Source organism: Corynebacterium sp. UMB6689 (assembly GCF_030215295.1).
GTDB lineage: Bacteria > Actinomycetota > Actinomycetes > Mycobacteriales > Mycobacteriaceae > Corynebacterium > Corynebacterium aurimucosum.
On record NZ_JASOLS010000002.1, the window covers coordinates 115,344 to 173,014 of the forward strand.

Annotated in this window: 49 protein-coding genes, 1 tRNA gene and 3 pseudogenes (1 of these 53 only partly in view); 22 read left to right on the forward strand and 31 right to left on the reverse strand. The window is 60.7% G+C overall.

From position 1 onward, the window contains the following. From fdxA to typA, 5 genes are all read right to left on the reverse strand, one after another. On the reverse strand, positions 1 to 63 hold the start of the coding sequence (gene fdxA / locus QP363_RS01485; protein ID WP_070443193.1) for a ferredoxin. It extends 261 nt beyond the left edge of the window; 63 of the gene's 324 nt are visible here — the first part of the coding sequence; it begins with the start codon at positions 61 to 63; its stop codon lies off the left edge, out of view. Positions 64 to 113: 50 nt separating this feature from the next. Beyond that, on the reverse strand, positions 114 to 506 hold the full coding sequence (locus tag QP363_RS01490; protein WP_070645286.1) for a hypothetical protein: 393 nt from the start codon (positions 504 to 506) through the stop codon (positions 114 to 116). Further along, entirely contained in the window at positions 503 to 1,366 is an 864-nt protein-coding gene (locus QP363_RS01495; RefSeq protein WP_284762152.1) for a PIG-L family deacetylase, read from the reverse strand. Before QP363_RS01495 ends, QP363_RS01490 begins: the two co-directional genes overlap by 4 nt. Further along, positions 1,362 to 2,963: an ABC transporter family substrate-binding protein gene (locus tag QP363_RS01500; protein ID WP_284762014.1), complete on the reverse strand. Its 1,602-nt coding sequence runs from the start codon at positions 2,961 to 2,963 to the stop codon at positions 1,362 to 1,364. The genes QP363_RS01495 and QP363_RS01500 overlap by 5 nt, the downstream gene beginning before the upstream one ends. 81 nt (positions 2,964 to 3,044) lie before the next feature. Then, the gene (gene typA, locus QP363_RS01505; protein ID WP_284762015.1) at positions 3,045 to 4,955 is read right to left on the reverse strand and encodes a translational GTPase TypA; all 1,911 of its coding nucleotides are present in this window, start codon (positions 4,953 to 4,955) and stop codon (positions 3,045 to 3,047) included. A 269-nt stretch (positions 4,956 to 5,224) separates the two neighbouring features. Between typA and QP363_RS01510 the strand changes: the two genes are divergently transcribed. From QP363_RS01510 to QP363_RS01520, 3 genes are read left to right on the forward strand one after another with little or no spacing between them, the layout of a single operon-like run. Next, positions 5,225 to 5,944, forward strand: coding sequence for a hypothetical protein (locus QP363_RS01510; RefSeq protein ID WP_070718718.1), 720 nt, complete (start codon positions 5,225 to 5,227; stop codon positions 5,942 to 5,944). Beyond that, on the forward strand, positions 5,944 to 6,480 hold the full coding sequence (locus tag QP363_RS01515) for a DUF402 domain-containing protein (RefSeq protein WP_070645292.1): 537 nt from the start codon (positions 5,944 to 5,946) through the stop codon (positions 6,478 to 6,480). The genes QP363_RS01510 and QP363_RS01515 overlap by 1 nt, the downstream gene beginning before the upstream one ends. A 43-nt stretch (positions 6,481 to 6,523) precedes the next feature. Continuing rightward, the gene (locus tag QP363_RS01520; RefSeq protein WP_284762016.1) at positions 6,524 to 7,444 is read left to right on the forward strand and encodes a DUF808 domain-containing protein; all 921 of its coding nucleotides are present in this window, start codon (positions 6,524 to 6,526) and stop codon (positions 7,442 to 7,444) included. Positions 7,445 to 7,447: 3 nt separating this feature from the next. Here QP363_RS01520 and zupT read toward each other — a convergent pair. Next, a pseudogene (gene zupT, locus QP363_RS01525) lies at positions 7,448 to 8,246 on the reverse strand (zinc transporter ZupT). 79 nt (positions 8,247 to 8,325) lie between these two features. Between zupT and QP363_RS01530 the strand changes: the two are divergent. Continuing rightward, the gene (locus QP363_RS01530; protein ID WP_284762017.1) at positions 8,326 to 9,192 is read left to right on the forward strand and encodes a hypothetical protein; all 867 of its coding nucleotides are present in this window, start codon (positions 8,326 to 8,328) and stop codon (positions 9,190 to 9,192) included. Between the two features lie 71 nt (positions 9,193 to 9,263). Here QP363_RS01530 and selB read toward each other — a convergent pair whose 3' ends face one another. The 3 genes from selB to QP363_RS01545 form a co-directional block, all read right to left on the reverse strand. After that, positions 9,264 to 11,054 (reverse strand): selenocysteine-specific translation elongation factor, encoded by a 1,791-nt coding sequence (gene selB, locus QP363_RS01535; protein ID WP_284762018.1) that lies wholly within the window; start codon positions 11,052 to 11,054, stop codon positions 9,264 to 9,266. Beyond that, positions 11,055 to 12,338, reverse strand: a complete 1,284-nt coding sequence (selA, locus tag QP363_RS01540; RefSeq protein ID WP_284762019.1) for an L-seryl-tRNA(Sec) selenium transferase — start codon at positions 12,336 to 12,338, stop codon at positions 11,055 to 11,057. A gap of 24 nt (positions 12,339 to 12,362) precedes the next feature. Next, positions 12,363 to 12,457: transfer RNA gene (locus QP363_RS01545), tRNA-Sec, on the reverse strand. A 35-nt stretch (positions 12,458 to 12,492) separates the two neighbouring features. On the opposite strand from QP363_RS01545, the gene selD reads away from it, so the two are divergent. After that, the gene (gene selD, locus QP363_RS01550; RefSeq protein WP_144657185.1) at positions 12,493 to 13,473 is read left to right on the forward strand and encodes a selenide, water dikinase SelD; all 981 of its coding nucleotides are present in this window, start codon (positions 12,493 to 12,495) and stop codon (positions 13,471 to 13,473) included. Here the strand turns inward: selD and QP363_RS01555 are convergent. The 5 genes from QP363_RS01555 to QP363_RS01575 form a co-directional block, all read right to left on the reverse strand. Beyond that, positions 13,470 to 14,372, reverse strand: coding sequence for a GDSL-type esterase/lipase family protein (locus QP363_RS01555; protein ID WP_070645300.1), 903 nt, complete (start codon positions 14,370 to 14,372; stop codon positions 13,470 to 13,472). The genes selD and QP363_RS01555 overlap by 4 nt on opposite strands. Positions 14,373 to 14,500: 128 nt before the next feature. Beyond that, entirely contained in the window at positions 14,501 to 15,586 is a 1,086-nt protein-coding gene (nrfD, locus tag QP363_RS01560) for an NrfD/PsrC family molybdoenzyme membrane anchor subunit (RefSeq protein ID WP_284762020.1), read from the reverse strand. Next, positions 15,583 to 16,626 (reverse strand): 4Fe-4S dicluster domain-containing protein, encoded by a 1,044-nt coding sequence (locus tag QP363_RS01565; RefSeq protein ID WP_284762021.1) that lies wholly within the window; start codon positions 16,624 to 16,626, stop codon positions 15,583 to 15,585. Before QP363_RS01565 ends, nrfD begins: the two co-directional genes overlap by 4 nt. A 9-nt stretch (positions 16,627 to 16,635) precedes the next feature. Further along, a complete protein-coding gene (gene fdnG, locus QP363_RS01570; RefSeq protein WP_284762022.1) occupies positions 16,636 to 19,908 on the reverse strand; it encodes a formate dehydrogenase-N subunit alpha in 3,273 nt (1,090 codons plus the stop codon). A gap of 124 nt (positions 19,909 to 20,032) precedes the next feature. Beyond that, entirely contained in the window at positions 20,033 to 20,899 is an 867-nt protein-coding gene (locus QP363_RS01575; RefSeq protein WP_144657193.1) for a PRC and DUF2382 domain-containing protein, read from the reverse strand. 472 nt (positions 20,900 to 21,371) lie between these two features. Here QP363_RS01575 and QP363_RS01580 point away from each other — a divergent pair, with 472 nt between their 5' ends. The 4 genes and pseudogenes from QP363_RS01580 to QP363_RS01595 all read left to right on the forward strand — a co-directional run. Then, complete coding sequence (locus QP363_RS01580; protein WP_144657195.1) at positions 21,372 to 22,442, forward strand: biotin/lipoate A/B protein ligase family protein; 1,071 nt, start codon at positions 21,372 to 21,374, stop codon at positions 22,440 to 22,442. 117 nt (positions 22,443 to 22,559) lie between these two features. Next, the gene (locus QP363_RS01585; protein WP_284762023.1) at positions 22,560 to 23,912 is read left to right on the forward strand and encodes a dicarboxylate/amino acid:cation symporter; all 1,353 of its coding nucleotides are present in this window, start codon (positions 22,560 to 22,562) and stop codon (positions 23,910 to 23,912) included. 46 nt (positions 23,913 to 23,958) lie between these two features. Further along, positions 23,959 to 25,245, forward strand: coding sequence for an MFS transporter (locus QP363_RS01590; RefSeq protein WP_284762024.1), 1,287 nt, complete (start codon positions 23,959 to 23,961; stop codon positions 25,243 to 25,245). A gap of 202 nt (positions 25,246 to 25,447) precedes the next feature. Continuing rightward, positions 25,448 to 25,827: pseudogene (locus tag QP363_RS01595) on the forward strand (transposase); the annotation flags it as partial. A 434-nt stretch (positions 25,828 to 26,261) separates the two neighbouring features. Here QP363_RS01595 and QP363_RS01600 read toward each other — a convergent pair. From QP363_RS01600 to merA, 3 genes are all read right to left on the reverse strand, one after another. Further along, complete coding sequence (locus tag QP363_RS01600; protein WP_070711745.1) at positions 26,262 to 27,218, reverse strand: cytochrome c biogenesis CcdA family protein; 957 nt, start codon at positions 27,216 to 27,218, stop codon at positions 26,262 to 26,264. Continuing rightward, entirely contained in the window at positions 27,215 to 27,778 is a 564-nt protein-coding gene (locus QP363_RS01605; RefSeq protein ID WP_070711742.1) for a thioredoxin-like domain-containing protein, read from the reverse strand. Before QP363_RS01605 ends, QP363_RS01600 begins: the two co-directional genes overlap by 4 nt. A 146-nt stretch (positions 27,779 to 27,924) precedes the next feature. Further along, complete coding sequence (gene merA, locus QP363_RS01610; protein WP_046648249.1) at positions 27,925 to 29,349, reverse strand: mercury(II) reductase; 1,425 nt, start codon at positions 29,347 to 29,349, stop codon at positions 27,925 to 27,927. Between the two features lie 108 nt (positions 29,350 to 29,457). Here merA and QP363_RS01615 point away from each other — a divergent pair, with 108 nt between their 5' ends. Then, positions 29,458 to 29,847 carry a heavy metal-responsive transcriptional regulator gene (locus QP363_RS01615; protein WP_004601215.1) on the forward strand — a complete coding sequence of 130 codons (390 nt, stop codon included), beginning with the start codon at positions 29,458 to 29,460 and terminating at the stop codon, positions 29,845 to 29,847. A gap of 282 nt (positions 29,848 to 30,129) precedes the next feature. On the opposite strand, the gene QP363_RS01620 is transcribed toward QP363_RS01615, so the two are convergent. The 4 genes from QP363_RS01620 to QP363_RS01635 form a co-directional block, all read right to left on the reverse strand. Continuing rightward, complete coding sequence (locus QP363_RS01620; RefSeq protein ID WP_284762039.1) at positions 30,130 to 31,101, reverse strand: HNH endonuclease signature motif containing protein; 972 nt, start codon at positions 31,099 to 31,101, stop codon at positions 30,130 to 30,132. A gap of 187 nt (positions 31,102 to 31,288) precedes the next feature. Continuing rightward, entirely contained in the window at positions 31,289 to 32,371 is a 1,083-nt protein-coding gene (locus QP363_RS01625; protein WP_306486220.1) for an MFS transporter, read from the reverse strand. 208 nt (positions 32,372 to 32,579) lie between these two features. Continuing rightward, positions 32,580 to 33,863, reverse strand: coding sequence for a D-arabinono-1,4-lactone oxidase (locus QP363_RS01630; protein ID WP_070447006.1), 1,284 nt, complete (start codon positions 33,861 to 33,863; stop codon positions 32,580 to 32,582). Next, positions 33,860 to 35,032: an alanine racemase gene (locus tag QP363_RS01635; RefSeq protein WP_070710734.1), complete on the reverse strand. Its 1,173-nt coding sequence runs from the start codon at positions 35,030 to 35,032 to the stop codon at positions 33,860 to 33,862. The genes QP363_RS01630 and QP363_RS01635 overlap by 4 nt, the downstream gene beginning before the upstream one ends. 90 nt (positions 35,033 to 35,122) lie before the next feature. On the opposite strand from QP363_RS01635, the gene QP363_RS01640 reads away from it, so the two are divergent. Together QP363_RS01640 and QP363_RS01645 are read left to right on the forward strand one after the other, a co-directional pair. Further along, a complete protein-coding gene (locus tag QP363_RS01640; protein ID WP_070719092.1) occupies positions 35,123 to 36,670 on the forward strand; it encodes a succinic semialdehyde dehydrogenase in 1,548 nt (515 codons plus the stop codon). Between the two features lie 11 nt (positions 36,671 to 36,681). After that, positions 36,682 to 36,990 (forward strand): hypothetical protein, encoded by a 309-nt coding sequence (locus QP363_RS01645; protein WP_284762053.1) that lies wholly within the window; start codon positions 36,682 to 36,684, stop codon positions 36,988 to 36,990. A 9-nt stretch (positions 36,991 to 36,999) separates the two neighbouring features. Here QP363_RS01645 and QP363_RS01650 read toward each other — a convergent pair whose 3' ends face one another. The 4 genes and pseudogenes from QP363_RS01650 to ychF all read right to left on the reverse strand — a co-directional run bounded on the left by QP363_RS01650 (position 37,000) and on the right by ychF (position 40,944). Next, a complete protein-coding gene (locus QP363_RS01650; protein WP_070447014.1) occupies positions 37,000 to 37,911 on the reverse strand; it encodes a cation diffusion facilitator family transporter in 912 nt (303 codons plus the stop codon). Positions 37,912 to 38,139: 228 nt separating this feature from the next. Next, positions 38,140 to 38,472: pseudogene (locus QP363_RS01655) on the reverse strand (DJ-1/PfpI family protein); the annotation flags it as partial. Positions 38,473 to 38,614: 142 nt separating this feature from the next. After that, positions 38,615 to 39,829: an amidohydrolase gene (locus QP363_RS01660; RefSeq protein ID WP_284762059.1), complete on the reverse strand. Its 1,215-nt coding sequence runs from the start codon at positions 39,827 to 39,829 to the stop codon at positions 38,615 to 38,617. 29 nt (positions 39,830 to 39,858) lie between these two features. Beyond that, positions 39,859 to 40,944 (reverse strand): redox-regulated ATPase YchF, encoded by a 1,086-nt coding sequence (ychF, locus tag QP363_RS01665; protein ID WP_070646340.1) that lies wholly within the window; start codon positions 40,942 to 40,944, stop codon positions 39,859 to 39,861. Positions 40,945 to 40,991: 47 nt separating this feature from the next. Here ychF and QP363_RS01670 point away from each other — a divergent pair, with 47 nt between their 5' ends. The 3 genes from QP363_RS01670 to QP363_RS01680 are packed head-to-tail and all read left to right on the forward strand — an operon-like array spanning position 40,992 to position 44,371. Continuing rightward, on the forward strand, positions 40,992 to 42,485 hold the full coding sequence (locus QP363_RS01670) for an AI-2E family transporter (protein ID WP_070447020.1): 1,494 nt from the start codon (positions 40,992 to 40,994) through the stop codon (positions 42,483 to 42,485). Between the two features lie 36 nt (positions 42,486 to 42,521). Further along, a complete protein-coding gene (locus QP363_RS01675) occupies positions 42,522 to 43,592 on the forward strand; it encodes a DNA recombination protein RmuC (RefSeq protein WP_070710742.1) in 1,071 nt (356 codons plus the stop codon). A gap of 35 nt (positions 43,593 to 43,627) precedes the next feature. Beyond that, the gene (locus QP363_RS01680; RefSeq protein ID WP_246815763.1) at positions 43,628 to 44,371 is read left to right on the forward strand and encodes a DUF6542 domain-containing protein; all 744 of its coding nucleotides are present in this window, start codon (positions 43,628 to 43,630) and stop codon (positions 44,369 to 44,371) included. Here the strand turns inward: QP363_RS01680 and QP363_RS01685 are convergent. Beyond that, on the reverse strand, positions 44,368 to 45,327 hold the full coding sequence (locus QP363_RS01685; RefSeq protein ID WP_201828430.1) for a 4-hydroxy-3-methylbut-2-enyl diphosphate reductase: 960 nt from the start codon (positions 45,325 to 45,327) through the stop codon (positions 44,368 to 44,370). The two genes, QP363_RS01680 and QP363_RS01685, sit on opposite strands and share 4 nt — an antisense overlap. A 154-nt stretch (positions 45,328 to 45,481) precedes the next feature. On the opposite strand from QP363_RS01685, the gene xseA reads away from it, so the two are divergent. The 3 genes from xseA to QP363_RS01700 are packed head-to-tail and all read left to right on the forward strand — an operon-like array spanning position 45,482 to position 47,424. After that, positions 45,482 to 46,723 carry an exodeoxyribonuclease VII large subunit gene (gene xseA / locus QP363_RS01690; protein ID WP_070646334.1) on the forward strand — a complete coding sequence of 414 codons (1,242 nt, stop codon included), beginning with the start codon at positions 45,482 to 45,484 and terminating at the stop codon, positions 46,721 to 46,723. A gap of 56 nt (positions 46,724 to 46,779) precedes the next feature. Next, positions 46,780 to 47,067, forward strand: coding sequence for an exodeoxyribonuclease VII small subunit (locus QP363_RS01695; RefSeq protein ID WP_010187330.1), 288 nt, complete (start codon positions 46,780 to 46,782; stop codon positions 47,065 to 47,067). After that, positions 47,068 to 47,424 (forward strand): hypothetical protein, encoded by a 357-nt coding sequence (locus tag QP363_RS01700; RefSeq protein ID WP_144657110.1) that lies wholly within the window; start codon positions 47,068 to 47,070, stop codon positions 47,422 to 47,424. 10 nt (positions 47,425 to 47,434) lie between these two features. On the opposite strand, the gene QP363_RS01705 is transcribed toward QP363_RS01700, so the two are convergent. Continuing rightward, the gene (locus QP363_RS01705; RefSeq protein WP_070447031.1) at positions 47,435 to 48,025 is read right to left on the reverse strand and encodes a DUF4245 domain-containing protein; all 591 of its coding nucleotides are present in this window, start codon (positions 48,023 to 48,025) and stop codon (positions 47,435 to 47,437) included. Between the two features lie 202 nt (positions 48,026 to 48,227). On the opposite strand from QP363_RS01705, the gene glpX reads away from it, so the two are divergent. The 4 genes from glpX (at position 48,228) to QP363_RS01725 (ending at position 53,346) form a co-directional block, all read left to right on the forward strand. Then, the gene (gene glpX, locus QP363_RS01710) at positions 48,228 to 49,247 is read left to right on the forward strand and encodes a class II fructose-bisphosphatase (protein ID WP_070646322.1); all 1,020 of its coding nucleotides are present in this window, start codon (positions 48,228 to 48,230) and stop codon (positions 49,245 to 49,247) included. Between the two features lie 98 nt (positions 49,248 to 49,345). Then, complete coding sequence (locus QP363_RS01715; RefSeq protein WP_070646319.1) at positions 49,346 to 50,746, forward strand: class II fumarate hydratase; 1,401 nt, start codon at positions 49,346 to 49,348, stop codon at positions 50,744 to 50,746. A 407-nt stretch (positions 50,747 to 51,153) separates the two neighbouring features. Continuing rightward, positions 51,154 to 51,777 carry a TetR/AcrR family transcriptional regulator gene (locus QP363_RS01720; RefSeq protein ID WP_070447037.1) on the forward strand — a complete coding sequence of 208 codons (624 nt, stop codon included), beginning with the start codon at positions 51,154 to 51,156 and terminating at the stop codon, positions 51,775 to 51,777. Between the two features lie 33 nt (positions 51,778 to 51,810). Further along, the gene (locus QP363_RS01725; RefSeq protein ID WP_284762078.1) at positions 51,811 to 53,346 is read left to right on the forward strand and encodes an MDR family MFS transporter; all 1,536 of its coding nucleotides are present in this window, start codon (positions 51,811 to 51,813) and stop codon (positions 53,344 to 53,346) included. A gap of 80 nt (positions 53,347 to 53,426) precedes the next feature. Here the strand turns inward: QP363_RS01725 and QP363_RS01730 are convergent, their stop codons facing one another. From QP363_RS01730 to QP363_RS01745, 4 genes are all read right to left on the reverse strand, one after another. Continuing rightward, on the reverse strand, positions 53,427 to 54,560 hold the full coding sequence (locus QP363_RS01730) for a hypothetical protein (protein WP_070730937.1): 1,134 nt from the start codon (positions 54,558 to 54,560) through the stop codon (positions 53,427 to 53,429). 81 nt (positions 54,561 to 54,641) lie between these two features. After that, positions 54,642 to 55,217 carry a GNAT family N-acetyltransferase gene (locus tag QP363_RS01735; protein WP_070710724.1) on the reverse strand — a complete coding sequence of 192 codons (576 nt, stop codon included), beginning with the start codon at positions 55,215 to 55,217 and terminating at the stop codon, positions 54,642 to 54,644. A 71-nt stretch (positions 55,218 to 55,288) separates the two neighbouring features. Continuing rightward, a complete protein-coding gene (locus QP363_RS01740; RefSeq protein ID WP_070730939.1) occupies positions 55,289 to 56,647 on the reverse strand; it encodes a PhoH family protein in 1,359 nt (452 codons plus the stop codon). Positions 56,648 to 56,981: 334 nt separating this feature from the next. Then, a complete protein-coding gene (locus QP363_RS01745) occupies positions 56,982 to 57,620 on the reverse strand; it encodes an LGFP repeat-containing protein (protein ID WP_070447045.1) in 639 nt (212 codons plus the stop codon). Positions 57,621 to 57,671 lie beyond the last annotated feature (51 nt).

The window sequence follows — 57,671 nt, forward strand, 5'->3', positions numbered from 1 at the left end:
GCACTCTTCAACGCAGCCGCGGTCCATCACGTCGACGCAAGGCTGCGCGATGGTGTAAGTCATAAGGTGTTTAAACTCCTGTGTGTCACGGGTTTTCTACGACTAACAGTATGCTACTCCGAGGCGAAAAATGGCCAAACGCTACCCGCGATTCCCGCGGCGAACAGCAGCAGGCTGAGAATATTATTGGGCAGCAGGCTACCGTCACCGATGGCGGCTCCCAGCATGAACGCGAGAAATCCTCCCACCCACGCCAGCCCGGGCACACCGGCGATGTAGGGATTCTCACTCCACAGGCGGGCTGTGCGAGTCAACACTCCGTTGAACCAGAATGCAATGAGAATGGTGATGGGAAAGGCCATCCCGGACTCGCCGGGCCACGGCAGACGAGCAGTGAGATAAACCACCTCGAGAGTCAGCGAGCAGAGTGCGCCTAAGACGAGCCACACTAGGCCCCCTACCTGCTCGCCGCGGGAGAAATCAGTGCGAATGGCGCGCTCGGTCATTTCTCCCCCAGCAATGAATCCTGTGGTTCACCCTGTCCCAATTGGTAGAACTCTTGACGCAGCAGAGGCATGGTGAGCAAGTTTGACAAGGCATAGGCTGCGGGAACCTCCGCAGGGTCTTTGAGCCCTGCCTGGGCGGCGTGCGGGTTGACGGTGGTGAGGGAGCCGTCGGCAAGCCAGATCTGCGTGGCGTGGGCCAGCATCGCCGCACGCTTGGCGCTGAGAGCCGCGTCAGTGAGCTCGTAGGTGATATCGCAGCCAGCGTTGGTGAAGTTGTCCAGGTACTCCTTGTCCGGCAGGCTCCAGCCCTCGGGAGGTGTGACAGCCTCGAGGCCGCGATAGTGCGCGGTGCGCTCGAAGACGGCCCACCAGATCCGCTGCTCAGGCGCAGCAGCCGCATGCACGACCTTGTGTACGGCGATATGGTCGGGGTGCCCGTAGCCGCCGTCCGGACCATAAGTCAACACCGCGTGTGGTCGCAGCGCAGCAAGGTGGCTACGCAATAAATCTGCGGCCTCGTCCACACGGTTCACCAGGGCCCGCGGATTCTCGTGAGAGGGCGAGCCTTCCATCCCGGAATCACGGAAGTGCCCAAATCCGCCCAGCTGAATGCCCTCGACCCCTAACGCGTCGAGCGCGTGCTTGAGCTCCCAAGCACGGAAACCTCCCAGCTGATCGGTTTCTGCCAGGCCTTGGTAAGGCTCGCCGATGATCTCGCCTTCCTCACCCAGCGTTGCGGTAATCACGGTGACCTGCGCGCCGCGCGCGGACAAGTCCGCCAGCGTGCCGCCGGTAAAGAGCACCTCATCATCCGGGTGAGCGTGAACAGCCACGACGCGGTAGCCCGCGAGATCCTTAATCATCGTCTTTCCTCCACTGCGGTGCGCTAATCAGACCGGAATCCCAGTCCTTAATGCTTTGTCCGGGGCCAACAATACCCTTGCCCAAAGCGTGGACTCGCACCTCATTGAGCAGCGGGATGAAGAGCACTTCTTCCTTGTTGAGGTGCTCTACCCGCTCTTCGGCGGCCTCGGAATCCAGTTCGCCTGAAAGAATGTCAAGGGCTGACTCTGCGGAATTTTCTGGGCAGAATCCCGACAGCGTTGCCGCTGGGCGCGTCGGCGTTGCGCACACGAAGTAATTGGCCAAGGTTATCGCATCCCTGCCGTTCTCATCCCACGCCACCACGGCATCAACCTTGCCCGCCGGAAGCAGATCCGAGGTAATTGTAGTCAGGCGTTCGGTGACGACCTCCGCGTCAATAGCCTTGGCTTGCAGCACGTCCACAATGGTGGTGGCTGCCGCCAAGGCCGTGGGATTTTGAGGATCCACACCGATGCGCACGGGCTTGCGTCCCGCCCGCTCCCGCAGTGGGGCAAGTTCCGCGTTACTGTCAAAGGGGTTGTTCCCAGGCTCCAGCTCTGAGGCACGGCCGGTGGCCAAGCGGGCAATCTGGTCGGTATCGAGAAGCGAAGCCAATGCGCGGCGCTGGGGCTGCTCGTTGAGAGCGCCCTCCGCAGCGGACATTTCCAAGCGGAGCTGGCGTTGCCGTGTCACCACACCGGTATTGACATTGCTGAGCAGGCTCAGGCTCTCCAGGGTGGTCTGTTGCGGGGTGAAATCAGCAAAACCGATCTGCCGAGAGCGCAACATATTCACCGCTTGCGCGGTATCGCGAACCGCGCGCAGCTGGATGACGTCGATGTTCGCGGGATCTTCTCCCCAGAAACGGTCATTGCGATTAAGCGTGATGATTCCTCGCCCGCGGTCCATGCTTTCCACGAGGTAACGCCCAGCAGAGGCGGGGATCCCGTCGGCCAGCACTGAGGCGAAATCCCTGTCTTCTAGAAGGTGGGAGGGCAAAAGATGGGCAAAAAGTTTGTGCCAATCTTCGACGCGGTGGTCGAAGTCCACGGTCACCACCCGCCCATTGCCGGAGGTCCGCACAGCCGAGATCGCCCGATAGCCAGAAACATTCTTAGCCCCCGGGGTGCGAGTTATCTGGGACCACAAATAGTTAAAGTCGGAACCACTGATCGGCGTGCCATCAGACCATTGGGATGGCGCGGCGATGGTATAGCGCACACGCATCGCAACGCCTTCGGGAGCTTCGATCTCCTCGGCAGATTCCAGGACATCCGTGTCCATCTCGGTGCCGTGGAAAGCAGAGGGCAGCACTAGCTCCGCAATCTGGTTGACCAGCTCAGAATTATTTGCCACGAGGTGCGGGTTGAGGCCGCCGCGCAGCGGGTCAACCCCGATGGCCACGGTGCTGCGCTTCGGCAGAAGGTCCTCTTCGGGCGCTGCCTCAGGTGGCGGGGCGGTGGTGCTGGAATTCGTTGGAGGGGCGCTGCGATCATCCTCGTCCACCACCGGCGGCGGGCCAGGGTTAGCCTGGCAGGCCGTCAGCAGGGCGGCTGCGAGGATAACGCCGAGCCGAGGCAGGAAACGGTCCACTCCACACAACCTCAAATTCCGGAAAGTACTTCTTTACCACCCTGGGGCGGCGCTTGACGACGCCCCACGCATCCCCAGTGGTTACTTGTTGAGCTGCTTAGCGCGGGCGGCCGCACGCTTGCGTTCGGTGGAGGACAGCTCGACCTTGCGCACGCGCAGGACGTTCGGGCCGACCTCGACGCACTCGTCGGTGCCACAGAATTCCAGCGCCTCTTCCAGGGACAGGGTCCGAGCCTTGGCGAGGGTGACGGTGGCATCCGCGGTGGCGGAGCGCATGTTGGTCAGCTTCTTTTCCTTGGTGATGTTGATATCCATATCCTCATCACGGTTATTGGCGCCAACAACCATGCCTTCGTAGGCCTCCATGCCCGGCTCCACGAAGAAGTCACCACGGTCCGCCAACTGCTGCAGAGCGTAGGCGGTGATCTGACCGGAACGGTCGGCCACCAGCGAGCCCGTCGGGCGTGCCTTGATATCGCCAGCCCAAACATCGAGACCATCGAAGATGGAGTTGGCGATACCAGAGCCGCGAGTCTCCGTCATGAACTGAGTGCGGAAGCCGATAAGGCCGCGGGCGGGGACGCGGAAAACCATGCGGACCCAGTCGCCCTCGCGGACATCCATGGACTGCATTTGGCCCTTGCGGGTGGCCAGCAACTGGGTAATAGCGCCCTGGTGCTCGGAGGGGGAATCGATGGTGAGCATCTCGTACGGCTCCATCGTCTTTCCGTCGATGACCTGGGTGACCACCTGCGGCTTGCCGACGGTCAACTCGAAACCCTCACGGCGCATGTTCTCGATGAGCACGGACAAGGCCATCTCGCCGCGGCCCTGAACCTCCCAAGCATCCGGGCGCTCTGTCGGCAGCACCTTGAGGGAGACGTTACCGATGAGCTCCTGGTCCAAGCGAGCCTTGACCATGCGGGCAGTGAGCTTATCGCCGCCGCCCTGGCCTGCCATCGGGGAGGTGTTGACGCCGATGGTCATGGAAATAGCCGGCTCGTCGACCTTGATGCGCGGCAGCGGCTCTGGGTGCTCGACGTCCGCGATGGTGTCACCAATCATGATGTCGGAGATACCGGAGATGGCCACGATGTCACCGGCGATAGCCTCGGTGTCCGGCTGGCGCTGGAAGCCGACGGTGCGCAGGAGCTCTGCCACCTTGACGGTCTTAGTGTGCATCTCCCCTTCCTCGTCATAATGTATCCAGGCCACCTGCTGGCCCTTCTTGATGGTGCCTGAGTAGATACGCAGCAAGGCGATACGGCCGAGGAAGTCATCGGAGTCCAGGTTGGTCACGTGCGCCTGCAGCGGGGCGTCGACCTTGGCGGAGGGCTCAGGGAGGACGTCATAGATGACGTCGAAAAGCGCCTGCAGATCATCGGCGTTCGGGACGTTGCCATTGCCCGGGTTTTCGGTTGAGGCCTTGCCCTCACGGCCGGAGGTGTAGAGGACCGGCAGATCCAGCAGTTCCTCGGCAGCAGCTGCTGCTTCCTCATCTTCCAGGCCGGCGGCGATTTCCAGCAGCAGGTCCTGGGCCTCGGTAACGACCTCATCGATTCGGGCATCCGGGCGGTCGGTCTTATTCACGCAAATGATGACCGGCAGCTTCGCCTCCAGCGCCTTGGTAAGCACGAAGCGGGTCTGTGGGAGGGGGCCTTCGGAGGCGTCGACAAGCAGCACGACGCCGTCGACCATCGAGATACCGCGCTCCACCTCGCCGCCGAAGTCGGCGTGGCCCGGGGTGTCGATGACGTTGATGATGAGATCCCCGCCGTCCTTGCCCAGGCCCTTGCGGTGGATGGCGGTGTTCTTCGCCAGAATGGTGATGCCGCGCTCGCGCTCCTGATCATTGGAGTCCATGACGCGATCCGAGTGTTCGCCATGGTCGCCGAAAGCGCCGGACTGCTCCAGCATGCCGTTGACGAGGGTGGTTTTACCGTGGTCAACGTGCGCGACGATGGCTACGTTACGGAACTCAGTATTACTCACGTGTGGGGTGCTCCTTAAAGCATGATGCGTTAGCGATGTGAACGGCCCTTAAATATACTCTCTAGCTCTTTGATGTGCAGCATCGCGCAGGATCCCGCAGAGCGCTGCGGGATGTAACGAATTGATATCAACACCCGACATACCGCACAGTAGTCCTCTATTGAGAGTTGACTACATCAAAAAAGTGAATATTGTGGCAGCAGATACTATTGTGACGCATGTGATTTAGTTTCTGCCGTCACGCCCCCACCCACACACAAGGATTTTCCATGGCCTTTTCCGAACAGCACTCTTCCCGCTCCGCCCGTCGTGGCGTCGCCGGACTCACTGCTGCCGTGATGATGGGCCTACTCAGCATCACGCCCGCAAACGCCGGCGCCCCCGACCTCTCCTCGCTCGTGAATATCCCACAGAGCAGCAACCCGTTGGACAGCCTCGGCCGTCCCACCCCGGAGACGCAGGAGCGCGTTCGTGCTTTCGCGGCACAGCCATGGATCCCGCAGGAAGCCCGCAGCGCCATCCTCACCGCCCTTAATTTCACCGCCGGTGAAGGCGGCGAAGGCGGCGTTGCCATGCCGGAGGGAAATAACCCCGGCTTCCGCCAGTTCTACTGGCCCACGGTCTCCGCGCAGTGCATCGGCGGGCAGGGCGATTCGGTGGGCTCCGCCATCGCCGTGCCTGGCCCGACCGATATGCCGGCCCCAGGTGCCGGTGAAGGCGAAGCAGTCTTCCTCTTCACCGCGCTGGGCACCCCGACCGCCGCTGAAGAGCAGGGCGCCATGCGCGTTCAGTGGTTCAACCTGGACACCTTCCAGTTTGGCACCACTCCCCTGTTCAACAATGGCATCAACACCGATGGGCCAACCACGGTCTCGGGCCGTGCCACGACTGGCAAGGGTACCGTCGTGGCAGTCCTCTCCGGTGCGGTCAACACTGCTGAATCCTCGTGTTCCTTCCCACCTACCGCGGCTTACCTCGAGGTGAACTAATGAGCACAGACCTGCACCCAGTCAAGCAAGAAACCTTTAATACCACCGACAACATCAACGTCGACCCGAAAGGTTTCGAGCGCGAGGTAGACACCTACCGGGTCACCGACTTTGGCCTCTACATGGCCCGCGGCGCTAATCACCCGCGCTTCGGCTACCTCGAGTCTTGGCTGCTGCCGGACCTTGGCTTGCGCGCCAACATCTTCCACTTCCGCGAGGGCGTCGATGTGCACCAGGACTTCTACATCGACGTTGCCGATATCGATATTGACGGGGACGTGTGGACCACCCGCGATCTCTACGTCGACTTGGTCTCCACCTCTGGCGAGCCAGTCGATGTACTCGATATTGACGAGCTAGCCGCCGCCACCTCCAACGGCCTCATCAGTGCCGAGGAGGCCGAGCGCGCCATGGAGCGGACCCTGACCGCCGTCGAAGGCATCACGCGCTACGGCGATGACGCCATGAATTGGTTGCGCACGCTGGGAATGGACCTTACTTGGGCAGAAAATGTGGAGCTCGTTCCCGCCGAGTAACCTAGGGTGAGTACTTCTCCCCCACCTTAAAAGGATGTGAGCCATGGCCGGTGGTCTCTTTGCCCTGCTTGACGACGTCGCCCTGATCGCCCGCTCCGCTGCCTCCAGCGTCGACGACGTGGCAGCATTGGCCGGAAAGACTTCGGTGAAAGCCGCCGGGGTCGTTGTCGACGACGCCGCTGTCACGCCCCAATATGTCCAGGGCGTCAAGCCGCAGCGTGAGCTGCCCATAATTTGGCGCATCACCAAGGGCTCGCTCATCAACAAGCTCGTCATCATCCTGCCGATTGCGCTCATCCTTTCGTGGATCGCGCCGTGGGCGCTCACCCCTATCCTCATGTGCGGTGGTGCTTACCTGTGCTTCGAGGGCGCAGAAAAGATTTTCCACTCTGTTTTCCACCGCGGGGAAAAAGACGATAAGCCCGCCGAAGAAAGAGGGCCCGACGCCGAAGACTCCCTGGTGAAATCCGCTATCACCACCGACCTCATCCTCTCCGCCGAGATCATGGTGATCTCCCTCAACGAGGTCATTGATCAGCCCTTCTGGCTGCGCCTCGGCGCCTTGGTCACCGTTGGTGTCCTCCTCACGTTGGGCGTCTATGGCGCCGTCGGGCTGCTAGTCAAGATGGATGACATCGGCGTCGCCCTGCTCAAGCGTCACGATGGTGACTCCGCCCTGGGCACCGCCTTGGTGAAGGGCATGCCGATTGTGCTCAATATCATCGGCATCATCGGCACCGCCGCCATGCTGTGGGTCGGCGGCCACATTGTGGTCAAGGGTCTGAGCGAATTCGGCGCCGAACAGCCTTATGGCTTTATCCACCACGTGACCGAGAGCATCAACAACGGTGCCCTCGCCTGGTTGGCGGACACCGGCTTGTCGATGTTGTGCGGCTTTATTCTGGGCGCCGTTATCGTCACCATCATCATGGCGGTCAAGGCCACCGCCGAGCGCGTGAAATAGACCTTAGATAAACAGCGCGAGGGAGACGGCCATGACCGCCATCCCGGCGATCAGTCCGTAGATGGCACAGTGGTGTTCTCCGGTCTCCTCCGCCGTGGGCAAAAGCTCATCCAAGGAGATGAACACCATGATGCCGGCGATGACGGCGAAGCTGATGCCGAAAGTCATCGGCCCGATAAAAGGCATCAGCAGCGCTGAAGCCAATGAGAGCGCCGAGGGGCTCGGCCAAGCCAGATAGCGTGGCCCACCAGAAGGCTTTCTTGCGTGAGCCCGTTGCACTGCGCAAAGGTACCGCTACCGCAATGCCCTCGGGGATGTTGTGAATGGCAATAGCCACGGCAACGGGGATAGCGATCTCCGGGGCTTCCAGGCCCGAGAGAAACGTGGCAAAGCCTTCCGGGAAGTTGTGGATGGCCAGCGCGAAGGCGGTAAAGATGCCGGTCTTCATCAGCCGTTTGCGCCGCGCGTCCTCCTCGGTGGTGGCCGGCTCGTGCGGGTTAATCTCCTCGGGCACAAGGCGGTCAATGATGGCAATGATCGCAATACCCGCGAAGAATGCCGTCATCATCGTCCAAGTGGCGCGAGCTTCGTCCCCGAGGGTGCTTTCTAGCTTCTTCAGGGCCTCCGGCAGGATTTCCATGAAGGAGACGTAGAGCATTACGCCCGCAGACAGCCCCAAAGCAGTGGCCATGAACTTCGGGCCTGGCTCCCGCTTTCCGACGGCCAGGGCGCCTCCGATGGACGTCGACAAGCCCGACAGCAGCACAAGGCTGAAAGCGAAGGCAATGGTAGCTAAGTCCATAGTGGGAAACTATAGCGTGTCTAACCCGGCCTCTGCGTAAGCTTGGAAGGAGTCCATCGCTTCCCATCTGACTCACGAGGTGACTGTCGCAACCATGGTGCTGTATCCGCTGGCTCCGTCCTATTTTGGTGTCGAGCACGTCGCGATTCTTGAGCACGTCAACTTTTCTACCGCGTTGAGCATTCCGGGGTTGGCGCAGCAGCCTGCGCTCGTCGACGTGTCCTTGCTCCCCGACCCCACTACGGGTGGCTGGCGCGTCCGCTCGGATTTCGGTTTTCTCGGTGCGCTCGATGACGAAGAGTCCGCTGAGTATCCAGCGCTGAACCGGCTGCGCACAGCGGCGATGAATGCAGCAACACATGCGACCGTCGAGATCGTGGACGGTGAGGTGGAGGTGGCCGTTGCTCTGGGGCTCGACCCGTGGATGATTCCCGCGAACAATCAGCCAACGGGTACTGCCCTGCTCAGCGGTGGCCAGGGAGCTCTCGTTCGTGTCACGGAGGGAGAGCTCACCGCGCATCAGCTGCGCGAGATGGGAACCGAACAGCTCTTCGTGACGCTTGCGCTTCTCGACGACACCGTCCTCGCCACCCACGACAACCTCGTCCTCGGCCCGTGCGGGGAACTCTCCGATACCCCGGCGCTGGCCACCGCATTCGCGGCCGCCTCCCAATCAGGTGCTTCCCTGGCCGCTCGGGCTTATGCTGCCGCGGGGCGCATCGCAGTGGACCTTCCCCTCGCCCCCGAAGACGCTGCTGCCCCGGCTCAGTCTGCCGAGCTCTTCGCACCTGTGGTCCCGCCGCTGCCGCTCGACCCAAACAATCCCGCCATCCCGCCGGCACTCGACCCTGATGCCGACTGGGAGTTCACCACGCCTGCGGATCCCCTTGCCTCACCACTGCCCACCGGCTCGCGTACCTTCACGTCCCCTAAAGACACCTTTTAACTGGCACCTTATGCGCTTACACTAATTCATTGACCTGGGATTTCTCTGAAACCCGCCCGCAAATGGTGCCTTTACTTTGGTGCTCTTTCCCTTGGCCCACACACGAAGCGTTTGCCTTCGACTAGGCGGGTCGCGCCGGTGGCATCGAGGTGCTCCAACAGTGGGACAGCAACCCGGCGCGTCGTGCCCAGGGCCTGACGTGCCGCCGAGAGGGTGAAGGGCTGTTCCAACTGTGCCGCCACATCGAAAGCCGCACGCGGAGCTGAAGGCAGAAGCACAACGCCCTTGGCCAGGCGAAGCAGGCGCCCGGCGCGCTCGGCGGCGGCGAGCTCCTTGGGGCCCAGTCCCAATTCCTTGAGGTCTTCTGCCTCCGGGGCAGCGAAGGGCTCAGCGCGCAGGCGTTGTTCGAGCTCAGCTACTGCCTTCTCCGCAGGGCCAAGGTCGACGGTCTTGCCGGGAACGCGCAGCACACCATCTACTGATTCGAGCTTGGCTGCCGCTACCGCCAACCCCAGCAGGGCCGGCTCCGATAGGTTCAGCGCGTCCATGGCCGCTGCCTTCGTCAGCCCCGGGGACAGCGGGTTCGCCGCAGCATGTGCTTCCACTGCCTCAACGAGGGCATTCTTCCACGCGGTTACCTGGCGGGCGGCAATCCACCACTCGCGGAAAACAATGACCCCTGCCGGCTTTTCCTCCACCGAAAAGCCATCGCGCAGGAGGTCGTCGCGCGAAGCGTAGCCGCAGCGCTTGAGCCACTCGGACGGGTTGGTCGGCTCTAAGGCTTCTAGCTCAGCTGCGCGCTTCTTCGCAGCACCGCGCCTACTCAGCGCGGCCGGGTGCATGTCCACGACTTCGAAGCCTGCCGCTACATGTCGCCCGCCGGGGCTGCGCACCACGAACCTATCAAGCAGCGTGAGAGATAGCGGGCTTTCCAGTGTCAACCTCGCGAACTCACCTCCTAATGGCCGCAGACGGGCACCAACGCCCGCGGTGCCGATGTGCACCACGAGGTTCTGGGGAAGCTCAGCCATCTCAGTACCAAAGGTGCGGCGAATATCCACGGTTTCGAGCGCCCGCCAGCCCCCAGGGCTCAGCAGTGCATCCCCGCGATGAACCTGGTCGGCAGCCACCCCGCGAAGGTTGAGGGCCACGCGCGTGACTGGACCGGCGCTATCCACCGACTTGTTTTCACTGTGCACTCCGCGCACCGTCACGCGTTGCCCATGAAGCTCCAACTCATCCCCCACCGAGACAGTCCCCGCCGCCAGCGTTCCTGTCACCACGGTGCCCGTACCCTTCACGCTAAAGCCGCGATCGACCCACAACCGCACGCGCGCCTGGGGATCAGGCGCGGGCATAGCGGCGAGTACCTGGTCCAACTCAGTGCGTAATGTCCCCACGCCCTCGCCGGTCTTTGCGGAGACGTCGACGATGGGAGCGTCGGCAAGCGCTGTTCCAGCCAGCTCTGTCTCAACCTGCGCGACTACCTCAGCGCGGCGGGCGGCATCTGCCCTGTCCGCGCGGCTCAGCGCCACCACTCCGTGCTCGATTCCCACGGCGCGCAGGGCATCCCGGTGGTCAGTAGACTGCGCTTGCCAGCCTTCATCGGCCGCCACCACAAAGAGCACCACCGGCGCGGGCCCCACCCCGGCCAGCATGTTGCCCAGGAACTTCTCATGCCCCGGCACATCGACAAAAGCCACATCGGCGCCGGAGTCAAGCTTCGTCCACACGAAGCCCAAGTCAATGGTCAGGCCGCGCCGCTTCTCTTCTTCCCAGCGGTCCGGCTCCATTCCCGTCAGCGCCTTGACTAGGCTCGACTTGCCGTGGTCGACATGGCCGGCGGTGGCCACAACGTACACCTACATCACCGCCTGAATCGCAGCAATAAGCTCCGCGTCCTGCGACTCCGGCACGCAGCGCACATCCACCAGGCAGCGGCCCTGGTTCACGCGCGCCACCACAGGAGGCTCGCCCAACCGCAGCGGACGGGCCAGCTCTTCTGGCAACGCCACAGCCCAGCCTGGCAGCGGTACCTCGGGCGCCCCGCCGCCACCAACACGCCCGGCATGCTCGACAACCACGCCGCCTACCGCCGCAGCGACCTTCTCGGTGCGCTCGCGGTGGCGCTGAGCGTCGATGTGCAGCGCATTCTGCACGGCATTGGAAGGAGCGGCAAGGGAGGCCTCAAGGGCGTTGAGCCGCAGCTTATCGATGCGCACCGCCCTCGCCAGCGGATGTTTCTTACACGCGGCGATCGCTTCCTTCTTTCCCACCAGCACGCCGGCTTGCGGTCCGCCGAGAAGCTTATCCCCCGAAAAGAGCACCACGTCTGCGCCATCTCGAAGAGCCTCGCTGGCCGAGGGTTCCTCAGGCAGCACCGCATCGGGAGTGAGCAACCCGGATCCGATATCCACGATGAGTGGCACATCCGTAAGCGCACGCAACTCAGCAACCGACACAGAAGACGTGAAGCCACTGATCACAAAGTTGGAGGGATGCACCTTGAGTATCGCCCCGGTGTTCTCCCCCAAGGCCCGCTCATAGTCCGCCAGGTGAGTTCGGTTCGTCGCGCCAACCTCACGCAAGCGGGTGGCCGTGGACTCGATGAGCTCCGGCAGACGGAAGCCCGCACCAATCTCAATAAGTTCGCCACGGGAAATGATGATCTCCTTGCCGGGGGCCAAGGCGGCGGTCGCCAGCAGCAGCGCGGATGCTCCATTGTTAACCACCAGCGCGTCCTCCGCGCCGGGACAGGCGGCCAGGACAGCCTCGACCGCGCCGCGTCCCCTATCCCGCGAGCGCTGACCGCTGTCTAAGTCCATCTCAACGTCCGTATAGCCGGCTGCGGCTGCGAGCGCGTCCACCGCGGCTGGTGGCAATGGCGCCCTACCCAAGTTCGTGTGGATGATCACACCGGTGGCATTGATGACGCGGCGCAAGGAATAGGGCTGTGCGCTTTCGAGTCTGTCGGCCAGCTCCTGCTGAAAGCGGGTGGGGTCGAGGGATCCGGAGCGGGCGTCGGCAAGCACGGCGTCGATGATCGCGCGCACCTTATGGGGTGCACTGCGCTCCTGCGCAGTGCGCACTGCCGGGTACTGGAGGATCTCATCCATCTTCGGGATGAAGCGGCGGGGGTCAGTCATCAAAGTTCCTCCTAGCTGCGCTCATGGCGGAGACGGACAGGAATCGAACCTGCCAGACCGAGATACTCGGCCTCACCGGTTTTGAAGACCGGGGCGCCCACCAGGACACGTACGCCTCCGTCTGCTCACCTTACACGGGGCTAAAGTAGTACTTATGACTGACATTAAACTTACGTCCTTTGCCGCCGGTGGCGGTTGTGCTTGCAAGATTCCCCCGGGTGAGCTCGAATCTGCTGTGGCGGGCCTGGTAGGCACCGCGGACCCCAACGTGCTGGTGGGGCTTGACGACGGCGACGATGCCGCCGCCGTACGCATCCAGGACGGCCTGGCGGTCATCTCCACCGCGGACTTCTTCACCCCGATGCTCAACGACCCCTATGACTGGGGCCGGGTGGCAGCAGCTAATGCGCTTTCCGACGTCTACGCCATGGGCGGCACGCCCATCACCGCCATCAACCTCGTGGGCTGGCCGCGCGAAAAGCTCAGCCTCGATATATTGCGCGAGGTCCTGCGCGGTGGCATGGATGTGGCCAGCCAAGCAGAGATCTCGATTACTGGCGGGCACTCCATCACCGCCCCGGAGCCCACCTATGGTTTGGCTGCCACGGGCACCGTCCACCCCGACAAGATTATGCGCAATGACGCCGCCGAGGCTGGTCTTCCCATCACGCTGACCAAGCCGATTGGTGTGGGCATCCTCAACAATAAGCACAAGGCCACCGGTGAGGTTTCTCAGGCCGCGGTAGATTCCATGACCACGCTCAACCGCGATGCAGCTGCGGCAGCGGTGGAGGCAGGAGTGCGTGCAGCAACCGACGTCACCGGGTTTGGTCTTTTGGGCCACCTCTACAAGATGTGCCGTGCCTCCGGTATCGGCGCCGAGCTCGACTTCTCCGCTGTTCCTGCGGTGAACGGCGCCAAGGAAGCCCTGGCGGAGGGCTTCATCCCGGGCGGCTCGCGCCGCAATCTAGATTGGGTCCGCCCCCACCTCGATTCGGACTTGAGCGAAGAGGACCTGGTCTTCCTCGCCGATGCCCAAACCTCCGGTGGCCTCCTCCTCATCGGCGAGGTACCCGGCTACCCAGTTATCGGGCGGACCGTGCCGGGTGAGGCGCGGATTTCTATCTCTGCTTAGGAACGCGCGCTCAGAATGCGCGCGACGCCATCGACTCCGGCATGCGTGAGGTGATTGGACAAATTGTGTGTCACGGACTTCTCGCTGATGCCGGATACCCAGCGAATAGAGTCCGGAGCACACATGTTGTGGTCGATGGAAGCGCGGCGGAGGTCAACGTAATTGGCACCAGCAGCGGAGGCCGCAGTGCGCATCGCGGAGTTAATGGTGTCCTCTCCCAAACGAACCAAGCCCAGCACATCCATGTTGAAACCCACCTCGCTGCTGGTACCAGAGCGCACGGGGCACATCGCGCCATTAGCGGCAGAGATAGCTGGGTACCCCACAAACGTGATGGTGGCATGCGGCGCAGCCTGACGGATGCGATTCGTGTTATTCACCATGGCCTGCCGGTAGGAATCATTATTAAATTGCGAGACAGCAATGTCCTGCAGATTATTGGCGCCGAATTGCACAAAGACACTCTTGGTATCGGCAGTGAGGTGTTTATTGGCAATGGCACCAACGACCTGCTGATCAAAGTCCTTCCGGAAGGAGCCCCCGCTAGCCTTGGCGGCCGAACAGGCATAGTTCGCCACCGAGCGCCCCGTGATCTTGCCGTACTCCGCGGCCACTGTCTTCTTTCCTTGCGGGCAGCCTTGTGGTGATGGAGCGCCTGCTTCCGAGCCGCTGCCCTCGATGCTGCTGAGGCCCGCACGCACAAGATCGGACCGCACGCCAGCCACCTGCTTGTAGCCGGGGTTAGCAAAGAAAGAATCACCGAAGAACACGGCGTCGGCGCCGCGGTGCGGGTCTGCGGAGGCCGTAGCGGTAGAGAAGGTCACGGCACTGCAGGCCAAAGCGGTTGCGGAAAGAGCAACGGAAAAACGCTTGATGCGCTGGGAGAAGGAGAGAGACATGATTCCTTAACAGAACGATTAGGGAGAACGAGAGAATGTTTACCTCGTTCTACTCAATCACATTGGTCTATCTCTTTGCTAACCCTTTGCCATTCTTGCAATTCTTTCCCGTCACAAAATGAGGGTTCTTATCCGCCCGTCACGACGGAAGTGCCGTAGTCACCCCGCGCTTCAGCACGCCGCTTCTGTGGAGCAATCGTGGTGGCTGGGTCCTTCACCGCTTCCAGTCCCGCGTTGAGCACACCAAAGCGGGTGCACGCAGATCCCGCCATGAGCGCAAGGCCGGACAATACCGACACGGTGCGTGACTTGGTCGCCGCAGCTACGCCCGTTCCCACACCACCGGAGGCGATGAGCCATTCAGAAGCCTTCATGAGCTTTCCCGGCAATCCCTCATGCAGCGGCCGCCTGGGTTCCGGTTCCATGTGATTTTCCATGATCCGCGTCGCGACTAGGTCACTCACTGCGGCCGTGATGCCCAGGGCGCGTGCAGGCCCAGCGTTCTTCACCGGGGTAAAGGCCATGGCGGCACCCGCCGCCGCGGCCGACGCCGAGGAAACAAAGACATAGGGCAAGTGCTTCTTCGCATCGTTCCATGTCGGGTTAGAGGTATTAGCCAACAGCACCGCTGTATAGCCAGCGAGTGGTCCGCCGAGAACTCCCGCAACGGCCCCCGCTGGGCCGGCTGCCTTATCAAGGGATCGGCGAAGCGGTTTCGGCAGCACACCGCCGACCAGCTCATCAGCCTCGACGACTGCAGGCAGCGACGCGGCAGAAGCAAAGCTGCCCAAAATCCACGAGCCGATGGACATCGGAGAGGTCACCTTGAAAACGCGGAACATGTTGAGCAGACGCTCTGGGCGCCCAAGGTCGAGGATCAGAAAGACAGAGCCCACCGAGGCCGCAGAGAACGCCGTCAATCGGGTAGAACGTTTGAGAGGCGCGTTACCCGTAGCCTGCGCGCCAGCGGCGAGTAATGCCGAGCCTCCCGAAAGTCCACCGAGGAACAGATAGCCACCAATTGGCCACTCCCACGGCGGGGCCTTGACTACGGGCTTGCCGTAATACGAGGAGAACTCGAAGTCCTCCGCCATGCGCGCTTCTTTGGACCCATCCTGTGCGCCGGCGCCGACTCGTCCACGCCGGCGCTTCTTGCCACCGCCGCGACGACGCCTAGGCTCCTGCGGCGGGCGGTACTCATCAAATTCGCTCACTTGCGGCCTCCCAACATGAATGCCCCGGCCACTGCCAGCGCCATTCCTCCGATAGCTTTCGCTGCGGTCTTGTACATCTGCGGCAAATCCGCCGTGGGCACGCGCGGATCCGGCGGCAGCCCGTAGACCTCCGGGGAATCGAGCAACAGGAAAATAGAACCCGTTCCACCGACCCCATCCTGGGAATTGGCGCCGTAGAGACGAGCCTCTGTCAGCCCTTGCTCGTGGAGGACACGGACTCGCTCCTGCGCAGCAGCGAGCATCTCCTCGTAAGGTCCAAACTGGATAGAATCCGTCGGGCAGGTCTTAGCGCAAGCAGGCTGTTCACCAATCTTGAGCCGGTCATAACACATGGTGCACTTCTGAGCTACACCCAAATTTTTGATCGGCATGGCCTGTCCCGGCGTATGGTCTGGACCTTGCGGCTTAAGCTGCTTCAGCTTTGCCAGCACGTTCACACCCGCGTGGTCAGGCACCTCGTAATCCACGGTGGCGGTCTTGTCCGCCTTCAGCGTCACGCCGCCGTCATCGCGGCGCTCAATGACGCCGAAAGGACACCCAGCAACGCAGGTCCCGCAGCCATTGCACACATCATCTTGCACCACAACGGTGCCGAATTCGGAACGAAAGAGCGCGCCCGTCGGGCACACGTCCAAGCATCCAGCATTGGTGCAGTGCTTGCACACATCGGAGGACATGAGCCAGCGAAAATCATCGGTATCTGGGGTGACGCTTGGCGCGGAGACTGTGGGCAGCCCCAGTGAGACGAGCTTGCGCCCATCCTCGCGCGCCTGCTCAATACGCTCATTGCTTTGCTCAATGAAGGTCACGTGCCGCCAGGTATTGGCACCCAGCGAGACTGTGTTGTCATAGGAATTGCCGGTGACCGCATAGCCTTCCACCGGGTTGCGGTTCCATTCTTTACAGGCCACCTCGCAAGCCTTGCAGCCGATGCATACCGAGGTATCGGTAAAGAACGCCATGCGCTGATAGGACTCATAGCCGTGTTTATCAGCCTTTTCGGTGAAAAGATTAGCCATTAGTCCTCCTTAGCCTTCTTTGCCTTCATAGTCCGCCACATTGCCTGCGGTGGCGTCATCGCCGGTGTTCTCCTCAGAAGCATCGCTCTTCGTGCTAAAAGCATCTGAGACGTCCAGGATCCGGTTGCCCGAGTCAACAGTAAGGTGCGCCCGCTCTTGGTACTCGCGCAAGAGTTGCACTCGTGCCTCGCCCCGCGGGCGCCGGCCCGGCTGAATATCGCAGGCGCCCACCTTTGAGTTCTGGATAAACACGTTCGGCTCCAAGGTCAGGCCCAACAGATCGTTGGCACCATCGCCGGCCACCTCGGTGGTCTCTGATTCTCCGTAGTGGAAGGGCAGGCCAATCTGGTGGAAGTCCTCACCATTGATGGTGAGCATCTCCATGCGGTCCGTCACCAAAACCTGCGCCTCTATGACACCACGCGGCGACACAATAGTGGCCCACTCGCCGTTGACAAGTCCACGCTTGGCGGCCAGTTCCTTGTCCACCTCGCAGAACAAGCCCGGCTGCAGCTCCGCCAAGTAAGGCAAGCGGCGCGACATCGCACCGGAGGTGTACATCTCCGTCAGACGGTAGGTAGAGAAGACAAACGGGAAGACCTCAGCACCGCGCTCCCCTGGCTCGGGGCGGGAAAGGTTATCCGCGCGCTTGATAGTCAACCGCGTCGGCGATTGCTGCTGCTTGTACAGCGCATTCTGCACCGGCGATTCCTGCGGCTCGTAGTGAGTCGGCAGCGGGCCGTCGGACAGCCCCTTCGGGGCAAACAGCCAACCCAGGCCATCCGGCTGCATGATGAAGGGATCATCGCCGTCGAGGGCGTCGGGGCCGACGGCGTCGACAGGCGCGACATAGTCCGGGCGCTTCGTCACCGGGAAGTCCGGGACATCGTCACCAACCCACTTGCCCTGGTCCTCATCCCACCAGATGTACTTCTTGCGCTCCGACCACGGAGTGCCATCCGGCTTGGCGGAGGCGCGGTTGTACAGGATGCGTCGGTTAGCCGGCCATACCCACCCCCACTCGAGTGCTACTTCGTTCTGCTCAGACCCCGGAACCTTCTTCGCGGCATGGTTGATGCCGTCCTTATACACGCCGGTGTAAATCCAGCAGCCTCCGGAGGTAGAACCGTCGGCGCGCATCTCGGTGAAACTCGGCAGCAATTGACCCTTCTTTGGCCCATCGAGGTAGTAGCCGTTGATCTCACGCAGAATCTCGTCCGAGCTGGGATCCCCGTGTTCATCCTCGGTGTAATCCCACGTCACGGACTTAATCGGCAGGTCGCGCGGGTCGGTCGAATCCGCCAAGCGCTCCCTAATCTTCTTGCCCAAGTGGTAGAAGAACCACGCCTCGCTGCGGGCCTGGCCCGGCGGCGGAGTCGCTTGGAAGCGCCATTGCACCATGCGCTGAGTCTGGGTAAATGTTCCGGACTTCTCCACGTGCGTTGCCGCAGGCATGAGGAATACCTCGGTAGCGATCTCCTCGGTCTTGAGCTCGCCGTTCTTGACTTCCGGCGAATCCTTCCAGAAACTTGCCGTTTCAATCTCTTGGAAATCGCGGACAACCAACCACTTCAGCGAGGCCAGTCCGCGGCGCTGCATACCACCGTTGGACTGCGCCACCGCTGGGTTCTGACCGAAGACAAAGTAGCCCTCCACTTCCTTGCGCAGCATGGCCAGCAATGTCTCATAGGTCGAGTGCGCGCCGGACAGGCGCGGCATAAGGTCAAAGCCCCAATTATTCTCCTTGGTAGCGGCGTCGCCCCAATAGGACTTCATGAGCGAGACCGCGTAGTTCTCACCCAACTGCCAGAAGCCCTTCTGGTCTTCCTGCCGGAAGGAATCCAGGTAATCCGCCCAGGTCTCCTGATCCACGTGCGGCATGGGCAGGTAGCCCGGAAGCGAGTTGAAGAGAGTCGGAATATCAGTCGAGCCTTGAATCGAGGCATGCCCGCGCAAGGCCATGATGCCCGATCCAGGGCGGCCCACGTTGCCCATGAGCAGCTGCAGGATCGCCGCGGTTCGGATGAACTGTGCGCCCAGGGTGTGCTGGGTAAAGCCCAGCGCGTAGGCGAAGCACGTGGTGCGCTCCGGGGTGGAGTTCTGCGCAATCGAGTCTGCCAAGTAGTAGAAGTCCTCCGGCGCAATGCCACAGGTCTCCTCCACCATCTCCGGGGTGTAGCGCGAGTAGTGGCGTTTGAGGATCTGGAAGACCGTGTTTGGATCTTCCAGCGTCATGTCCTTCTCCACGTTCCACGAGGAGCCCTCAGGCTTTTGCACGTACTGCCATGAGTCCGTGACGTACTTGCCCTTCTTCGCGTCGTACCCGGAGAACAGGCCTTCCAGGTCCTCGGTGTCTTGGAAATCCGGCGAGATGATCGACGCCGCGTTGGTGTAATTCACCACGTAATCGTGGAAATACAGGTCATTATCCAGAACGTACTTGATAATGGCGCCGAGCAGCACCACGTCCGTGCCACCGCGAATGCCGATGTGGCGGTTCGCAAAGGCAGACGTACGCGTGTAGCGCGGATCCACGTGGATAATGCGCGCACCACGCTTCTTGGCTTCGACGACCCACTGGAAACCCACGGGGTGGCATTCGGCCATATTAGAACCCTCGATGACGATGCAATCCGCATTCGCCATATCCTGCAGCGGTTGGGTCGCGCCGCCGCGGCCAAACGATGTTCCTAGACTAGGAACAGTGGCGGAGTGTCATATGCGCGCCTGGTTCTCTACCTGAATAGCACCGGTCGCGGTAAACAGTTTCTTAATGAGGTAGTTCTCCTCATTATCTAGCGTCGCGCCACCCAGACCGGCGATGCCCATGGTGCGGTTGAGACGACGCCCGTGCTTATCGACGTCCTCCCAATGCCTCGCGCGTGCCTCCACAAAACGGTCCGCGATCATATCCATCGCGGTTTCTTCGTCGAGCTCCTGCCATTCAGTGGCATAGGGCGCTCGGTACTTGATCGTGGTGATGCGGGTCGAGGAGTTAATGAGTTGCTCAGAAGCAGAGCCCTTGGGGCAGAGGCGGCCGCGGGAGATCGGGGAATCCGGATCGCCCTCGATTTGGATGACCTTGTCATCCTTCACGTAGACGCGCTGGGAGCAGCCCACTGCGCAGTAGGGGCAGACCGACTGCACGACGCGATCCGCCTCGACGGTGCGTCCCTGCAGGTCCTCACTCTTAGCCGACTGCGTAGACACGTCGCGGCCGAAGGCATCCTTGTTGCGGATTTGGCGTACGACGGGCCAGTTCAGTGGGCTAAAACGTGACATGCCTTAAACCTACTGCTTCGCCACCATGTTTTCCACCCTGTTCATGACAGCAAAAATTGAAAAGGAACTAAAACGACAGCAGGCCGGAGCTTTGCAGCTCCAGCCTCTTAGCCCTTAACCGAGATTACTTGCGGGTCTCGGTGATGCCGTCGGTATCGATCTGCTCCTTACGCAGATCCTCGGTGTGGGTCTCGGTGTCCTTGATGGTTTCCTTGGAGAGGTTAACCTTCTCCACCGGGACGGTCTTCTTCTCTACGTTCACACGCTCTTCATGCAGGGTGACGGAGGCTTCTTCTGCTCCGTTATCGCCAATGGTGCCGGTGTAGTTGGCAGCGTCAGCCTCAGAAATCGGGGTGCGCTCGACGCGAACCTCTTCGCGCTCGACCGGAACCTCAACAGTCTCAGTATCGGTCACGACGTACTTGCGCAGGCGAGCCTCACCAGTGGCCACGCGCTCCTTGTTGACGTCTAGGCGCTCCTCGGAGCGGATAACTTCACCTTCATTGTTGGAGACGCCGTTACCGGTAGCAGTAGCGCGGTCAGTGTCAATACGGTCGGTAGCAGCGGTCTCATCCTTAGCGTGCGCACCTGCTCCAGCGCCGGCAACGCCAGCGCCAGCCACACCAGCACCGGCAGCACCAGCGCGCTCATCACGCTCGTCACGGTAGGTGGTGACATCCTGTGCGTTCTCGAGGTTGTAGTGCTTGAAGATGTCCGCCTGTACCTCAGGAGTCAGCGGCTTATCGGAGTCAAAGTCCGGTGCGTTCTCGATGCGGTCCTTGGAGAAGGCCAGCTTGAGCTCTTCACCGGTGAAATCGTGACCACGGAGCGGAACCAAGCTGGAGCTCATGCCGAACAGGCCGTGGTTGACCTCAACGAAGGTCGGCTGACCGGACTGCTCGTCGACGAAGACCTCCTTGACAGAGCCCAGCTTGTCGCCGGTCTTGTCGTATGCGGTTGCGTTAAACAGATCCTTGATATTCTTACCCATTATTTCTCTAAACCTTTCTATATTTGGTCTATATGGAACTGGCAAACCACAGATCTCAACATCACCCCCATATACCATAAGAAGTGGGGGGGGCGATTTGCTATTTCGTTTGCGCTGTCACCCACCATACGGACAAATAAACAATGTGCCACCGCTGTAGCCCATCCTATTGCAAAAATCGCGCTTTGCCGCAGGCCACATTGGCTATAACGATTAGATTACGAGATTATTTACGCACCTCATAAGCTTATCAGAACGACGAAGCTCTCTCCCTCCCCATACCCAGACCGAAACACAAGGACATCAACCTGCCCCCACAACGTAGCACCCAACAACAATCCTCTATACAATTCTTTACGTTACCCACAGGGACAACCAATAAACGTTAGCTACCCCCACCCCGTTCGGCACATTCCTTAATTGGTCTACATTCCCAATCATCACAACTCCACCATTGAGTACCCTGAACATCATGAACCAGACGAAACACTTCGAACTCAAAGTCCCAGGCGGCAAACTACTCGTCGTCGATCTTGATATTGACGCCGACAGCACCGTAATCGCAGCGAAAGTATCCGGTGACTTCTTCCTCGAACCCGAAGAAGCCTACGAGACACTAGCCCCGGCGCTGGTCGGAACCACCACAGCCACCTCGACAGAAGAGATTCAATCCCGGCTCGATGCCGCGCTTGCGCGAATCGACTCCCCCGTAGCCCTTCACGGTTTTGACACCCACCACCTTGCCGTCACAGTTAGACGTGCACTGTCCGGCGGTACCGATTTCACCGACCACAACTGGGAGATCCTGCGCCCAGGAGTTCTCCCAACCCCAGTCAACGTCGCCCTCGATGAGGTCCTCCTCAACGAAGTCGCGGAAGGAAAACGCGGCCCTACGCTCCGCTTCTGGGAGTGGGAAGACCGCGCCGTGGTCTTCGGCTCCTACCAGTCTTATTCCAATGAGTTGGACCAGGAGGGCGTCGACAAGCACAGCATTGTTCCAGTGCGCCGAATCTCCGGTGGTGGCGCAATGTTTATGGAGGGCGGCAACTGCGTGACTTATTCCCTGTACGCCCCAGACTCGCTCGTGGCCGGTTATTCCTATGAGGCTAGCTACGAATATCTAGACCAATGGGTTCTCGCGGCGCTCGGAAAGCTTGGTGTCAATGCCTGGTACGTGCCGATTAATGACATCACGTCGGACGGCGGAAAGATTGGCGGTGCCGCCCAAAAGCGCCGGAAGGGCGCGGTACTCCACCACACCACGATGAGCTATGACATCGATGCAGACAAGATGATGGAGGTCCTACGCATCGGCAAGGTCAAGGTCTCTTCCAAGGGCCTAGCCAGCGCAAAGAAGCGCGTGGACCCGCTGCGCCGCCAAACCGGCGTGCCGCGCGAGGAAATCATCGAGACTATGGCTACCGAGTTTGCCACCCGCTATGGCGCCGTCGACGCCGAGCTTTCCGACGACACACTCGCCGCCGCCCGCCACCTCGTCGACACCAAGTTCCTCAACGACGAGTGGACCAAGCGCATCCCATAATTTGCGGGGGAATTTCTGGGCAGCGTACGGTGTTACATGTTCTAATGAACCGATCGGTATGATTTTACCGAACCAAATGGTCCATTTCTATACAACACTGTCTAGAAGGAAAATCTCGTGTCCGACACTTCCTCCCGCGCATCCTCGCGCACGCTGCCCTCGTGGGCCACCGGCTTTGGCGCCCAGGTCATCGCCGGCCTCATTATCGGCCTTATTCTCGGATTCATCGCTTCCGGCATGAAGTCCTCGTGGCTCTCCGATACCTTGTCCGGCGTCGGCGGCGCGTACGTCCAATTGCTCAAAGTGATGGTCCCGCCGCTCATCTTCGCGGCTGTCGTCACCTCGGTTGCCAACCTGCGCAAGGTGGCTAACGCCGCCTCGCTGGCAATCTCCACTCTTGTATGGTTCGCCATTACGGCCTTCTTCTCCGTCTTGGCTGGCATTCTCGTCGCCCTCGTGATGAAGCCAGGCGTAGGCACGACTGTCGACGCCTCCACCGCCGCCGATCCCTCCAACGTTGGCTCCTGGACCGCATTCCTCCAGCAACTCGTCCCCGCCAACTTCTTTGGACTCAAAGCTTCGCTTAGCGACGGCGAAGTCTCCCTCAGCTTCGGCGCCCTTCAGCTCCTTGTCATTTCTTTGGCTCTGGGCATCGCAGCGGTCAAGGCTGGCAAGGCAGCCGATCCCTTCCTGCGCTTTACCGAATCCTTCCTCAAGGTCATCCAGGTGGTTCTCTGGTGGATCATCCGTCTCGCCCCGATTGGCACCGCCGCCCTCATCGGTAAAGCCGTGTCTACCTACGGCTGGGATGCGCTGAGCTCCTTGGGCAAGTTCGTCCTCGCGATGTATGTCGGACTCGCCCTTGTCATTGTTGTGGTCTACCCTGCCGTCCTCGCGTTCAACCGCATTCCAATCATTGGCTTCTACAAGCGCGTATGGCCAGTATTCTCCCTCGGCTTCGTCACCCGTTCCTCCATGGGAGTCATGCCGGTTACCCAGCGCTTTACGGAGAGAGCCATGGGTGTGCCTCGCGAATACGCCTCCTTCGCCATCCCACTCGGCGCTACCACGAAGATGGACGGCTGCGCCTCCGTTTACCCGGCCATCGCCGCCATCTTCATTGCCCAGTTCTACGGAATTGACCTTTCCCCGACCCAATACCTTCTCATCATCTTCGTTTCCGTCATTGGCTCCGCAGCTACTGCCGGTACGACAGGCGCCACCGTCATGTTGACGCTGACACTCTCCACGCTAGGCCTCCCGCTGGCAGGCGTCGGCCTCTTGCTTGCCATCGAACCCATCATTGATATGGGCCGCACCGCCGTCAACGTTACCGGTCAGGCACTGTGTGCCACGACCGTCGCCAAGCGCGCCGGCATCCAAGACCAAGCAACCTGGAACGCTGCCGAGGGTGGCGTCAATGACATCATGAACGCTGACGAGAACGACCGGGAAAGCGTGAACGTTTAGAAATTAAGTGACGTGGAGCACACATAGTTTCTGTACGGTGGAAGCTATGTCCACGTCAACCCAAGCACCACCAGGCCCCGATTCCACACAACACCGCAGCGCTATCAAGGCCTCCTTCATAGGAACCTTCATCGAATGGTTCGACTATGCGGCCTACATTTATATGTCGGCCATTATCTCCCGAGTCTTCTTCCCGGAGATGGAAGGGCGCCGCGCGCTCATCATGACATTCGCCCTCTTTGCGCTTTCCTTCCTCGTCCGCCCGCTCGGCGGAATTGTGTGGGGACACTTTGGTGACAAACACGGACGAATTCAAACCCTGACGGTATCGATCACGATGATGTCGCTGGCGACAGCCGTGATCGGCTTCCTCCCCAGCTACGAAACCATCGGATTCGCCGCCACCCTGCTGCTTCTACTTTCGCGCATGGTCCAAGGTTTCTCCGCGGCTGGCGAATATGCCGGTGCAGCCACGCACCTCGCAGAGATCGCCCCGACGCATAAGCGGGGCATTTACGCCGCAATCGTTCCTTCCGCCACAGCATCCGGCCTGCTATTGGGCTCCCTCATTGCGGCTTTACTCACCGGCGTACTCGACGACGATGCTCTCATTTCTTGGGGTTGGCGCGTCCCCTTCCTCATCGCACTACCCCTGGGCCTTTACGGCCTGTGGATTCGCCGCAACGCCGATGAGTCTTCCCGCTTTGAGAATCAAGATGACACGAAGGAGTCCCCTCTTCGCGAGGTCATCAAATATCCCAAGGCGCTGGCAATTGCCTTCTCGGGCGCAGTTCTCAACGCCATTGGTTTCTATGTCATCCTGACTTACCTGCCAACCTACCTCTCCCAGGAGCTGGGCATGGCGGAAACACCTGCCTTCATAGCGTCCTCCGTTGCTTCCGCGTTCTACATTGGCTTCGCGCTTCTCACCGGCCTGCTTTCGGACCGCCTGGGACGCCGCACCACCATGCTGTGTGCTGCACTTTTCATGGGCCTCTTCATCGTCCCTGCCTTCATGCTCCTGGACGGCGCTGGGATTCTCCTGGTCATCATCATCCAGGTGTGCCTCGGCGGCGTGCTTGCGCTTAACGACGGCGTCCTCCCCTCCTTCCTCTCCGAACAGTTCCCCACCCATGTTCGCCTTTCCGGCTTTGCACTCACTTTCAACACAGCTAACGCTGTCTTCGGCGGCACGGCGCCCATGATCGCCACCTGGCTTATTGACAAAACAGACAACCAACTCGCCCCGGCGTATTACCTTGTTGCCGCCGCAATCATCACCGGCGGAGGCGTTCTCTTCGCCTCCAAGCGGAATCGCCTAAAAGAGATCTAGCCCACCGCCTCACTCTCCCCCTCCTGGTAGTAACTTCCATCAACGACCCACACTTGAGCTTCAGCGGCAGCGTCAATCGCCCGACCGCTGGCGATCCGAATTGTCGTTTCAGACGACGAGCAGGGCCAGGGGACCTGAACCCTGTTAGGTAGACACCTGATATCCAGCCCGGTTGGGTTGGGAAGAAAGGTAATCTACCACCATGCCTAGGTACTCCGAACAGTTCAAACGTGATGCTGTGGCCCTCTACGAAAACAATGAGGACCTTTCACTCCACGCGGCTTCAGCAGAGCTTGGAGTCAATCGTTCCTCACTTTATTCCTGGCTTAAGCAGTACGGCACCGGCAAGCGTGCCCGCACGAAGACCATGCGTGACAAGGCCCAGGAGACGACTGATTCTGAGCGGATCCGCCAGCTAGAAAGAGAAGTCTCGAAGCTGCGCGAAGAACGCGACATCCTGCGTAAGGCCGCGAAATATTTTGCCGAAGAGACACGCTGGTGATCCGCTTCCAGTTTGTCTATGACCATCGAACCGAGTACTCGGTTAAGCGGATGTGCCACGTGTTAAAGCTCAATCGCTCGGGCCTGGCCTCTACCCTTGAGGCCATGGGCTTTTAGGCAACCTCCTCAACCACTACACCCCACTTCTACCCCGAGAAATATAGACACCATCAGCACAAACACTAACCATGTTATGTCCATAGGGTTTTTGGACATAACACAGCTCCACTAAGCCAGGAGGCCTAGCTATTTCACAAGACCGAAAGTGCCACCAACGTCACGGTCGAGTACAACTAGTGGGTGTCACTGTGGCTTTCCGAAGTCCACCACACTGACGTTCCCATCATTGCGGGGGCGGTACAGAGGGCTCCTGACGGATTGCCCGAAGTCCTCTGCACGAATTGACTTCCGGCCTGATGCCGCTGTACCAACCTGTCCTGATAGGCGGGCGCCTCGTTTGCCAGAAGATGGGCAAGGTTCCCTCTCCCCCTTGCTTTTTGGGAGTCCTCGGCCAGCTACGGGATCGTGCCTGGCCGGTCCTCGGTCGAGTTGTTGTCCGGAGTTGGTGTGCAGCAGTCGGGTTCCCCGCTTTGCCCGGGGCCCTCGCCTGTGGGCGGCGTTCCCTGTCTGATGCGCAGTCTCCTGCGCCGGTTGAGGGCGGCCAATGCCGATACGAGCACCACGGCTGCGGCGAGGGCTGCGATCAGGGTGCTGTTGTCGCTGATCCAGGCGCTGGCGGCGGCTGACCATACGGCGAGGCTGTTGGCCTGTGCGGTTCCGCCGGTGGCGGCGGGATACCAATACCAGCTGAGGTAGGCGCCGGTTATGGTGAGGATGAAGGCGGCGATGCGGTTGCTGTGCTTGGCCAGGCCGGTGATTCTTCGCCCGAGGGCGGCCCCGGCGATGGCCGTGCCTGCCGAAACGAGCATCAGGACAGTGGCCGAGCCTGCGGCGTAGGCGGCGAAGACCGCGAGCAGCCCGGCGTAGCTGGCGACGGCCTGGGCTTGGGCGATCACGGCCAGGAGCACCCCGAGGGTGCAGCCGAGGGATGCTGCGGCGTATCCGATCCCGAAGGCCACCATGCGCCCGGTTTTGTGACCTGCCCCTGCGGCTTCTTGTGTGCGGGGTTTCGTGGCCCAGGCCGGCAGACGGAGCCGTGGTGTGAGTCCGGTGAGCATGGCCAGGCCCAGCAGGAGAAGGATCACCCCGGTGGCCATTCCCAGCCAGGGCGCTGCGCTGATCAGGGTCCTGGCGCCCGCGCTGACGATCAGCCCGAAGGCTGCCAGGGTCCCGGCGAAGCCGAGGCTGAGCGCGAGCCCGGCCCGGAGCCCGTGGGCCAGACGCAGCGCGAGCGGGCGCGTCCGGGCGTCCCCGATGGTCTGGGCTATCCAGGCGGGCAGGAGGGCGAAACCGCAGGGATTGACCGGGGCAATCATTCCAGCGGCGAAGGCCAGGGCAAGCAGGGCTGTCATTGGGCACCGGCCTTGGTGAGTTCTTCTTGGATCTTTTCCGCAGACGGGTCGGTGGCCCGGAAGGTAACGTCGCCCTTCGCGTCGACCACCACCAGGGTGCTTATGGAGGTGACCTTGTACCGGGTGGTCAGTGTGGCCTCGGTGTCGATGACGGCAGGGAGCTCAGGGGCCTTGATGTAATCGCGGAATCCGTTGATGGTCTCCTTCGGTTCTCGGGGGTCCACGTCCACCAGGAGGTAGTCGGCCGAGCTTCCCAGGGCCGTGGAGGCCTTGTTCAGGGAATCGGCCCCTTCCGCACACTCACCGCATCCGGCAGAGAAGAAGAACAGTGCTGCGGGCTTACCGTCCGGGATGGTCCGGGTAGTGCCGTCAATGTCGGAGACCGTAACAGCAACGGCACCGGCCGCGTCGGGCGACGAACCGCCTGGCGCGGCCGACGGGCCGCCCGGTGAGCTGGCGCAGGCGGTTGTCAGTGCCATGACCGCTGCCAGAAACAGGGCGGAGGCGAGGTGCCTGGGCCGGGGAACGGACAGAGAACGGCGGGATCTCGGGGATGTCATGGTGTCTGGTGGTTCCTTCCAGGAATGGGGATGGGGACTCAGGCGGTGCCGTGGTCGGTGCGGTGGTGCTCGGGGACAACAGATAGGTGAGGGCCTGGTCGGTGGCGGTCAGGGCATTCCTTTGCTTCGGTAGTGGGGGCTGGAGCTCAGGCGCAGCAGGAGAGCTCGGAGACGTCGGTGGTGAAGGCCTTGGCGGCGATCCTGATGCCCTCGGCCATCGTCAGGTAGGGGCTCCAGGCGGCGGCGACCTGCGCGGTGGTCATGCCCGCTTCGAGGATGTAGACGCCGGCGGCGGCGATTTCCCCGGCGTCCTTGGCCACCGCGGAGAGGCCCAGGATCCGTCCGGTGTCGCGGTCCGCGACAACCTTGATGAAGCCGCGGGTGTCGCGGTTGACCACGGCTCGCGGCACGTACTCCAGGGGGAGGACCCGGCACTCGCAGCTGATCCCGGCGGCGACAGCTTCCTTTTCCGTCATCCCGACCGCCCCGATGGCGGGACTGGTGAAGGTGACCCGGGGCAGGTGCCGGTAGTCGACCTCGGCCAGGGCATCGGTGAACGCATTGTCCACGGCCAAGGCGCCGTGGGCCGCTGCGACGTAAACGAACTCCCGATGGCCGGTCGCGTCCCCGGCGGCCCAAACCCGCGGGTTGGACGTGGCCAGGCGGGAATCGACCACGATCTCGCCGGATGCGCCGGTCTTCACCCCGACGGCGTCAAGGTCCAGTCCCTCGGTCACCGGGCGGCGGCCCAGTGCCACGAGGATGCGGGAAGCGCGGAACACCTCCTCGCCCCCGGCCACGTTTGCCGTCACCGAGACCCCGTCCGGGCCGGAGGCCACGGAGTCGGCCATGGCCCGCCGGACCACCCGGATCCCCTCGTCGGCGAACACCCCCGCCAACGCCTTGGATGCCTCCGGTTCCTCCTGCGAGGCCAACCGGGAACGGACCAGCATGGTCACCCGGGAGCCCAGCCGGGAGAAAAGCTGTGCCATCTCCAGGGCAACATAGCCTCCGCCCAGGATCAGCATTGATTCGGGCACCTCGTCCAGTTCCATCGCCGTCGTCGAGGTCAGGTACCCGGCCTCGGCCAGTCCGGGAACGGGCGGCACGTAGGGTGCGGAGCCAGTGGCCACGAGGTAGTGCCCGGCCTCGATCGTTCTCACTGCACCATCCGGGGAGATCACCCGGAGCAGCGGTGCGTCCTGGGTTCCGGTGAACGACGCGTCCCCCGAGATCATCGTCCACCCGTAGTCCGCGGCCAGATCGACGTACTTCTCCGTGCGCATACTTTCAACCAGCGCGGCCTTGCCCTGAATCAGGGCCGGCATGTCCACCGGGCCCGCCGAGGCCGCCACCCCAGGGAAGCGGGCCGAATCCAACGCCACGTGGCGGGCCTCCGCGGCAGCCAGGAGCGCCTTCGACGGGACGCAGCCCGTGTTCACGCATGTCCCGCCCACGGTGCCGCGCTCCACCATCACGACGCGCTTGCCCAGTCCGGTGGCCCGGATCGCGGCCGCAAACGCTCCGCCGCCGGAACCAATAATCGCCAGATCGAACTTTTCGTTTGTCATTCCAGATGTCTCTTCCCTGTGGTTCAAAAGTTCCTATGGAACCATTGTGAACCTTCCAGTACAATGGAAGGTCAAGTGTGGTGGCCATTGGAAGGGGAATCGGCGAACATGAGGATCGGACAGCTTGCGGAAGCAACCGGAACCACGACCAAGACCCTGCGGTTCTACGAGGAGTCGGGGCTGCTCCCTCCGGCCGAGCGATTGGCCTCCGGCTATCGGGACTACGCCGAGGATGCCGTGGGTCGGGTCGGGTTCATCCACCGGGGCCAGGCCGCCGGGCTGACCCTCGCCCAGATCCGCCAGATCCTCGACATCCGCGACGGCGGCCAGGCGCCCTGCGAGCACGTGCGCGACCTGCTTGACGTGCGCCTCGCTGAGATCGAGCAGCAGATCGCGCAGCTCTCCGTGCTGCGCGACACTATCGCGGACCTCAGACAGGACGCCGCACACCCGGACCCTGAAACGTGCAGCACCGATCAAGTGTGTAGGTATTTGTAATCCAATTGGGCACACCTCCTTAGCAACCACGCTATGCGAGAGTTGCAGCTCGACGAGAGCCAGGATGACAGGATTAACCGCCAGGAGCTATCTATAAATAGGGACTATTTCTTACCTGGAAGTAACATTTTGGCGGTTGAGGATAATACCTTTGGTGCATTTTGAGCCAAAGTAAAAATAGTCCCCTACGGGAAGACGGAAATAAGACAGTTCCCGGTGGACAAGAACAGTCTTCGCGAGCAGGTAGTTGGTGGGCCCTTGCGTTCATAATTCTGTGCACCATCACCACCATGATCGACAGGCGAAAACCAGGTTCTTCGGGTGGGTTGGCCCGCCTTCGGCCCAGTTGTGTCGGTGATCCAACTGGCTGAGAAAAGCAGGCTCGCCACAGCCGCCGACCCGGCAGGTACCGTCGCGGCCTTCGACAAGTTTGCGCATGATGATTCCTGGCTGGTAGCCATCGGCCTCTTTTATCTCTTCGGTTAAATCCCGCATCTTGTCATGTGGCATGGGCTCAGCTCGCCAGCCGAAGCCTTCAATAAAGGTCGGTGCATCCTCAATATCGCAGGCCTGGTAGGTGTGGAGCACCACGGTAGCTGGTGGCTTTATCTCACCGGAAAGCAGTTTGATGACTGCCTCAGCGACAGTGATGTCTTCCTTGGCGGCGGTCTGGTGGATGAAGGCATCGAGTTTAATGCCGGTGTCTTCCCCAACCTGCAGTTCCAGCCAGGCAGAGGTGCCGTTAGAAGAAAACCGGTACGTATCTTTAGGCCGGGTATCTTGGTAGGCGATGGAATCATCCAGGGTTTTACAAATAACGCGGACTTTGCGCCTGATTTGACTACGTGTAGGAAAAGCTTGGTTCGGCTTAGAAGGGGTGAAGAAGTCAGCCAGGAGGGTGTCGATAAAATCCAGGGTTTCATCAGTCAAGGCTGTCAGTGCTGACATGGGTTGATCGATAGCAATGAGGGATTCAATATCCAGCAGGCAGTGGGTGTCTTGTATGGCTTTGACTTTCGGCAGACTTTCTAGCCGGTGGATGGCACGCAGGCCTGATTTGATGTGGCCTTCCGGCAGTGACCAGGCGGCGACTAGGGATAGTGCGGTGGTGTTGATATCGGCGTGCAGGCTGGGCATGGCCCCGACCCAGGTTTTATAGGTGGCCCGGCGTGCTTTGGAGCGGGCTATGGCGTGTGGGTTATTCGGGTTGGTGGTGGAAAAGAAGAAGGTTGGCGGGCGTGTGACAGTGGTCATGGGTATCTCCCCCGAGATAAACCTGTATTAGAAGAAGTGTTCTAAACATAATCCTTGCGGCTACCACCACGCATGGCTATAGCTAGTGGTGAATTCCCGTCAAGTCGTTACTATAAACGGGGGTAGCCACCATGCGTTAGTCAGGACATTCGACGCCAACCAACGAAAAATCCCACCAACGTGGAATCTATTCGTAGCGCACGTCACCACGTGCAACGTCCTTGCGCCCATGAACAATGAAGTAGACCACAGAAGCAACCAGCATCAAAGCCGCCAGCATCCAGTACATGGCGGAGTATCCCGTCGCGGAGATAACCTGCCCCAGCAGAATCGGACCGAAGCCGATGCCTAGGTCCAGCAGCAAGAAGAAGGTCGAGATGCCCGCACCCATCTCGTGCATCGGCACCAGGCGCACAGCGATAGCCTGACCCGCCGGCAGGATCGAGCCATATCCGATACCCACCAAGACCCCCGCAGCAACAATCTGCCAATCAGCACCAGCCGAAGCCAGGACAGCCAAGCCGGCAATAAAGAAGACGAGTGAAGAGTAGATGATGATGTTGTCACCACGGCGGTCCTGCAGCCTACCCAACACAAAGCGCAGAACGAGGCTCACCACCGCATAAGCCAAGAAGAAGTAGCTAGCGCCCTTCTCCAGCCCCGCGTGGGAGGAATAGCCATTCAGGAAGGTGATAATGCCCGTATAAGCAACACCGACCAAAAGAATGAACACGCCAAAAGGTGCCACCGCTGGGTGCACAATATTCCCCAAGGAGAAGGAGACGCTTCGATGCTCCTGCGCCGGCGCCTTGACGACGAGCCCCAGCCCCAAGGCCACCACCGTCAGCGTCAACGCCACTAGAAACACGGAGTTATAGCCGGCGTTGTGGACAATCGCTAAACCTGCCGCCGGACCAAAAGCGGTGGCCAGCGTCGTCCCCAAGGCGAAGTATCCCGTTCCCTCTGCGCGACGATGGTCCGGGATAACCGATTGCGCCACAGCCATCACAGCCGTCGATGCCACCGCATAGCCGAAGCCGTGCACGATACGGACAGCAAACAATAGTGGCAGTGACTGAGCTGGGAAATACAGCGCCATCGCCACAGTGACCACGATGAGGGAGATGACCAGCGAGCGCTTCCGCCCAGCAGCATCCACAATGTAGCCCGAAAAGAGGCGAGCAATCGTCGCCCCCACCACGAAGGCGCTTGAGGCAAACCCGCCCGCTGTGTCCGAGGCCTGGAACTGCTCGACGGCATAGAGTGCCATGATGGTCACGAGTAGATAAAAGACCGTAAATTGGGCAAAATTTACCAACCACGCGAACACAAATGTCGGCGTGATAAGGGAACGGGATTCAGAGGACGTTTGAGACACCTTCTTCGACAGCGTATGGAATTAAGACTTCCACACGCTACCAAAGATCAGAGATACTTTCGAATCCCACTTTCGGAATGTGCAGCGCTTGACGACGCCCCTATCCGAACAGTTTCCGCAGGTAGGACGAACCGAATTTCCACTCCGGATCCATCTTTTCGCGCAGCTCGCAGAACTCATCAAATCTTGTATAAAGTTGAGCAAAGTCCTTCCGGGACAGGGAGTTCATCTTGCCCCAGTGCGGGCGCCCACCCGCTGCCCGAAGAATGGGCTCGAGCTTCGGCATATAATCCTGCGGGTTGAGCGCACGTGGAATGTGGAAGGCAATGTACATCGATTCGCGGCCCGATGCTGTCGACAGCGCAACGTCATCCGCGGCCGTCGTACGCAGCTCCATCGGAAAACCGATACGCCAGTCCTGTTCGTCGATGAAGCGGCGGATCTCGCGGACGGCGGCGGGGCCGTCGGCAAGCGGCACCGCATACTCCATTTCGTGGAAGCGAACCCGGCGCGGGCTGACGAACACGTCGTGAGCAGCTGAACGGTAGCGGTTATGAGAGATAACCGAGGTGGCGAACTTGTTGAGCGTCGGAATCGTCCCCGGAAGAAGACGCCCCAGAGCCAGGGCTGCGGCGAAGGCGCCGTTGCCGATGAGCTCATCGTCGATAAGCGCCTTAAGGCGTGAGCGGCGCTCCCCGTTCGGCTCTAAGCGCGTGTTGGCTTTGACCATCGCTCGGTCGGTGTGCGGGAACCAGTAGGACTCGAAGTGGTCGACGCCCCGAGAGAGCTCCTCCCAATTATCCATCAGCTCATCGAAGGCAATGCCAGATTCTTCCGCCAGCAGGTCGAAGGCGTCCACACACTGCATTTCAACTTCAACAACCACGCCGAGCGCGCCCACGCTGACGACCACGAGGCGAAGGAGTTCTGGGTCTTCGTCGATAGAATAGCTGCGGGTGTTGCCGTCGGCGTCGATAAGCGTCAGCCCAGTGACCGTCCCCGCAAAGCCCGTGTAATTGATGCCGGTGCCGTGGGTCGAGGTCGAAATCGCGCCCGCCAGCGATTGCGGGTCCACATCACCCTGGTTAGCCAGGGCAAGCCCGAAGGGGCGCAGGAGCTTGGGCACGTCCCGCAAGCGAGTGCCTGCCAGGAAACGGACGCGCTTGCGCTGCTTATCGACGCTCACCAGACCACTCACGTGATCGAGATTGAGCATCGTCTCCTCCCCCGCCGCAATGGGAGTGAAAGAGTGACCAGCGCCCACAGCACGCACGCTGCGGGAGCGGCTAATAATTCCAGGGATCTCGTCTATGCGGGAGGGCTGTACAAACTCCTGCGGTTTCGTGGTGACCGATCCTGCCCAATTGCTAAATGTGGTTGTCATCGGAGTGTCCATCCTTGTCCTCTATAGGTATCCCATACATCAACGCCGTCTTCTCCAACGGCCACTAGGCGGTCGACGTTTTCTGTCATTTCGCCGGCCTTGGCGTGACGGAACCACACCAAGTCCTCGACATTCATATCCATGCCTCGGAGAGGCGTCTGCACCTCACCGGCACCCTCCGTGCTGGAATAGCTCAGCCCTGCCGGCCACACCGGAACCGGAACGCGATCCTTCGCGGGTGGTCCGGAGGCAATCCAGCCTCCGGAGTTGACCGTGGCCCAGCCCGGCGCGGGAACGCGGGAGACCTGGCAAACGAAGAACGCTGCTGCCTTGTGGTTGATGCCGGTGAAGTCATCAAAAATCGCCGGCGTGTAGAAACCGGAGCCAGCGGCCAGCTCGGTCAAGGTTCCTTCGGCCGCGGATTCTTGGAGACTGCCCGTGCCGCCGCCGTTGACGAATTCGATGTCCGCTATCTCCCGCGCGACCTCCACGCAAGCACGGCGCCGCGGGGCCAGGTCCGCCATGGACTTGGTGCGCAGCCAGCGCTTGACTGCCCCCACCGGCCCCGGCAGGCCATCCGCGACGGATGCCACTTGACCCTCATAGGCCATGAGTCCGACAAGCCGGTGCCCGCGCCGAAGAATCTCGCGCGCCAATACTGAGACCTGTTCCGGCGTGCGCACAGGTGAGCGCCGCGGGCCGATGACCGCCCCCGGCACGTGGAGGGTGCAATCAATGTCGATGGCCACGCGCAGGGATCCCTCAAGCAGGTCTAAGAGCTCAGCACTATCCACCATGATGGTGATGGCCTCGCGCGCGGTGCCATCCGCTGCAAGCTCACGCAGGGCCTTGCGGTTGACGCTCGGATAAGCCACCACAATGTCGCGGAAGCCCTCTCCCACCAGATGCAGAGCCTCTGGAACGGAATAGGCGAGGATGCCACGGTAGCCCTCGTGCTCGAGGGCGCGACGAAGTGCTGCCACGCTGCGGATCGACTTCGAGGCCACGCGGATGGGTAGTCCTCCGGCGCGAGTCGGCATCTGTGCAGCGTTGTAGTCAAACGCGGCGAGGTCAATAACGCCTACGGGCGCTGGGTTTTCTCCAGATCTGACGAGCGGCTCAACGGCCGCGCGCACCTGGGCCTGTGGAGTAGTCGCGAGGATTGGCATAGCGTTATCCTAACCACGATTAATTTAGTTTGTGAGACAAATCTCGAAAAATCTATAGCGCCCTCGCATATTTTTGGGACAATAGACCGCATGAAGACCTTCACTCAGACCCGTCTGCCCCATCGAGTGCTCAATTTCTTAGACACGGACCCCGCCCGCGATGTTCGCGGCACGGGTGAGCAGCACCAGGCTCACGCGCCTTTTAGCGGTGAGGATCTCTTTAGCTTCCCTGTCGCCACTGCCGGGGACGTCGAGAAAGCCGTCAACTATGCGCGCGCCGGCGTTGGCCAAGGTGACCGCGCCGCCATCCTGCTGCGCCTGCACGACCTCGTTCAGGAGAACGAGGAGCTCATCCTCGACCTCATCCAGGCAGAAAACGGCAAGTCCCGCTCCCATGCCTATGACGAGCTGATGGATCTGTATAACTGCGCGCGCTTCTACGCGGTCAATATCCGCAAAGCTTTCGGCGCTGACCGCCACCCCGGCGCGCTTCCCGTGCTGACTAAGACCCGCACCCAGCATTACCCACTGGGCGTGGTGGGGCTAATCTCTCCGTGGAACTATCCCCTGTCCCTCGGTGTTGGCGATGTTCTGGCAGCCCTCTCGGCTGGTAATGCCGTGGTGCACAAGCCGGATTCTCAGACCACGCTAACGGCGATTCTGCTGAGGCGCCTAGCCATCGAGGCGGGCCTTCCGGAGGCTGCCTGGCAGCTGGTTCCCGGCCGCGGAGCGGAAGTGGGCGATGCCCTCGTTCCCCTGGTGGATGGCCTTTCCTTTACCGGTTCCACCAAGGCTGGCAAGTCCATCGCTACCCAGGCTGCGGGGCGCCTCATCCCCACCATGCTGGAGCTGGGTGGCAAGAACCCGATGCTGGTGCTTGACGACGCCCCCCTTAAGCCCACCGCCCAAGGCGCCGTGCGCACCGCATTCTCCTCCTCCGGGCAGCTGTGTATGTCCGCCGAGCGCGCCTATGTGCACGAGAGCGTCTTCGAGGAGTTCCTCGCAGAACTCAAGAACGCGCTGGACCAGCAGGTGCTCGGCGCGGCCTTCTCCGATGCCGCCACCATCGGCTCGCTGACCTCGCAACGCCAGCTCGATGCCGTTAAAGCCCACGTGGAGGATGCCGTGTCTAAGGGCGCCACCGTGGTCTACGGCGGAAAGGCCCGGCCGGACCTTGGGCCCTACTTCTACGAGCCCACCGTGCTGACTGGTGTGACCCCAGAGATGGATCTCTATGCCACCGAAACCTTCGGCCCAGTGCTCGCGGTGTATACGGTAAGTTCCGACGCCGAAGCCATTCAGCTCGCCAACGACACGACCTACGGCCTATCCGCATCGGTGTGGTCCGGAAACTCCCGCCGCGCGTGGAAGGTGGCTTCCCAGCTGGAAGCCGGCATGGTCAACATCAATGAGGGCTTCGCAGCCGCCTATGGTTCCATCGCCGCACCCGGTGGCGGCGTCAAGGAGTCTGGCCTGAACCACCGCCACGGTATTACCGGCATGCGCCTGTGGGCCAATGAGCGCACCGTGGCCGAGCAACGCCTACACCCGCTTGCGCCCTCGGAGTACATCTCCCCGGAGCGCTTCCGTCATCTGGTGTCCACCGGCATGCAGCTGATGAAGACCTTCCGACTCTAACCTAAACAGCCATGAAGGAACTTACCCGCGATGAGCTTCTCGCTCGTCGGCTCATTGCTCAAGGCCTTGCATCATCGGCGGCGCGGCCCCTCACGTCGGCGCTAGAAGTGGCTGAACATCTCCTTGCTCTGCAGGGCCAGACCTACAATGCCGGCGTTCGTACGCTCTCCTTGCGAGCTGAGTGTGACGAATACTTGCTGGGCTATGCCAACAAGGAATGGATTATCCCCGATGAGATCCGCAATGATGTCCTGACCAAGAACGGTCTCAGTTGGCCGTGGGTAATGGAAGGCGGACGCGGCGTGGCCAGCTTGCGTTAGCTGCAAGCGTTACGGCATTCGCAAAATGCGGCGATGAACCGTTCCAGCGGGCTCGACGTGGATAAAGACCTCAGCGCCGGGGAATAGCTCGTCGATGGCGTCCTCGATTCTGTCGGCAACAGTGTGCGAGTGCAGCACTGTCCACTGGCCGGGAACATCCATCGTGAGATACACCAAGCGGTTGCGGCCCGAAGCAACGGTACGACGCGACGTGATCTCCACGTCATGACGCTCCTCCAGTTCGTTAAGGAGGGCATCAAGCTGCGCATGCTCTTCCTTAGGCAGGGACTCCGACAACAGGGAGCTCAGTGATTCTTTGAGCAACTTGTAGCCAGTCCACAAAATATTGAGGCCCACGGCAAACGCGATGACTGGGTCGAGCCACAACCAATCCGTGAGGCTGACCGCGCCGATGCCGAGGAGGACGCCGACGGACGTCCAGACGTCGGTAAGCAGATGCTTTCCGTCCGCCTGCAAAGTGGCCGAACGATGCTGCCTGCCCGCGCGCACAAGCAGAAGGCCCACGCCCAGGTTAAGTAAGGAAGCCACGAGCGACAGAAGGAGGCCAAGCCCAGGTTGCTCCAGCGGCTGCGGATCCAGAAGTCGGCGAATGGCTGTGTAGATAATCATCGCTGCAGCGACGAAGATCATCACACCCTCGACCAGCGCGGACACATACTCGGCCTTGCCGTGACCGAACTGATGGTTCGCATCGGCCGGCTTTGCCGCAATTTTGATAGCCACAAACCCCACAACGGCGGCAACGAGGTTAACGCCGGATTCGAGGGCGTCGGAAAGGAAGCCCACAGATCCCGTCACCGCGGCAGCGATGACCTTGAGCGCAATCGTGGCCACTGCGGTGGTGATAGAGAGCTTCATAAAGCGCTCGAGCAGTAGTTGCTCTGAGCTAAGAGAAGACAACTTAAAACTCCTTCGGTTCGGGTGCGGACCGAAGGTCTCGTTCACGCCGCAGGCAATGCAAACGCTGGCTGGCCGGGCGGAAAAGCCAGTATGTCGACCAGGCATCTCGGAAAGTATCCGAGGGAACTACTCCCCTTCAGGAATATCTAACAATATAGAGGCCTTACGGCGGAAGCAAGACGCAAAAAGCCGCAGGTTGCGCACCCGCGGCTTTACTAAACATAAGGTTTAGTGCTGGCTCTCTGCGAATTCCTCAACCAACTTAGCGTTGAAGGCTGGGAGATCGTCCGGGGTACGGGAGGAAACCAGACCCTGGTCGCAGTGAACCTCTTCGTCTACCCAGGTAGCGCCGGCGTTACGCAGGTCGGTCCGCAAGCTGGGGAAAGAAGTAAGGGTACGGCCCTTGAGCACATCGGCATCGGTCAGGATCCAAGCACCGTGGCAAATAACGCCCAGCGGGAGATCCTGGGTGACGTGATTGCGCACAATTTCTACAGCGGACTTGTCCAGACGGAGCATATCCGCATTACCGGTACCACCTGGCAAAATGATGCCGTCGAATGGAGAAGCCAGCCTAACGCGATGTTGACGAGTTCGCTACCCCCGGAGAGAACTCGCCTACCACGTCGCTACACTCGATCGCTTTCGCGTTGGGTGCGCGAGTAGCATGTCGACCGCCCCATCATCACCAAGCAGTTCCTAGCTACTCCTTAGGGACATCCTTACGCTGATTCCCCAGATAGGCGTAAGCAGCGGCTATCAGAGCCTGCGTCGCCGTGGTGAGCGTCGGCTGCAGCTCCGGCGCAAAGCGCGGATTGTGGTTAGGAATTGATGCGCCATCGGTACGCCCGCCAAAGCCCCAGAAACAATAGGGAGCGCCGAAGGCATCGGGGATGCGAGAGAAATCCTCCGAGGCGGTCCACGGCTCCATGTCGAGGACGTTGTCGCTACCCAGAACTTCGATAAGCTGCGCGCGCACCTTTTTGGTCACGTCTTCATCGTTGACGGTAAGGGGGTAATTATCACTCTGCACAAACTCTGGCTCGCGCGGGGACATCGCTGCCCGGCACTCTGCCTTAACAATGCGGTGAATTGCCTCTACGATTTGAGCCCGGACGTCCTCGTCATAGGCACGGATGTTGATGCGCAGGGTCGCCGAGTCCGGGATGATGTTTGCCTTCGAACCCGCCTGCAGGGCGCCAACAGTCAACACGGCGAAGTGGTGGGGGTCGACCTCACGGGAGACAATTGTCTGCAGCCGCAGAACGATGGAGCTGGCCAGCACCACCGGATCGACGCTGAGGTGCGGCATCGAGCCGTGAGAACCGTGGCCATAGACCGTGACGGTGAGTGAGGTCGCTGTAGACAAGACCGGGCCGGGCGCAATCAGCACGCTACCGGCGGGAGCATTCTTATCGATGAAGATGTGCTGACCAAAGGCTACATCGGGCGTGGGGACTCTATCGGTGAGGCCCGCATCCACCATGGACTGCGCGCCCTCAGCGGTCTCCTCGCCCGGCTGGAATAGAGCGACGAATGTACCGGACCACGCATCGGTTGCTTTCGCCAGCGCTTCCGTGGCACCCAACAAGGCGCTCACGTGAGCATCGTGGCCACAAGCATGCATTGCCTCGCCCGAAGCGGAGTAGTCCAGGCCGGTGTCCTCTGTGATGGGCAAGCCGTCGAAATCGGCACGCTCTAGGACAGTCGAACCTACGCCGTTGCGGAGGATGCCGACGACTCCCCCGCCGAATTCCAGCACCTCGACTCCTGGAAATTCCCGGAGCTTATCCGCGATAACACCGCGGGTGCGCTCCTCCTCCATGCTGAGCTCAGGATGCTGGTGCAGATCCTTGTACAGGGCCTCTTGCCACTGCGTGGCCTCTGCTGCGCGGTCTAGGATGTGGGCGATACTCATGCCCACAGCCTACGCGGAGTGGTGGCTAACTAGCCGCCGATCTTGAAATCGCAGACGTCGCCGTCCTGCATGATGTATTCCTTGCCTTCTTGGCGCACCTTGCCGGCGTTGCGGGCCTCTGCCATGGAGCCAGCGGCGTCTAGGTCATCGAAGGAGACGATTTCGGCCTTGATGAACTTCTTCTCAAAGTCGGTGTGGATAACACCCGCAGCCTGCGGAGCCGCGGAACCTTGCTTGATGGTCCACGCGCGGGCTTCCTTCGGGCCTGCGGTCAGGTAGGTCTGCAGGCCGAGGGTGGCGAAGCCGGCCTTGGCCAACGTCGCCAAGCCAGGCTCTTCCTGGCCCACCGACTCGAGCAGTTCCAGTGCCTCCGCCTCATCGAGCTCAAGGAGGTCGGTTTCGGTCTGGGCATCGAGGAAGACGCATTCCGCAGGGGCGACGAGCTGGCGCAGCTCCTCCTTCTTGGCGTCATCGGTAAGCACGGCCTCATCCGAGTTGAAGACATAAAGGAAGGGCTTCGCGGTCATGAGGTGCAGCTCGCGCAGGAGGGATAGGTCGATCTCGTCGCTCTTGGAAGCAGCGAAGAGGGTGCGGTCATCTTCCAAGATGGCCTGGGCCTTCTTGGTCTCTTCCACGGTCTCGGCCAAATCCTTGTTCTTGCGGGCTTCCTTTTCCAAGCGCGGCAAGGCCTTCTCGATGGTCTGCAGGTCCGCGAGGATGAGCTCCGTATTGATGACAGAAATGTCGTGTGCCGGGTTGACTTCACCGTCGACGTGGATGACGTTTTCATCAGCAAAGGCACGCACCACCTGGCAGATGGCATCAGCCTCACGAATGTTGGCAAGGAAGGCGTTACCCATACCTTCACCCTTGGAAGCGCCTTCCACAATGCCGGCGATATCCACGAAGGACACGGTGGCCGGGAGGATGCGCTCGGAGCTGAAGATTTCCGCAAGGCGGTTAAGGCGGGAATCGGGAAGCTCAACGAGGCCGACATTGGGCTCAATCGTGGCGAACGGGTAGTTCGCCGCCAAGATGTCAGAACGGGTCAGGGCATTAAACAAAGTGGACTTGCCCACGTTGGGCAGGCCGACGATTCCAAGTGTAAGACTCACGGGGCCAATCCTAACGCACCCCGGATCTTTTGAGGCAAGATGGTGGGGTGAGTTCTGATCAGCCATCCCCCAACGCCTCTTCCTCTGAGTTCGCCGCCGCGGAGGCAGCGCTCGGCGGGCGTTTCGATGACTCCGTCGATGCTGCTTCGCTGAAGGCTGTCTCTCCGCACCCTCCCGGCAACCAGGTGGATCGTTCTGTGGTGGTCGGCGAGGTCATCAAGTCCACATCGCTGTGGGCACTGCGCCTGACCATCATTGGGATATTCCTTTATGCCTCCTTCCGCATGCTGGGCAACTTCTGGCGCGGCATCCTGCCCGTTCTCATTGCGCTGATTATTTGCACTGTGCTTGCTCCCATTGCCGGTGCCATGCGGCGCAAGGGACTGCCGTCAGCCCTCGCTGCGGCAGTGACCATTCTGGTGTCTTTTACTGCGGTGGGCACTCTCTTTATGTTCATCGCACCGGACTTCGCGCGGCAGTCCCAGACGCTATATCTGCAGACTGTCGAAGGTATTCAACGTTTGCAGCTATGGGCACAGGGCCCTCCGCTCAACCTCGACGCGGATGAGATCGGCGGCTATATCGATGAAATCGCCCTGTGGCTACAGCGCCAAGCAGGGTCCATCGCGGGCTCGGTATTCACGGGCATTGGCACGGCGACCTCCATCGTGGTCACGCTCTTCATCATCGTGGTGCTGACGTTCTTCTTCCTTAAGGACGGCCACAACTTCCTGCCCTGGCTGCGCCAGGCCACGGGACGCCGGACCGGCTGGCACCTCACTGAGCTGCTGACCCGCGTGTGGTCCACGTTGGGCGGTTTCGTGCGGGCACAAGCAGTGGTCTCCGCCGTTGATGCTGTCTTTATCGGCCTCGGCCTGGCACTCATCGGTGTACCTTTGGCGATGGCGCTTGCCATCATCACGTTCATCGCCGGATTCATCCCCTTTGTCGGCGCGATCGTGGCCGGCGCACTATCCGTGACCATCGCGCTGGTGTCTTTGGGGTTCACCAAGGCGCTGCTCGTGCTGGGCCTAGTACTGCTGGTCCAACAGCTCGAGGGCAACGTGCTGTCCCCGTGGCTGCAGTCGAAGGCCATGAACCTGCACCCGGTTATCGTGTTGATTTCCGTGACCGTGGGTTCCGCGCTCTTCGGCCTCATCGGTGGTTTCCTCGCCGTCCCGGCCGCAGCGACCATCGCGGTGGTCTACCGCTATTTCCAGGACATGATGATGCTCCAATCGGGCGAAAGAACTGCCGAGGACTTGGAGTTTTCGACCGTCGCTGGTTTCCTCATCGGGCGCTACACGCAGCAACAGGGTGATCACAAGCGCGAGCAGTGGCTGTCCATCCCCGACCACGCCGCACCCGAAGGCGCAGCCGAAGACGTCACCCACAACGGCACGAGCCCTCTGGACCAAAAGATCGACGCGAATGTCGACGTTGATGCGGATTTCAGTGAACGCGATGGAGGAGCACGAGCGGGAATCAAGCGCGCAATTAGCGCTCTCGAACAGATGTTGCAATCAAAGGATAAAGACTAATTCTTCATGTCCGGGACGCATGCCATGATGGCAGGCATGACGTCTTCCCTACCCATAGTGCTCCTATTCCTCGGCCTCATCATTGGGGCCGCATTGGGCTGGCTAGCCCGCGCTTATTCAGCGCAGTCCGCCCAGCCTTCAGAGGAGCATCGCGCCCTGCAAGAGTCCCAGCGCCGCCAAGCAGAGCTCGCTCCGCTGGAGAAAGCCATGGACCGTCTAGGGCTACAGCTCCAGGAAATAGAGGAAGATCGAGCGACCTCGCTCGCAGCACTCAGCAGCCAGGTCCAGGCGGTAACTCGGACCTCAACACGCCTGTCTGATCGCACGGACAAGCTGGTCGGCGCGCTGCGCTCCCCCAATGTCCGCGGGCGGTGGGGCGAGGTACAACTAGAGCGCGTCGTTGAGCTCGGTGGCATGCGCAAACACGTGGACTTTGATTCCCAAGTCAGTGCCCGCATCAACGGATCGCTGGTACGCCCTGATCTGGTCATTCACTTGGCAGGAGGGCGCAGCATTGTCGTGGATGCAAAGGTGCCCCTCAGTGCCTACCTCGACGCAATGGAGACCGAGGACCCGGAGGAGCGGGCAGGCTATCTTCGCCGCCACGCGCACCTCATGCGTTCCCACGTGCAGGCACTGGCGTCGAAGGACTATATCGAGGCCTTCTCCCCCACGCCACAGTTTGTGATCCTCTTTGTCCCCGCCGATACTTTCGTCGACGCTGCCCTGTCTATCGACGCCGAATTGCTGGAATTCGCCTTCGAGCGCAACGTCGTCATCGCCACCCCAAGCACCCTCTTTGCTCTCTTGCGCACCGTCGCGGTGAGCTGGCAGCACGAGGAGATCTCCGACAAGGCCCGCGAAGTCCAGCGTTTGGGTCGCGAGCTTTATACGCGCTTGAACACTCTTAACGAGCACTACGACAAGGTAGGCCGCGGACTCGAGCGCGCGGTGGAAGCCTATAACGCAAGCTTGGCCAGTTTGGATTCTCGCGTCGGGGTTACGGCGCGGCGACTCAAGGAGCTGGATGTTCCAGCCCGCGTTGACCGCCTGCCGGTGGAGCCGCGCAGCGTCGGTTCTTGGCCGCGGCGCGCCCAGAATGAATAACGTTTTGGTCACCAACCCCGGTAAGCTTTCTGGGCGTGTCTGTAGCCAAAAATCGTCGCCGCCCTCGCCGCCGCGGGATGCCGCTTAGCCGAGCACTCCTCGTCGCGCTCGTCGTTACGCTTGTGGCCTTGGCGGTCTCCGGCGTTCTGGGCAGCGTGGGGCTGCCCTTCGCCCTGATTTTTGGACTCGGTTCGCTGGCTGTCACCTGGTTGGTGGAAACTCGCGGCCTCTACATGACGGTGATTTCCCTTCCGCTGCTGTACGCATTAGGAACCGTGGGCGGCGGGTTCATCAATTCCACCGCTGGATTGCCGGAAGGTGCCTCGCCCTTTTCCAAAACCGCGATTCTCACCACGGCTTTCCCACTACTGCAGCATTTCCCGGTGCTCATCGTTACGGTTGTGGCCTGCGCGCTGCTCGCGGTTCTGCGCCTGTGGCGCAGCGATAGCCACGCGAAGAACCTTGAGGCTGAAGCTCAAGAAAAGCGCCGCGCCGAAGCTGCCTCCGATCGCCGGAGCCGCTCCGAGCGCCTGTCCGTAGCAGAACTGCTTGCCCGTGAAGCTACGAGCTCGGGCCGAGTCCGTGAGCGCGACCGCGAAGAACGCCGGCGGCTTCAAGCCGAAGAACGCGCGAAGCGCCGACAGGCTTCCCCCGAGGCGGATGAGCGGGAGGACTTCCGTCGCGCCGCCGCTGAGTCAGCAGAGAAGGCGCGGCGTGCACGGGAGCGCTCCCAGCGGTCCTCCCAGCCGCTGGAAGAAAATCTCTACGACGAGGATTAACGCGCAGTACGTGCCGGACGCAGTTCGCGTGGCAGGGAGAAAGTGATGGTCTCCGTGGACGTCGTCACCTGTTCAACATCGTTGTAGCCGCGCTCATCTAGAAACTCCAGCACTTCACGGACCAGCAGCTCAGGCACGGACGCGCCGCAGGTCACGCCTACAGTGTTCACGCCTTCCAGCCAGGCCTCGTCGATCTCCGAGGCAAAGTCCACCAGGTGTGAAGTCTTAGAGCCCGCCTCCAAAGCAACCTCGACGAGGCGCTTGGAGTTCGAGGAGTTCTCGGAGCCCACAACAATCATGAGATCGCATTTCGGAGCAATGGCCTTGACCGACTCCTGGCGATTCTGCGTGGCATAACAAATGTCATCTGATGGCGGGTTCTCCAAGTGCGGGAAGCGCTCGCGCAGCTTGTTGACGATCTGGATGGTTTCATCCACCGACAAGGTGGTCTGGGACAGCCAGATGAGCTTTTCCTCATGCAGGAAATCGGGCAGCTTGTCGACGCCCTCCAAGCCATCCACCAGGTGGGTAACGTCCGGGGCCTCACCGGCGGTGCCTTCGACCTCTTCGTGCCCCTCGTGGCCGACAAGGAGGATCTGGTAGCCATCGCGCTCAAAGCGCTGGGCCTCCTTGTGGACCTTGGTCACCAGCGGGCAGGTGGCGTCGAGTGTGAGCTGCTTGCGCTCTTGTGCCTCCTTGCGCACGCTCGGCGCGATGCCGTGTGCAGAGAACACGAGATGAGCGCCTTCGGGGGCTTCGGAAGCCTCCTCCACAAAGATGACACCACGCTTAGCCAGGGATTCAACAACGAACCGGTTGTGCACAATCTGCTTGCGCACGTAGATCGGGGCGCCGTACTTCTCCAACGCCTTTTCCACTGTCTCAACAGCACGGTCCACGCCGGCACAGTAGCCGCGGGGAGCCGCCAGGAGCACCTTCTTTGCAGTTTCAGTCATGGCACCCACAGTATCGAAAGTCGCGCACATACTGTAGTTCCCGCCCACCCGGCTTGGCCGGTGACACCGGATGTCCGGCGCGCCTCCTAGACTGAGCCATACACTGTTCGGAACAGACCCCAACGAGAAGACCGCTCAAGAGAAAGGACTGCGCGTGAACCAACCGGCCAATTCCGCGGAGACACCGTGGCCCGTCGGCAAGGTCAACGACCAAGTCAAAGGCTGGATCGAGCGTCTCGGCTTCCTCTGGGTGGAGGGGCAAATTACCCAGTTGAACATGAAGCCGACGTGGAAGCTCTCCTATATCACGTTGCGTGATGTCGAGCAGGAAAAGTCTGTTCAGTTGACATGCAACACCTCGCTCATCCGCAATGCTCCTTCACCGCTCAAAGATGGCGACCGCGTCGTGGTGTACGGCAAGCCTGCCTTCTACGCTGGGCGCGGAAGCTTTTCCCTGTGGGTGACCGAAATCCGCCACGTCGGCATCGGAGATCTCCTCGCTCGGGTGGAAATGTTGCGGCAGAAGCTGCGCCAGGAAGGCCTGTGTGATCCCTCGCGCAAGTTGCCGCTTCCCTACCTGCCCAAGAAAATCGGCCTCATCACTGGCCGCGGCTCCCATGCCGAGCGCGATGTCCTGTCTGTGGCACAGGACCGCTGGCCGGCGGTCCAGTTCAACGTCATCAATACTGCAGTACAGGGAGCCACGGCTGTTACCCAGGTGATTGACGCTCTGCGGACTCTCGACGCGGACCCAGACGTAGATGTCATCATCATTGCTCGCGGCGGCGGTTCAGTGGAGGACCTCCTCCCCTTCTCCGAGGAGGCACTGCAACGCGCCGTGGCGGAGGCCCGCACCCCTGTCGTTTCCGCCATCGGCCACGAGCCGGATCACCCGGTGCTTGATGATGTCGCCGATCTCCGCGCCGCTACCCCCACCGATGCGGCCAAGCGTGTCGTACCCTCCGCCGCCGAGGAATACGCGCTGATCTCCGAAGCACGCTCGCGCATGGCGGCAGCGCTGCGCGGCTGGGTGGACCGAGAGCGCCGCGGACTCGAAAACATCCGCTCCCGCCCGGTTCTTGCAGATCCGATGGTGCCTATCAACGCACGCCGCGAGGAGTTGGAGCGAAATCTCGCGCTGATCCGCCGGGTGATGAGCCACTATCTGGACCGCGAAACTAACCAGGTAGCCTCATTGCGTGCTCGGGTCTCCGCCTTAGGCCCCTCGGCCACCCTCGAACGCGGCTATGCCATCGTGCAAGTCCTTCCGCGCGATGGCAGCGGTCCGGAGGTCGTCACGAGCTACACGCAATCACCACCGGGTTCGCAGCTGCGTATACGTGTGGGCGATGGCTCGATCACCGCTGCTGCAATGGCTTCTCAGGCCGCAGATTAAACAGAACAGTTAATAGTTAAGACGGAACATACAAGAGAAAGAAGATACTTCACCTCATGACTGACACGATTGGCGCCGGCCAGCCCGGCCAGGACGCGTTCCCGCCGGTGGAAGAGCTGAGCTATGAGCAGGCTCGTGATGAGCTCATTGAAACAGTGAAGATCCTCGAGCTAGGACAGATGGGATTGGATGAATCCCTCAAGTACTGGGAGCGCGGCGAGGCCCTAGCTAAGGCCTGCGAGGCGCACCTCGACGGTGCCTCGAAGCGCGTAGAGGAGGCCCTCCGAAAGAACGCAGAGGGCACCGATAGTGCAGCTCACAACGAAGAAGCAGGAGAAGACTAAATGAAGATTTACGGCTACCCGGGAGATCGCGTGGACTTCGTCTCCAAGTCAGGCGGAGCAGGGTCCATGGTCTTCGGTGATTCGCGCCAGCTCGCTGAAGAGTTCTTCGGCCCCCCGCACACCGCGAATGGCGAAGAGATCGGCTACTTCTCCGGCTCCATTGTTCTGCGCTTTAGTGAGAATAAGCTCAGCGAGATCGCCATCTTCCCCGGCAAGTCCCTCCATGAGAAGGTAGATGTATACCTCGGCAAGACGCGTTTGAGCGGCCTCGATCCAGAGTCCCTCACCAGCGCCGCTGGAGATTCGGTCGAGGTGGAATGGGACGGAACCACACTGCAGAGCGTAACCTTCCGTTAATCAGCGGAACCTAGTCGCTGATGACGCTTCCATCCTCAGCGATCTGGAGTGGCTCGGCCTCAGTAAATGCGGTCAGGGCCGCTTCATAGTCGGCATCGGAGGCAGAGCCGGTGAGGACGAGGCGGGCATCCCCCAAGTCGGTAATCCACAGCGGGCGCACGTCTTTGTCATCGCTACTGAGAATTTCCACGTCCTGGCCCGCTACCTCGCGCCGCTCGGAGTTGGCACGATAATTGGAGTCATAAGCCCCGGGGACATCGCCAAGCGCCAGCTGCGTCTGCACTGACTCAACATAGCCATCGTTAGTGGTCAGCCAGCTCACCACAGCACCAGATTCGCCACCCATCTGCTTGCGCCGCGCGGCTGTGGGCTGCCAGCCCTCCGGCATATCCGGCTCCCTAATGACAGCCCCGCTGCCGCGCGCTTCCATCTCCAAGAAGGTAGCGGCATCCACGTTCTGCACGGGCCCCGACTTTTCGGGGTTGATTGAGCACAGTCCCGTTGCCCCAACCGCGAGGAACATCATGATGAGGATGACGCCCACCGTCAGGGTGATATCGCGCGCGTCCTCAAAAATCTTTGGTTTATCTTCAGATGCCACTCGCCTAGTATGTCACGCCTGCTCCACCACATGCGACAGCGGCCTCCTACCTGCCCTTTTTGGCAGCAATCACCCCCTCATCCCACTTCTGGGGGAGGCATTCGGGCTTGAAACCGGAAGAAAAGTGGAAGAATGGAATATGTATTCCGGGTTGTCCCCCACCCCGGGCCGAGCCACCTGAAAAGAAAGGGACTAATCAAACATGTCTGACAACACGTCTTATATCCCCGACCGCAACCTAGCCATGGAGCTGGTGCGTGTCACCGAGGCGGCAGCACTCGCCTCGGGTCGCTGGGTTGGCCGTGGACAGAAGAATGAAGGTGACGGCGCCGCGGTGGATGCTATGCGCAAGCTCATCAACTCCGTCGAGATGAACGGTGTCGTCGTCATTGGCGAAGGCGAGAAGGATGAAGCCCCGATGCTGTTTAACGGCGAGAAGGTCGGCACCGGCCAGGGCGCCGAGATGGACATCGCCGTCGACCCAGTTGACGGCACCCGCCTGATGGCTGAAGGCCGCCCGAACGCTATTTCTGTCATCGCCGCTGCCGAGCGCGGCACGATGTACGACCCGTCCGCGGTCTTCTACATGAAGAAGATCGCTGTCGGCCCCGAGGCAGTCGGCGCCATCGACCTCAATGAGTCGGTGGAGTGGAACGTGAAATCCGTGGCCAAGGCCAAGGGCATCAAGCCAGCTGACCTGACCGTCGTCGTTCTCGACCGCCCGCGCCACGATGACCTTATCCGGGAGATCCGTGAAGCCGGTGCCAAGGTTCGCCTCATCATGGACGGTGACGTCGCCGGCGCCATCGCCACCTGCCAGGACAGCAACTCCATCGACCTCATGATGGGCATTGGCGGCACCCCGGAGGGCATCATCACCGCCTGCGCTATGAAGTGCATGGGCGGAGAAATTCAGGGCAAGCTATGGCCCAAGGATGAGGAGGAAGCCGAGAAGGCTCGCAAGGCTGGCCACGACCTCGACCGCGTCCTCACCACCAACGACTTGGTGTCCTCTGAGAACTGCTACTTCGCCGCTACCGGTGTGACCAATGGCGATATGCTCCGCGGTGTCTCTTACCGCCCGAACGGTGCCACCACCCGCTCTCTGGTTATGCGCTCCAAGTCCGGCACCATCCGCTACGTCGACTCCATCCATAAGCTGGCTAAGCTGCAGGAATACTCCGTGGTCGACTACACCAACCCCCACGATAAGGAAAGCTAGTTCACTTTCCTAGGAAGAGTGCTACGGTGGCCATGAATGCCGTGCCACGGCACACATAAAGAACCCAACAAAACTCATTTCACAGAAAAGGTGAATCCATGACTGAATACCGCATTGAACACGACACCATGGGCGAGGTAAAGGTTCCGGCAGATGCCCTGTGGCGTGCCCAGACCCAGCGCGCCGTGGAGAACTTCCCGATCTCCGGCCGCGGTCTAGAGGATGCGCAGATTCGCGCTCTCGGCCTCCTGAAGGCTGCCTGTGCTCAGGTGAACAAGGACTCCGGCAAGCTGGACGCGGAGAAGGCTGACGCCATCATCGCCGCCGCCACCGAGATTGCAGAGGGCAAGCACAACGATGCTTTCCCGATTGACGTCTTCCAGACCGGCTCCGGCACCTCCTCCAACATGAACACCAACGAGGTCATCGCCTCCATCGCCCACAAGAACGGCGTGGAGATTCACCCGAATGACCACGTGAACATGGGTCAGTCCTCCAACGACACCTTCCCCACTGCAACCCACGTTGCGGCAACGGAGGCTGCAGTAAATGACCTCATCCCGGGTCTCAAGGTCCTGCACGATTCCCTGCTGGCCAAGGCCAAGGAATTCGCTGATGTAGTTAAGTCCGGCCGTACCCACCTGATGGACGCCACCCCGATCACCCTGGGCCAGGAATTCGGCGGCTACGCTCGCCAGATCGAGCTCGGCATCGAGCGCGTTGAGGCTACCCTGCCGCGCTTGGGCGAACTGGCTATCGGCGGCACCGCTACCGGTACCGGCCTGAACACCGACGCTGAGTTTGGCGGCAAGGTCACCGAGGAGCTCAAGAAGCTCACCGGCATTGACCAGCTCTCCGAGGCCAAGAACCACTTCGAGGCCCAGGCTGCCCGCGACGCCCTCGTCGAGTTCTCCGGCGCCATGCGCACCGTTGCTATCTCCCTCAACAAGATTGCCAACGACATTCGTATGATGGGCTCCGGCCCACTCACCGGCCTTGCGGAGATCCACCTCCCGGATCTGCAGCCGGGCTCCTCCATCATGCCGGGTAAGGTCAACCCGGTTCTGAGCGAGGCCGCCACCATGGTGGTCAGCCAGGTCATCGGCAACGACGCCGCTGTTGCTTTCGGCGGCTCCAACGGCCACTTCGAGCTCAACGTCTACATCCCGATGATGGCCCGCAACGTTCTCGAGTCCTCCCGCCTGCTGGCTAATGTTTCCCGCGTCTTCGCTGAGAAGTGCGTTGACGGCATCGAGGCCAACGAGGAGCGCATGAAGAAGTTTGCGGAGTCCTCCACCTCCATCGTCACCCCGCTGAACTCCAAGATCGGCTACGAGAACGCCGCCAAGGCAGCTAAGCACGCATTGAACGAGAAGATCACCGTCCGCGAAGCCGTCATCGACCTCGGCTTCGTCGACGGCGAGAACCTCACCGAAGAGGAACTCGATGAGCGCCTCAACGTTCTCACCATGACCAACCGCGACCGCGATAACTTCTAAATTCGCTTTCGCCCACGCCGCCGCCCTTCGCACCACCTCCTTGAGGTGGCACGCAGGGCGGTTTCGCTGTTTTCTCATCCGCCCTGCGGGGCCAACAACAAGGTCGGGGCAGCAACTGCCCGATCTGCCAAAACCACCGCTCATGACTCAAGATCTGGCAATAACTTCGTCAACTAGGGCAGTTTTGGGCTTGAGAGTTCCTTTCCAAGCCATCACTTCGCGCCCTTCGCGCTCACGGCGAGCCTTAATCAGCCACAGCGCATGCTGCTGGTGAGCGCGAAGGGTAGGGTTGCTACCATCTGCTCCCCCCCTTCCTGTGCGCTACGCCATAAAGAGCTCCCCGCCCTCACGAGAATCACCATCATTGCACTTGGTGCAAACTTGCACCGGGTGTAGGATTACACTCCGTGCAAGAAGAACTGTCATTACGCGAGCAAAAACGCCTGAAAACTCGCCTACGCATAGAGGATGCTGCCACCCTCTTGGTAGACGAGCATGGCTTTGCCTCCGTCACGGTGGAGGAGATTTGTGAGAAGGCCGGAATTTCCCGGCGCACCTTCTTTAACTATTTCGATTCCAAGGACTCAGCCGTCTTGGGCAACCCCAGCCAAGAGTTCTCCCAGGAGCAAAAGAGTTACCTGCTCGAAACTCCTACGGAGAACCTCTTTAAGCTGGCCGTAGGTCTCATCAAGGAACACCTCAATGGGCAGCACGCCAATAAGGAAATTGCTGAACGACGCCGCCGTATCTCCCGCGATGCGGACGCAGCGGCGGCGTCCTTAAGCAGAAAGCGTGCCAAGTCTAACGAAGTACTTGAGCTTCTCACCCAGCGGCTAGAGAAGGAGCCAGCGTTAAAGACCATGCCGGATGTCTCCCCGCACACGGAGGCACTACTCATTGCTGTCACCATCCGTGAGGCTTTTTGGTTGGCCACCACCTCGCCAGACTTCAGCTGTGATATCCCCTTTGAGCAGCGCTTTGACTCCGCACTCGCACTCATCAACAACTATTCGAAAGGACTGTCATGGTAGCTACCGCGAAACCGCCAGTGGCCAACACTGACAATGGCAAGCCGGAAAAACAACCTTGCCCTCGTCTTCTCTGCCCTCGTGCTCACCATGTTGATGAGCTCCCTGGGGCAGATGATCTTCGCGTCCGCTCTTCCCACCATCGTCGGCGAGCTCGGCGGTGTCGACCACATGAGCTGGGTTATTTCCGCCTTCCTGGTCACCATGACCATTGCTATGCCTATCTCCGGCAAGCTCGGTGACATGATGGGCCGCAAGTGGCTCTACATCGGCGGTATTGCCACCTTCGTCATCGGGTCCGCCGTGGGTGGCTTCGCCAATTCGATGAATCTGCTCATTATTGGCCGTGCCATTCAGGGCTTCGGCGCTGGTTTCATGATGATCTCCTCCCAGTCCATCATCGCGGAGGTCACCACGGCACGTGAGCGCGGTAAGTTCATGGGCATCATGGGCGGCGTTTTCGGCCTGTCCTCCGTCCTCGGCCCAGTCCTTGGCGGCTGGTTCACTGATGGACCTGGCTGGCGCTGGGGTCTGTGGATGAATATTCCCCTTGGTCTGCTCGCCATGACCGTGTGCGTGCTCGTTCTGCACCTGCGCGTCGGCGATACTGATCTGCGTAAGTTTGATGCCTTGGGAGCCACCTTCATCGCTATCACTACCGCCTCGCTCATCCTCATGACCACCTGGGGCGGCACTCAGTATGAGTGGTCGGATCCCGTCATTCTTACCTTGGCCGTCATCGTTGTGATTGGTGCTGTTATCACGGTCTTCGTCGAGAAGCGAGCCGAGGAGCCCCTGATCCCAGTTCTGCTGTTTAAGAACCGCAACATGGTGCTCACGACGGCCGCCGGCATGGTGCTGGGCCTGGCTATGTTCGGTGTGCTGGGCTACATGCCGACCTACCTGCAGATGGTGCACACCCTCACACCTACCAAGGCGGGACTCATGATGATCCCGATGATGCTCGGCATGATCGGCACTTCTACCACAGTGGGATTCATCATCGCCCGAACCGGCCACTACAAGCGTTACCCCATCATCGGTCTCGCCATTACGGCTGGCGCGTTGTTCTGGATGTCGAAGCTGACTGTGGAGACCTCCCTGACTCAGCTTGGCGCGGAGTTCCTCGTCTTCGGCATCGGACTTGGCTTTGTTATGCAAGTGCTCGTTCTCATCGTTCAGAACTCCTTCCCCGTGGCGCTGGTGGGCACCGCTACTGCGGCTAACAACTTCTTCCGCCAAATCGGCTCCGCCATGGGCGCTTCCCTCGTGGGCTCGCTATTCATCCACAACATGAAGGACGAGTTAGCTGCCAATATGCCTGCTGCCATTGCTTCCATGGGCAAGGCCGGTGCACCGTTTGCGGAAAAGTTCAACGCCGAGGGCGGCGGTTCCTCCAACCTGACCCCATCGATGGTTGCACAGCTACCGGAGCCGATCCGCGATGTCGTCCTCAACGCTTATAACGATGGTCTAACCCCAGTCATCCTGCTCATGGTTCCGATGGCCATCATCGCTCTCCTGCTTATCCTGCCCGTGCGGGAGGAGCACCTCAAGGAGACCATCGATTAGAGCACTCCCCTAAGGATGCAACAACAAGAAATCCTCGCTACGAAGAATCACGTAGCGAGGGTTTTCTTGTATCAACGTGCCTAGCGCAGGATTCCTAACTGGCGCGCTACCTGCGCAGCCACACCGATGAGTGCCAGCAGGCCGGCAATGATGCCCACGATGGTCCCAACATCCGTGCCACCGGTGCTCGAGCTTCCGAGAAGAGACTTCTTGGTCACCTTCACGGTCTTGGTGACTTGGTTGTTTGACAGCTGGGGCTGACCATTACGCAACACATGAGTGTTGAAGGTGATGGTCGCAGTGCCCTCGGACTTGGCCGTGTAGGTTCCGTCCTCGTTGACTTCCAAGACCTCCGGATCGCTGCTGCTTGGCGACGCCACCGGAACCCCCAGCTTTGCTCCCCGGAAGCCGTCGATGCTCAATCCCAGGCTTCCTTGGCTTCCGACGGAAGTGCCACCCGTAGTCATGAGCTCGGCTTTGCCGACTGTGCTTTCCGGCACGGCAATAGGGAATGCGTGGCGGCCGGAAATACGCGCGGGTTGACCGGGCATATCGCGGTTGGAGAAGAAACCAGCAGTCACCTCCCCTACCTGCGCCTGAGCGAATGTTACGTGGGTGGGATCGATAATCGAGTAGAGGTGCCCAGTGCGATCATTGAACTGGCCATGTGAGCGAATGAGCATATCCCACTCGCTTGCCCCCTGGTACTTATCGGTCGACCACGATGCGATCGCGTCCGACATCCCTTTAGTGGTCAGGTTTTCACCGGCCCAGAGGTTGTTAATGACTCCGAAGGGAGGAACCCCTGGCAGTCTCTCATGGTTGAAGTCAAGGTTCTCCTCGGCAGCGCGCTGCAAAACCGCGTGCTCGAGACCGCGATCCCAGGAGATGGAATTCACATAGGCATCGCGGGTGCGGAAACCTGCGGCGCTAGCAGCCTGGCGCAGCGTTCCGCCGTTGAAGGGAAGGTTATCGTCCCAAGCCTTGCCGCGTAGCTGCCGAACCTGGCGGGTAACCAGGTCAATATCGGACTGCATCACGGGCTCAGCAAAGACATAAGCCAAAGCACCATTGGGGTGGTTAACGTCGAGCTCCGCCACAGGGACGGAGCCGGCAGATGGAAACTCAGCAGCCGTGGCAACGGGCGCTGCGAAAGCACCGGTCGACACGGCTACGGCGGTAGAAAGGGCAAGCACAGAGGTGCGGAAAGACATGATTCGCCTTCGATAGAGAGTGGTTGAGAACAGGTTCTATTCTATCCCCACTCCTGCCCTGATATTAGAAAAGTGAGATAATTACTTTCTCTTCTGGTTGGCTTCTGCCTTCTTTTCCTCCGGCTTCGGAAGGAGCAGCTCATAAACATCGGTATCGCGCCACTGGCCGGCAAGCTCACCATAAGTCATCTTTGCCATGTGGGAGTAGGTACCCACCTTGACGAAGCCACGGGATTTGTGGAGACCAGCGGAGCCTTCGTTCTCCGGGAAAATCCACGAATGGATGGCCCACTTGTGCAAGTCGCGGCAGACCTCAATGAGCTGATCCAGCAAGGCGCCACCGATACCCCTGCCCTGGGCTTCCTTACTCAGGTAGATGGAATCCTCCACCACGCCGTGGAACACGGTACGGGTGGACGCCTGCGCAGCGCAGACCCAACCGAGAACCTTCGAGTCATCGTCTTCCTCAACAGCGACGAAGACGGACGACATGATCTTGACGTTCTTAAATTCCTCGAAGGTCAACGAGCGGGTCTCATAAGTAGCGTGACCGGTGTTCAGGCCCTGCTCATAGATTTCCCGCATCTGCGGGTAGTCCGCAGCGTTGAAGGGCCGGATGCGGAAATCCTTCTTCTTGTTTTTTGCGTTGTCGCTCATGAAACAATTATTACTGAGCACACTGCGTTAATGCCAAGCTGAGAGCAGGCAGATCGCCATTCGCGAACGCGTTAATTCTCACCCTCCAACAAATCGGTGACGAGCTCCGCAATGGCAGAGCGCTCAGAGCGCTGCAGGGTCACATGCGCAAAAAGCCCATGCCCCTTGAGTTTCTCAATGACCGCCTGCACACCATCGTGGCGGCCAACACGCAAGTTATCGCGCTGGGCAACGTCATGTGTGAGCACCACACGGGAGCCGCGGCCCAGTCGCGAAAGGACTGTGAGCAGCACATTGCGCTCTAGTGACTGGGCCTCGTCGACGATGACGAAGGAATCATGCAGGCTGCGGCCACGGATGTGGGTCAGTGGGAGAACTTCCAAGAGGCCGCGGTCTTGGACTTCCTCCATGACGTTTTCGGATACCAACCCTTCCAAAGTGTCATAGACTGCTTGGGCCCAGGGGTTCATCTTTTCGCTCTCCGAGCCCGGCAGGTACCCCAAGGACTGTCCGCCCACCGCATACATCGGGCGGAATACCACGATGCGGCGGTGCTCACCGCGCTCCAGAACTGCCTCCAAGCCAGCACATAATGCCAGCGCGGACTTACCCGTGCCCGCTCGGCCGCCGATGGACATGATGCCCACGGAAGGATCTACTAAGAGGTCCAGTGCAACGCGCTGCTCGGCGGAACGGCCTTGCAGACCGAATACATTGCTATCCCCACGCACCAAGCGAACAGTGCCCTCAGCCGTCATGCGTCCCAGTGCTGATTGCCCGCCTGCCTGCAGAGTCACGCCACAGTGCACCGGCAGGTCTTCGACGCGGGTGCCGGCGGTGGTCACGGAGCCGTCGATAAGCACCTCGCCTTCCCCGTAGAGCTCATCGATGACCTCGGCGCTGGTGGGCACGATGGCCATGCCGGTGTAGCCGGTGAGCACGACATCCTGCGCATGGTACTCATCGGCCTGCAGGCCCACAGCGCCGGCCTTGACGCGCAGCGGGACATCCTTGGTTACCAGAACGGTGTCCTTGCCTTCGTGCTGCAAGTTCAGCGCACACGCGAGAATTCGGTGATCCCCTTCCGGCCCGCGGAAGGCCGCCGGCAGCAAGGATTGATCCTGGTGGTTAAGCTCCACGCGCAGCGTTCCGCCCGCGGCATTGACGGGCAGCGGCTGATCCAGAGCTTCGTAAGTGGCGCGGAGGTCCTCCAAAAAGCGAAGAGCTTGGCGGGCGAACCAGCCAAGCTCCGGGTGATGACGTTTTCCTTCCAACTCAGAGATAACGACGATGGGCAGAACCACATCGTGCTCTGCGAATTTACGCAACGCCCAGGGGTCGGAGAGAAGGACGGAGGTATCGATGACATAGGTCTTGGTTGCCACAGCAGCCTCGTGCGGCTGCTCGGTCAGGACGGAAGGATTGGTCATAGCGGCAGGGTTCTCCCTTTTTATGCCCGTCCCAACTCATCGACCGGGGAGGGCATGGTGAAGCTGGTGATTGTCGAACTGCCCGGAAACTGCACTTAACCTCCGGACACCGTCCACGCTAGAGCGCGAAGGTTGAAATTACATGGGTGCAAGATGAACAGTTTTTAAACGGCATTCACCGCAGTCACACCATTCCCACAAGTTGGGAGTAGTTTATTCTTTCGCGAAGCCGTGACCATGGAAAACAGCGACAGGCTCCGCACCGATCTATCAGTGCGGAGCCTGTCTTAGAAGCTCAACGGGCGGTTAATCCCGCTACATGCGAGCTAAGCCTTTAGTTGATCGTGGCCTCGTACTCGCCGGACTCACCCTGCAGCCAAGAGATAGTGCCGTTGGTGAACTCCTGTACCCAACCGTTGCCCTCGGCCTGCTCCGGGGCAGTCGGCAGGCCTACCTTGCTCTCAAGGCCGCCTTCCTCGGTCCAGGTCTCGGCGATCTTGCCAATGATCGGCTGGGTGCCTTCGCCCTCAGCGAATGCCAGCAGCTTGTCCTTGGCAAAAGTTGCAACGCTGCCCTTGTCGGTGGTCTCGATGGACTCCGGGTCGCCCCACTCAGCAGCCTTCTCCTTGATAGCCTGAGCGAAGTCGGCCGGGACCTCTACATCACCGTTGGCGGTGGATACGCTCTCCTTGTCGCCCTCAGCGCCGCCCTCCGAGTCGGCAGAATCTGCTTCAGAAGAGTCAGCATCCTCTGCACCCTCAGCATCAGAAGGATCGGCGGACTCGGAGTCCTTCATGGAATCCTTGGCGTCCTGAGCAGCAGAGCCGGCAGCACCGGTAGCGTCGGACGCGGCGGACTGTGCGGCGTCGCCAGCATCCTTAGCGGCATCCTCAGCATCCGAGCAAGCAACGACACCCAGGGACAGGGTGGCGGCGGCGATACCAGCAGCGAAACGACGAGTCATCTTCTTCATTCTTAAACCTTTCTCTTCTAGTTGAGCACTGTTCTAAGTACTTTTGTTGAG

Bases quoted from the DNA above. Each gene is read 5' to 3' on its own strand.
- QP363_RS01490 (WP_070645286.1), bottom strand. From the start codon at position 506: ATGACCGAGCGCGCCATTCGCACTGATTTCTCCCGCGGCGAGCAGGTA.
- QP363_RS01685 (WP_201828430.1), bottom strand. From the start codon at position 45,327: ATGACTGAAACTGCAAAGAAGGTGCTCCTGGCGGCTCCCCGCGGCTAC.
- QP363_RS01675 (WP_070710742.1), top strand. From the start codon at position 42,522: ATGACGTCTTCCCTACCCATAGTGCTCCTATTCCTCGGCCTCATCATT.
- QP363_RS01580 (WP_144657195.1), top strand. From the start codon at position 21,372: ATGAACCAGACGAAACACTTCGAACTCAAAGTCCCAGGCGGCAAACTA.
- QP363_RS01510 (WP_070718718.1), top strand. From the start codon at position 5,225: ATGGCCTTTTCCGAACAGCACTCTTCCCGCTCCGCCCGTCGTGGCGTC.
- QP363_RS01625 (WP_306486220.1), bottom strand. From the start codon at position 32,371: ATGGCACTCTATGCCGTCGAGCAGTTCCAGGCCTCGGACACAGCGGGC.
- merA (WP_046648249.1), bottom strand. From the start codon at position 29,349: ATGACAAACGAAAAGTTCGATCTGGCGATTATTGGTTCCGGCGGCGGA.
- QP363_RS01635 (WP_070710734.1), bottom strand. From the start codon at position 35,032: ATGCCAATCCTCGCGACTACTCCACAGGCCCAGGTGCGCGCGGCCGTT.
- QP363_RS01515 (WP_070645292.1), top strand. From the start codon at position 5,944: ATGAGCACAGACCTGCACCCAGTCAAGCAAGAAACCTTTAATACCACC.
- QP363_RS01725 (WP_284762078.1), top strand. From the start codon at position 51,811: ATGGCAAGCCGGAAAAACAACCTTGCCCTCGTCTTCTCTGCCCTCGTG.
- selA (WP_284762019.1), bottom strand. From the start codon at position 12,338: ATGACTGACCCCCGCCGCTTCATCCCGAAGATGGATGAGATCCTCCAG.
- QP363_RS01600 (WP_070711745.1), bottom strand. From the start codon at position 27,218: ATGACAGCCCTGCTTGCCCTGGCCTTCGCCGCTGGAATGATTGCCCCG.
- QP363_RS01620 (WP_284762039.1), bottom strand. From the start codon at position 31,101: ATGACCACTGTCACACGCCCGCCAACCTTCTTCTTTTCCACCACCAAC.
- glpX (WP_070646322.1), top strand. From the start codon at position 48,228: ATGTCTGACAACACGTCTTATATCCCCGACCGCAACCTAGCCATGGAG.
- QP363_RS01735 (WP_070710724.1), bottom strand. From the start codon at position 55,217: ATGAGCGACAACGCAAAAAACAAGAAGAAGGATTTCCGCATCCGGCCC.
- QP363_RS01645 (WP_284762053.1), top strand. From the start codon at position 36,682: ATGAAGGAACTTACCCGCGATGAGCTTCTCGCTCGTCGGCTCATTGCT.
- QP363_RS01565 (WP_284762021.1), bottom strand. From the start codon at position 16,626: ATGGCTAATCTTTTCACCGAAAAGGCTGATAAACACGGCTATGAGTCC.
- QP363_RS01740 (WP_070730939.1), bottom strand. From the start codon at position 56,647: ATGACCAATCCTTCCGTCCTGACCGAGCAGCCGCACGAGGCTGCTGTG.
- QP363_RS01640 (WP_070719092.1), top strand. From the start codon at position 35,123: ATGAAGACCTTCACTCAGACCCGTCTGCCCCATCGAGTGCTCAATTTC.
- QP363_RS01715 (WP_070646319.1), top strand. From the start codon at position 49,346: ATGACTGAATACCGCATTGAACACGACACCATGGGCGAGGTAAAGGTT.
- QP363_RS01590 (WP_284762024.1), top strand. From the start codon at position 23,959: ATGTCCACGTCAACCCAAGCACCACCAGGCCCCGATTCCACACAACAC.
- QP363_RS01700 (WP_144657110.1), top strand. From the start codon at position 47,068: ATGAAGATTTACGGCTACCCGGGAGATCGCGTGGACTTCGTCTCCAAG.
- QP363_RS01575 (WP_144657193.1), bottom strand. From the start codon at position 20,899: ATGGGTAAGAATATCAAGGATCTGTTTAACGCAACCGCATACGACAAG.
- QP363_RS01520 (WP_284762016.1), top strand. From the start codon at position 6,524: ATGGCCGGTGGTCTCTTTGCCCTGCTTGACGACGTCGCCCTGATCGCC.
- QP363_RS01730 (WP_070730937.1), bottom strand. From the start codon at position 54,560: ATGTCTTTCCGCACCTCTGTGCTTGCCCTTTCTACCGCCGTAGCCGTG.
- QP363_RS01605 (WP_070711742.1), bottom strand. From the start codon at position 27,778: ATGACATCCCCGAGATCCCGCCGTTCTCTGTCCGTTCCCCGGCCCAGG.
- QP363_RS01660 (WP_284762059.1), bottom strand. From the start codon at position 39,829: ATGAGTATCGCCCACATCCTAGACCGCGCAGCAGAGGCCACGCAGTGG.
- QP363_RS01615 (WP_004601215.1), top strand. From the start codon at position 29,458: ATGAGGATCGGACAGCTTGCGGAAGCAACCGGAACCACGACCAAGACC.
- QP363_RS01630 (WP_070447006.1), bottom strand. From the start codon at position 33,863: ATGACAACCACATTTAGCAATTGGGCAGGATCGGTCACCACGAAACCG.
- QP363_RS01745 (WP_070447045.1), bottom strand. From the start codon at position 57,620: ATGAAGAAGATGACTCGTCGTTTCGCTGCTGGTATCGCCGCCGCCACC.
- QP363_RS01695 (WP_010187330.1), top strand. From the start codon at position 46,780: ATGACTGACACGATTGGCGCCGGCCAGCCCGGCCAGGACGCGTTCCCG.
- QP363_RS01555 (WP_070645300.1), bottom strand. From the start codon at position 14,372: ATGTCTCTCTCCTTCTCCCAGCGCATCAAGCGTTTTTCCGTTGCTCTT.
- selD (WP_144657185.1), top strand. From the start codon at position 12,493: ATGACTGACATTAAACTTACGTCCTTTGCCGCCGGTGGCGGTTGTGCT.